Genomic DNA, 56,919 nt, shown 5'->3' on the forward strand with positions numbered 1-56,919 from the left:
AAAGAATTGTAAGGGGAGAGAAAAAAAAGGGGGGAGATCCCCTCCCCCCCCCCCGCTTCTATATAGCTATACCACCAGGCGATTACTCAGCCTTGAGGGTAACCCGGCCAAACGACTTCTTACCCGCCTGGCATACATGGGTCGCGCCGAGGGCAAACATGAAGTCCTTGTCGACCACCGCACCATCGACCTTCACCGCTCCACCACTGAGCAGGTCACGCGCCTGCGCCGAGTTCTTCACCAGGCCCGCACGGTTCAACACGGCAGCGATTGGCAAGTCTTCAGCTGCGGCCACTTCAATCTCCGGCAGATCTTCGGGCAGCTCGCCTTCCTTCATACGGTTACCCGCCGCACGGTGAGCATTGGCCGCAGCCTCTTCACCATGGAAGCGTGCAACGATCTCTTCGGCCAGCTTGATCTTGATGTCACGCGGGTTCGCACCGCCGGCAACGTCGGCGCGAAGCTGATCGATCTCTTCCATCGAGCGGAAGCTCAGCAGCTCGAAGTAACGCCACATCAGGGTGTCCGGGATCGACACCAGCTTGCTGTACATCACACCCGGTGCTTCCTGGATGCCAACATAGTTACCCAGCGACTTGGACATCTTCTTCACGCCATCAAGCCCTTCGAGCAATGGCATGGTCACGATGTTCTGTGCTTCCTGCCCATAGGAACGCTGCAACTCGCGCCCCATCAGCAGGTTGAACTTCTGGTCGGTACCACCCAGCTCCACATCAGCCTTCAGCGCCACGGAATCGTAGCCCTGCACCAACGGGTAGAGGAACTCGTGGATGGCAATCGGCTGATTGGTGGTGTAACGCTTGTCGAAGTCGTCACGCTCGAGCATGCGCGCAACGGTGTACTGCGATGCCAGACGAATGAAGTCGGCCGGCGTCAGCTTGTCCATCCAGGTGGAGTTGAACGCGACCTCTGTCTTGGCCGGATCGAGAATCTTGAAGACTTGCTGCTTATAGGTCTCGGCGTTTTCCAGCACCTGCTCGCGGGTCAGCGGCGGACGGGTGGCGCTCTTGCCGCTCGGGTCACCGATCATGCCGGTGAAGTCACCGATCAGGAAGATGACCTGATGCCCCAGCTCCTGGAACTGGCGCAGCTTGTTGATCAGCACCGTGTGCCCGAGGTGCAGGTCAGGCGCAGTCGGGTCGAAGCCTGCCTTGATACGCAGAGGCTGGCCGCGCTTGAGCTTCTCGACCAGTTCCGACTCGACCAACACCTCTTCCGCACCGCGCTTGATAAGCGCCAGTTGCTCTTCAACCGACTTCATAGACAGACCCGCAAGGCTCAGATTCAAAGGGAGCCAACCATACAAGATCGGCCGTCAATTACAAGTTTCGAAATGAAATGTGACCCGACCGACGCGTCACGGCGTCTACGCGCCCTTGCGCGAAAGTAGATTTGGTTATATTTTATACAGTTATTTCATCTTCATCATGTCATTCATCTTTTCCATATTCATTTTTCTTCAAAGTCACCTTACCTATGACCAACGAAACGCCTAAAGCGCCCCCGCTTTATCCGAAAAGCCATCTGTTGGCCGCCAGCGGCATCGCCGCCCTGCTCAGCCTGGCACTGCTGGTATTTCCCTCTAGCGAAGTAGAAGCCAAGAAGACAACCCTCAGCCTGGAGCTGGAAAGCCCGGCCGAGCAGCTGAAGGATGAGTCCAACGCCGCCCCGCTGGTACAGACTCAAGGCGATCAGGGTTCTCCCTTCGCACAGATCGACGGCGCCGAAACCAACACCGAACAGGCAGCACAAGAAGCGCCCGCCAGCGAGAAAAAGCCCGAAGCCAAGGAACCAGGCCACCGCGAAGTCACCGTTTCCCGTGGCGACACGCTGTCTACCCTGTTCGCCAAGGTCGGCCTGCCGGCCAATGCAGTGCACGACCTGCTGGCCAGCAACAAGCAAGCCAAGCAGTTCAGCCAGCTGAAGCATGGTCAGGTCCTGCAATTCGAACTCGACAAGGATGGCCAACTGGCCAGCCTGCACAGTAAAGTCAGCAACCTCGAAACCATCCGCCTGACCAAGACCGCCAAGGGCTACACCTTCGATCGCGAAATCAGCAAGCCTGTGGTCCGCACCGCTTACGCCCATGGCGTGATCAAGAGTTCGTTGTCGGCCTCAGCGCAGCGCGCCGGCCTGTCCCACAGCATGACCATGGACATGGCCAAGGTACTGGGCTATGACATCGATTTCGCCCAGGATATCCGCCCAGGCGACGAGTTCGACGTGGTCTACGAGCAGAAGGTGATGGACGGCAAGGTGGTCGGCACCGGCAACATCCTGTCCGCACGCTTTACCAACCGCGGCAAGACCTACACCGCCGTGCGCTACACCAACAAGCAGGGCAACACCAGCTACTACACTGCCGACGGCAACAGCCTGCGCAAGGCGTTCATCCGTACCCCGGTAGACTTCGCCCGTATCAGCTCGCGCTTCTCCGCCGGCCGCAAGCACCCCATCCTGAACAAGATCCGCGCGCACAAGGGCGTGGACTACGCCGCCCCGCGTGGCACGCCGATCAAGGCAGCCGGTGATGGGCGCATCGAACTGGCTGGCCGCCGCGGTGGTTACGGCAACACCGTGATCATCGCCCACGGCAACAGCTACAAGACCCTTTACGGTCATATGCAGGGCTTTGCCAAGGGCATCAAGACCGGCAGCAACGTGAAGCAGGGCCAGATCATCGGCTACATCGGCACTACTGGGCTGTCGACCGGCCCGCACCTGCACTACGAGTTCCAGGTCAACGGCGTGCACGTCGACCCGCTCAGCCAGAAGGTGCCGATGGCTGACCCAATCGCCAAGAACGAACGTCAGCGCTTCCTGCAGCAGAGCCAACCACTGATCGCCCGCATGGACCAGGAAAAGGCCACCATGCTCGCAGCGAACAAGCGCTGAGCCATGGCGCTATATCTGGGGGTGATGTCCGGCACCAGCCTCGATGGCCTGGACATCGCATTGATCGATCAAGGCGAGCAGCTTCAGCTGCTCGCCACTCACTACGTCCCCATGCCAGCCGATCTGCGCCAGCAACTGCTTAGCCTCTGCAGCAGCGGCGCTGACGAGATTGCCCGCGCCGCCCTGGCAGAAAACCGCTGGGCCAGCCTGGCAGGTGAAGGTGTGCGGCAATTGCTGACCAAGCACGGGCTACAGGCCGACGCCATCCGCGCCATCGGCAGCCATGGCCAGACCATCCGCCATGAGCCGGCTCGCGGATTCACTGTACAGATCGGCAACCCGGCGCTGCTCGCCGAGCTTACCGGCATCAGCGTGGTCGCCGACTTCCGCCGTCGCGATGTAGCGGCAGGTGGCCAGGGCGCGCCACTGGTGCCGGCATTCCATGAAACTCTGTTCAGTCACCTCGGCCAACACCTGGCGGTGCTCAACGTGGGCGGCTTCAGCAACCTGAGCCTGATCGAGCGCGACAAGCCCGTGCATGGCTTCGACTGCGGGCCAGGCAACGTATTGCTGGACGCCTGGATCGAGCGAACGCGTGGCCAGGCCTATGATGCCGATGGCGCCTGGGCTGCCAGTGGCAAGGTGCAAGGCGATTTGCTCAGCAGCCTGCTGAGTGATCCGTTCTTCGCCGGCAGCGGCCCGAAAAGCACCGGCCGTGAGGTATTCAACCTGCCCTGGCTGGATGGCCACCTGGCGGCACTGCCGGCCTACCGTGAAGAAGATGTGCAGGCCACCCTGCTGGAGCTGACCGCGCGCACCATCATCGAATCGCTGCAGAACGCCCAGCAAGATACCGAGGCGCTGCTGGTTTGTGGCGGCGGCGCTCGCAATGGCGCGCTGATGGCTCGGCTTGCTGAACTGCTGCCAAAGGCCAAGGTCACGAGCACCGGTGCCTATGGTGTGGATCCGGACTGGGTCGAGGCCATGGCCTTTGCCTGGCTCGCCCACTGCTGCCTTGAAGGCATAGCCGCCAATCGCCCAAGCGTGACGGCGGCCAAGGGGCTACGCGTACTCGGCGCGATCTACCCGGCCTGATCCCAAGCCAGAATGCAAAACGCCGCGCAATTGCGCGGCGTTTTCGTACAGCCTGGCCTCAGATCGAGAACGAGGAGCCACAACCGCAGGTAGTCGCGGCATTCGGGTTCTTGATCACGAAGCGCGAACCTTCCAGGCCTTCCTGGTAGTCCACTTCGGCACCGGCCAGATACTGGTAGCTCATCGGGTCGACCACCAGCGAAACACCTTCACGCTCGACAATGGTGTCGTCTTCGGCCACGTCTTCATCGAAGGTGAAACCGTACTGGAAGCCCGAGCAGCCGCCACCGGTGACGAACACGCGCAGCTTCAGGCGGTCATTGCCTTCCTCGGAAACCAGGTTCTTCACCTTTTGCGCGGCGCCGTGGGTGAATTCCAAAGCCGTAGGGGTGAAGGTTTCGACGCTCATGTTGATTCTCCCGGCGCAGTAGCCGCCATAAAACTCGATGACGCGCATTATCCGCTTCTCCGAGAAAATCGGTCAAGAATTGTGCGGCTTTAGTCGCGACAAACAAAGAGGCCCGCACACGGCGGGCCTTTTCGATCAACAAACGCTTACGGCAGCAGACCGGCATGGGACAGGCCCATGCGCTCGTCCAGGCCGAACAGGATGTTGAGGTTCTGGACTGCCTGGCCCGACGCGCCCTTGACCAGATTGTCGATCACCGACAGCACCACCACCAGATCACCACCCTGCGGACGATGAACGGCGATGCGGCAGACGTTGGCACCACGCACGCTCCGGGTTTCCGGGTGGCTGCCGGCCGGCATCACGTCGACGAACGGCTCATCGGCATAACGTTTCTCGAACAGCGCCTGCAGGTCTACCGACTTGTCGGCAACGGTCGCGTAAAGGGTGGCGTGGATACCACGGATCATCGGGGTCAGGTGCGGCACGAAGGTCAGGCCGATGTCCTTGCCAGCGGCCAAGCGCAGGCCCTGGCTGATCTCGGGCAGGTGACGGTGCCCTTTGACCGCGTACGCCTTCATGCTTTCGCCAGCCTCACAGAACAGCGAGCCGACCGCTGCACCACGGCCAGCGCCGCTGACGCCCGACTTGCAGTCGGCAATCAGGCGCGACGGGTCGGCCAGGCCGGCTTCCAGCAGCGGCAGGAAGCCCAGCTGGGTGGCGGTCGGGTAGCAACCCGGCACCGCAATCAGGCGCGCCTGGCGGATCTTTTCACGGTTGACTTCAGGCAGGCCGTACACGGCGTCCTTGAGCAGCTCTGGAGCGCCATGGGGCTGTCCATACCATTTGCCCCACTCGGTCGCGTCCTGCAGGCGGAAGTCTGCAGACAGGTCGATGACCTTGGTCCCGGCAGCCAGCAGTTCGCCAGCCAGGGCATGGGCGACACCGTGCGGGGTAGCGAAGAACACCACGTCGCAGGCGGCCAGGGTCTTGCTGTCCGGCACGCTGAAAGCCAGGCCGTCATAGTGACCGCGCAGGTTCGGATACATGTCGGCAACCGCCACGCCCGCTTCGGAGCGCGAAGTGATGACCGCCACTTCGGCCTGTGGATGCTGTGCCAGCAGACGCAACAGTTCGACCCCGGTGTAACCCGTGCCGCCGACGATACCGACCTTGATCATAACGCTTGCCCCTTATCAACGAGCCGTCTGGAAAGCGCACGATAATAGGGGCGCAAAGCGTCTGTAACAACTCTTGGGGTGCCCCTTCGGGCGCTTGGGCTCTACTATCTGACGACCGTGATTACCTGAAGGAACTCCCTCCATGCTTTACCTATGGATCAAAGCGCTGCATATCGTCAGCGTGGTCTGCTGGTTCGCCGGCCTGTTCTACCTGCCCAGGCTGTTCGTCTACCACGCCCAGAGCCAGGACAGCATCAGCCAGGAACGCTTCGTCACCATGGAGCGAAAGCTGTACCGCGGCATCATGAACCCGGCAATGATCGCCACCTACGTGTTCGGCGCCTGGATGCTCTACCTGACCCCAGGCTGGCTGAGCCAAGGCTGGCTGCATGCCAAGCTCACCCTGGTAATCCTGCTGACCGGCTACCATCACATCTGTGGTGCCCAGCGCAAACGCTTCGCCGCAGGCAGCAATACCCGCAGTCACGTCTACTACCGCTGGTTCAACGAGGTGCCTGTGCTGTTCCTGTTGGGCATCGTGATTCTCGTGGTGGTCAAACCGTTCTGACATAACCCGATGGAGCCTCACCCATGTCCCTGCCCGCTTCGCTCGAACAACGCCTGCGCTTGTCTGTGGTGGCGGCGCCGATGTTCCTGATTTCCAATCCCCAGCTGGTGCTGGCCTGTTGTGGCAGCGGCGTGGTCGGCAGCTTCCCAGCGCTCAACCAACGTGACAGCGCCGGCTTCAAGGCGTGGCTGGAAGAAATCGAGGCAGGCCTGGCACAGTTGAAGGCGCCAGCGCCCTATGCGGTGAACCTGATCGTCCACCCGACCAATCCGCGATTACAGGCCGATCTCGCACTGTGCGTCGAGCACCGCGTACCCATTGTCATCACCAGCCTCGGCGCCGTGAAGGAAGTGGTGGATGCGGTGCACGGCTACGGCGGCCTGGTGTTTCATGACGTCACCACCCGGCGCCACGCGGAGAAAGCCGCCGAAGCCGGCGTCGATGGGCTGATCGCCGTGGCAGCAGGCGCCGGCGGCCATGCCGGTACCTGGAGCCCGTTCGCCCTGGCGGCCGAAATCCGCCAGTTCTTCGACAAAACCCTGCTACTGGCCGGTTGCATCAACCATGGTCACGAGATTCTCGCCGCGCAGATGCTCGGCGCCGACTTGGCCTACATGGGCACACGTTTCATTGCCACCCAAGAAAGCCATGCCCAGGCAGCCTACAAACAGATGCTGCTCGAAGCCCAAGCCGCCGATATCATCCACACCCCCGCCGTGTCCGGTATCCCGGCCAGCTTCCTGCGCCCCAGCCTGGAAAAGGCAGGCTATGACATGGCGGCACTGAAGTCCGGGCACGAGCCGGGCAAGCTCAAGCCGATCGACGATGAAGCCAAGGCCTGGAAAACCGTCTGGTCGGCCGGCCAGGGGGTCGGCGACATCCATGACCTGCCCGCTGCCGCGACACTGATCGAGCGCTTGCACGGCGAGTACCGCACCGCTCTGGAGCGTACCCTAGCCTTGCGCGTCAAGGCCCTGTAGCAAAAGGCAACAACTCGCCCGGCCAGCCTGTACACTAGGCGCCCTCTTCAGTCCCCAGGAGCCTTGCATGACCCGTTACGCCATGATTACCGGAGCTTCCAGCGGCCTGGGCCTGGCCCTGGCGGAAGCCCTGGCACGGCGCGGGCGCAACTTGATCCTGGTGGCACGCCATCGAGAAACGCTGGAGCCGGTAGCGCTCGAGCTGGCCCAACGCTTCGGCGTCGAAGTGCTGCTGCGCGCCTGCGACCTCAGCCAGCCGCTGCGGCTGTCCGGCTTCGTGCTGGAACTGGAAGAAGGCGAACGACGCATCGACCTGTTGGTCAACTGCGCCGGCCAGCGGACATATGGCCCGTTCCTGGCCCACGAATGGGCCGACGAGCAGGACCTGCTGGAGGTCAATATCCTCGCCCTGAGCCGCCTATGCCATGCCATCGGCAACCTGATGGCGGTGCAAGGTGGCGGGCAGATCCTCAACGTCGCCGCCCTGGCCGCCATCGCGCCGGGTCCGGGCATGGCCACCTATGCCGCCAGCAAGGCCTATGTGTTGAATTTCAGCGAAGCGTTGCGTGAAGAGCTCAAGCCCGCCGGCATCAAGGTATCGGTACTTTGCCCCGGCCCGGTACGCTCATCGCGCCGGCGCATCCCCAGGCTTGAAGGCAATAGCCGTTGCCTGAGCCCTGAAGAAGTGGCGCTGTACACAGTGCGCGCCTTGGCCAGGAACCGCGCAGTGATCATGCCGGTACGTCGCAATCGCTGGCTGTCCTTCGCGCCGCGCCTGCTGCCGCGCTGGCTGACGCGCAAGCTGGCCGGCTTCATCCACCGCCGCTACTGCCCGATCGGCATGGAATAGCCTCTGGGCGAGTGGCGCCCGGCTGAGTACACTCGGCCGACACTCACCATGGAGCAAGTGCTGTGGAAGATTTATTCATCAAGATCATCAACCGGGAGATTCCGGCGAAGATCATCTACGAGGACGACCAGGTTCTGGCGTTCCACGACATCATGCCGCAGGCGCCAGTGCATTTTCTGGTCATCCCGAAAAAGCACATTCGCACCCTCAACGACCTGACCGAAGAAGACAAGGGCCTGGCCGGTCACATCCTGTTCACCGCACAGCGCCTGGCCAAGGAACTGGGTTGCGAGGATGGCTTCCGCGTGGTCATGAACTGCAACGAGCAAGGTGGCCAGACCGTCTACCACATCCACATGCACGTGCTTGGCCAGCGCCAGATGCACTGGCCACCGGGCTGACCCAAGGCAAGCTCCTCCCAAGCGATTGAGGTAAACTGTCGGGCATCACTTCAGCGGAGGTGCCCGATGGCCACCGAACGTCACTACTCGCCGCTCGACCGCTTGTTGCTGCAGGCCGATACCGCCATGCGCACCTTGCTGCCCTTCAGCGGCCAACCATCCCGCCCATCGCCGGCGATCATCCAACCGGATACGGAACTGGACGACGACCAAACCCGCCACATTGCCGGACTCATGCGTATCAACCACACTGGCGAAGTCTGCGCCCAGGCGCTTTATCAGGGCCAGGCCCTGACCGCCAAGCTGCCGCAAGTGCGCAAGGCCATGGAGCATGCAGCCGAGGAGGAAGTCGATCACCTGGCCTGGTGCGAACAGCGCATCCGCCAACTGGGCAGCCACCCGAGCGTGCTCAACCCACTGTTCTACGGCATGTCGTTCGGCATCGGCGCCCTCGCCGGCCTGGTCAGCGACAAAGTCAGCCTTGGTTTCGTCGCTGCCACCGAGCATCAGGTGTGCAAGCACCTGGACGAACACCTGGAACAACTGCCCCAGGAAGACGAGAAATCCCGCGCCATCCTCGAACAGATGCGCGTGGATGAAGAGCAGCACGCCGAGTCCGCACTCGAAGCTGGCGGCTATCGCTTCCCGATGCCGGTGCGTTTCGGCATGAGCCTGCTGGCCAAGGTCATGACCAAGAGCACCTACCGCATCTGACAAGGGCGCACACATGACGGACCGTATCGACGCCAAGGACCTGGCGCGCGCCGTGCAAGCCGGCGTACTCCATCCAGGCCAGGATCAGGCCTTGCTGGCGTTTCTGCGCCAGCAACCGCCCGCCCGGGGCAGTTTCCAGCTTGCCCATGTCGCATTCTACTTCGGCGCACTGCTGATCATGGGGGCGATGGGCTGGCTGCTCACCGAAGCCTGGATGAGTATTGGCGATGGCGCCTTGCTGGCAGTCGCCACGCTTTATATCGTCCTCCTCACGGCGTTCGCCCTCAACCTGCAAGGGCGCAAGCAACCGGTTGCCGCCGGTGTACTGGCCGCCGTCGCGGTCAGCATCGTGCCATTGGTCGTGTTCGCCATCGAACGCCTGACAGGCTGGTGGCCACTGGATGATGCGCAAGCGGATTATCACCAGTACTACACCTACGTGCAGGGCGGTTGGCTGCTGATGGAGGCCGCCACAGTGGTTGCCGGGCTGCTGATGCTGCGCCTGATCCCGTACCCCTTCGTGGTAATGCCAATTGCCTTAGCCCTGTGGTTCATGTCCATGGATCTGAGCGAATGGGTGTTTGGCTCGCCCTTCTCCTGGGAACAGCGACGCACGGTGTCGCTGTGGTTCGGGCTCGGTTTGCTGCTGGTGTTCCTGGTTATCGACGGTCGTACCCGCGAGGACTATGCCCATTGGGGCTACCTGGCCGGCCTGGCGGCATTCTGGGGTGGGCTGACGATGATGGACAGCGACAGCGAACTGGGCAAGGCGCTGTATTGCCTGATCAACCTGGGGCTGATGGGCATGGCGGTGCTGTTGCGCCGGCCAGTGTTCATGGTCTTCGGGGCGCTGGGAGTGGCGGCGTATCTGGGGTATCTGTCTTACGAGGTATTTGCCGAATCGCTGCTGTTCCCAGTGGTGCTGACCTTGATCGGACTGGGGGTGATCGGCTTGGGGTTGGGGTACCAGAAGCGGCGGGAGCAGTTGAGCCAGGCGGTCAGAAGCAGTTTGCCGGAATGGTTGTTGACCGCCCTTCCGGCCCTGCGCGACTGACTGGAGATCGCCGAGGCTGCTGTGCAGCCCCAAAAAACTCGAAGTCAGCCCAGCTCTACGATTTCGTAGCCATGGGTGATTTCAACACCGGCACGCTCGAGCATGATCGACGCCGAGCAGTACTTCTCTGCCGACAGCTCCACCGCACGCTTGACCTGAGCCTCTTTCAGCCCACGCCCTTTGACCACAAAGTTCATGTGAATCTTGGTGAACACCTTCGGGTCTTCACTGGCACGCTCAGCTTCCAGGAACGCTTCGCAGCTTTCCACCGCCTGGCGCGACTTCTTCAGGATGCTCACCACGTCGAAGCTGCTGCAGCCACCGAGGCCAAGCAGGAGCATTTCCATCGGGCGCACGCCCAGGTTGCGGCCACCGGCTTCGGGCGGGCCATCCATCACCACCACGTGGCCGCTCCCCGATTCACCGAGGAACATCGCTTCACCGGCCCACTGGATGCGTGCCTTCATCTGTCCGTACTCCTGGATTTCGCAAAAGGGTGTCAGCTTAAGCCTTGTATGCCTGTCGGAAAAGCTCAATGCGAGTCGCTTTAGTGTCAAAACTTCCAGCGCTGTCTGATAAGCTGGCGCCAATTGACTGGCGCGTCGCGTCAGACAAGGTCTAACAAGAGCCTATGCCTCGCATCGAACAGGATTTCGTGATGGTTGCCTCAGCCCTACCCGCCAAGATCAAGAACATCGACAAGCTGCTGGTTCACTGCCAGCGCCGCCGCTACACCGCCAAAAGCAACATCATCTGCGCTGGTGACCGTGCCGAAACGCTGTCGTTCATCATCAAGGGCTCGGTCACCATCCTGATCGAAGACGACGAAGGTCACGAGATGATCATCGCCTACCTCAACAATGGCGACTTCTTCGGCGAGCTGGGGCTGTTCGAACCGACAGGCGGCGAGCAACAGCGCAGCGCCTGGGTGCGCGCCAAGACCGAGTGCGAAGTGGCAGAGATCAGCTACGACAAGTTTCGCGAACTGGCTCGCCAGGACCCGGAGATTCTCTATGCCCTGGGCAGCCAGATGGCCCAGCGCCTGCGCAACACCACGCGCAAGGTCGGCGACCTGGCCTTTTTTGACGTTACCGGCCGCGTAGCCCGTTGCCTGCTCGACCTGTGCAAGCAACCGGATGCCATGACCCACCCGGACGGGATGCAGATCAAGATCACCCGCCAGGAAATCGGCCGAATCGTCGGTTGCTCACGGGAAATGGTCGGCCGCGTCCTCAAGGACCTCGAGGAACGCAGCCTGGTACAGGTCAAGGGCAAGACCATGGTTGTCTACGGCACCCGCTAATCCTTGGGCAGCGCCGCCAGCACGTCGCGGTAGGCTAGGGACAGGCGCTCGAACCAGGGCGCTTCGGGCGCCACTTCGTGCAGGGCGATGTGGCTGTCAGCGCGACAGCGCTGCTCAAGGTCACAGCATTCATTGAAGCGGTTGACAGCCGCGACCATTGATTCGCGCTCGTTGTCCAGCAGCAGCGCGCCATGCACCAGCACCACCGGGCGTTTGCCACCCAGGCCCTGGCGCCAGCGCTGGGCCGTGCCGACCAGTTTGCGGCCATTGAGGTTGACGTTGTAACGGCCATCGCAGAAGGCGCCATCGATTTCACCCACCGAGGCGACGCCGCCCCACTCGCGCAGCACATCGCACAATGGCAGGCACAGGCGCTCGTAGGCGCTTTCGATACGGCCATGATCGCCTTCGCTACGCGGAGCCACGTAGACCAGTGCAACGTTCACCGTCGCATGCGACTGCGGCACCGGCTCGCCACCGGTTTCTCGCAGCAGGACCGGCCAGCCGGCAATCGCCAGTTCCGAACAGGCGGCTTCGAAGTTGTCCAGGCGGCTCATGCGGCGCGGCATGACCAGGGCGTGATCGGTGGGGCGCCAGAACAGCACGCCGCAATCGCGCTCGCCGCGGCAAACGGCAGCCAGCAGCTCCTGCTCGGCGTGCAGACCCTGTTCGACAGTGAGGGCCAAGGGCTGATCGGTCATTGATCCACCTTTCATATTATTTTTGCGGGCATAAAAAAGCCGGCATCAAGCCGGCTTCGTTTCGATCAGTCCAGAGGCTGAACAGTCTTCTTCACCTGATCCGGGAAGAACAACCGCTGCAGTTCCAGCCCCGGATGCGGTGCGCGCATGAACGCCTCACCGACCAGGAACGAGTAGACCTCGTTGATCTCCATCAGCTCGACATCGGCACGGTTGAGAATACCGCTCTCGGTAATCGCCAGGCGGTCTCGTGGAATGCGTGGCAGCAGGTCAAGGGTGGTTTCCAGGCTGACCTCGAAGGTGTGCAGGTTACGGTTGTTCACCCCCACCAGCGGCGTATCGAGGGTCTTCAGAGCACGCTCCAGCTCATCGCCGTCATGCACCTCGACCAGCACGTCGAGGCCGACATCCTTGGCCACCGAAGCCAGCTCCGCCATCTTCACATCATCCAGCGCCGACACGATCAACAGCACGCAGTCAGCACCCAAGGCACGGGCCTCGACGATCTGGTACGGGTCGACCATGAAATCCTTGCGGATCACCGGCAGCGAAACAGCCGCGCGGGCCTGCTGCAGGTACTCGTCTGCGCCCTGGAAGTAATCCACATCGGTCAGCACCGACAGGCAAGTCGCACCGCCTTTCTCGTAGCTGACGGCGATGTCAGCCGGCACGAAGTTCTCGCGGATCACGCCTTTGCTTGGCGAAGCCTTCTTGATTTCGGCGATTACCGCCGGCTGCTTGCGCTTGGCCTGCTCGATCAGCGCATTGGCAAAGCCACGCGGGGCATCGGCTTCCTTGGCCAGGCGCTCCAGTTCGGCAAGGCTGACGCGCGCGCTGCGCTCGGCCACTTCCTGGAACTTGCGGGCGATGATCCTTTCCAGCACCGTCGGCACACTCATGCTTCGTTCTCCACCTTGAATACTGCAGTAAAGGCGCCCAGTTCCTGCAGTTTTTCCCAGGCCAGCCCGGTGTGCAGTACGTCGTGGGCCAGTTCCACGCCAGCCTTCAGGCTCATGGCATGGTCAGCGGCATACAGCGCCGCGCCGGCATTGAGCACGATCATTTCAGCAGCCTTCTGGCCGTTTTCTGTCTTGCGCCGGCCCAGGGCATCGCGGATCAGCTCCAGCGACGCCTGTGGGTTTTCAACCGCCAGGCCATGCAGGCTCTGGCTCTTCATGCCGAGGTCTTCGGGTTCGACCCAATACTCAGTGATCTCGTCGTTCTTCAGCTCGGCAACAAAGGTTGGCGCCGCCAGGCTGAATTCGTCCAGGCCGTCCTTCGAATGCACCACCAGCACATGCTTGCTGCCCAGGCGCTGCAGCACCTCGGCCAGTGGACGGCACAGCGCCTGGGTGAAAACGCCGACTACCTGGTGCTTCACACCGGCCGGATTCGTAAGCGGGCCAAGCATGTTGAACAGGGTACGCAGCCCCAGATCACGACGCGGGCCAGCGGCATATTTCATGGCGCTGTGATGGCTCTGGGCGAACATGAAGCCAATCCCCAGGCTATCGATGCAACGGGCGACCTGGGTCGGGGTCAGGTTCAGGTAGATGCCAGCGGCCTCCAGCAGGTCGGCACTGCCGCTCTTCCCCGATACCGCGCGGTTGCCATGCTTGGCCACGGTGCAGCCTGCGGCAGCGAGGACGAACGACGACGCGGTGGAAACGTTGAAGATATTGGCGCCATCCCCCCCCGTACCGACGATGTCGACCACGCCATCAAGGTTTTTCAGTTCGACCTTGTCGGCCAGCTCGCGCATCACCGAGACCGCACCGACGATCTCGTCGATGCTCTCGCTCTTCATGCGCATGCCCATCAGAAAGGCGCCGATCTGCGCTTCGCTGCACTGGCCGGTCATGATCTGGCGCATGACATCACGCATTTCATCGGTGCTGAGGTCCAGGTGGCCGACAATGCGGCTCAATGCACTCTTGATATCCATGATCGATCCTTAGCGGCGGCCGCCGGTCTGCTTGAGGAAGTTGGCGAACAGCTCGTGGCCCTGCTCGGTGAGAATGGACTCGGGGTGGAACTGTACCCCTTCGATGTTCAAGGTCTTGTGGCGCAGGCCCATGATCTCGTCGACCGAACCGTCTTCATGGGCAGTCCAGGCGGTGACTTCCAGGCAATCCGGCAGGGTTTCGCGCTTGACCACCAGCGAATGGTAGCGGGTCACCGTGAGCGGGTTGTTTAGTTCGGCGAACACCCCGAGATCGCGGTGGTGCACCGGGCTGGTCTTGCCGTGCATGACCTGACGGGCACGCACCACATCACCGCCAAACGCCTGGCCGATGGACTGATGACCCAGGCATACGCCGAGGATCGGCAGCTTGCCGGCAAAATGCAGGATGGCTTCGATGGACACGCCTGCTTCGCTCGGTGTGCATGGGCCTGGAGAGACGACGATGCGCTCGGGGTTGAGAGCTTCGATTTCGGCGATGGTCATTTCGTCATTGCGAATGACCTTGACCTCGGCACCCAGCTCGCCAAGGTACTGAACGACGTTGTAAGTGAATGAGTCGTAATTGTCGATCATCAGTAACATCGGGCTAAACCTCTTGAATCTACTGACTTCAAAAAACGAACCTTCCTACACCGGCTATGGGCACGGCTTTGCCACGAAGGGCGGTCGCTAAGCGGACAGGAAGGCAAACGGGGGCGGGCCGGACGGGCCGGCAGGAGATAAAGTCAGGCGCGCCAACGCCAACGGGCGTGGGCCTTGATAACGCGCATCAAGAGTTTGCTGACGATCAACACAGGATAGGTCTCGCTCATACTTGCACGCACAGTAGCCTACCGGGGCGACGGGCGCAATATGCCCGTAAACACGGGGAAACGAATGGACTTGGGAGGGATGCGCGGCAATTTGCTAAGGTCGATCGGGTTGTCCTGATAAAAACAAAGAAAAGGATGTTCTCTGATGCGAAAAGCACCGTTGTTGCGCTTTACCTTTGCCTCATTGGCCTTGGCTTGCAGCCAGGCCTTCGCAAGCCCTTCGCCCTACTCCACCCTGATCGTGTTCGGCGACAGCCTGAGCGACGCCGGGCAGTTTGGCGGCATGCGCTTCACCAACCGCGATGCCGATGGCAACTATGCCCCGGTGTCACCGATGATCCTTGGTGGGCGGCTGGGAGTCAGCCCGACTCAGCTTGGCCCTTCCACCTCGCCCCTTAACCCGGCGCTGGGGCTGCCGGATGGCAACAATTGGGCGGTCGGCGGCTACACCACCCAGCAGATCCTGGATTCGATCACCAGCACGTCCGAGACGATCATCCCGCCAGGGCGCCCCGGCGCCGGGCTGGTACTGCGAGAAAAGCCAGGCTACCTGGCCAACGGCCTGCGTGCCGACCCAAATGCCCTTTACTACCTGACCGGTGGCGGCAATGACTTTCTTCAGGGCCTGATAAACAGCCCCGCCGACGCCGTGGCCGCCGGGGGCCGCCTGGCCGCAAGCGCCCAAGCCCTACAGCAGGGGGGAGCGCGCTACATCATGGTCTGGCTGCTGCCCGACCTGGGGCAGACACCCAACTTCAGCGGTACGCCACAGCAGAACCCGCTGTCTGAGCTGTCCAGCGCGTTCAACCAGTCGTTGCTCAGCCAACTGCGGCAAGTCGATGCCGAAATCATCCCCTTGAACATACCCGTTTTGCTGAGTGAGGCTTTGGCCAGCCCTGGTCAGTTCGGCCTGGGCACCGGCCAGAATCTGGTTGGCACCTGCTACAGCGGCGAAGGGTGCGTGGAAAACCCGATATATGGCATCAACGGCCTGACGCCAGACCCGACCAAACTACTGTTCAACGACTCGGTACACCCGACCATCGCCGGGCAGCAACTGATTGCCGACTATGCCTACTCGATCATTTCCGCGCCTTGGGAACTGACCCTCTTGCCGGAGATGGCCCATGCCAGCCTGCGCGCCCATCAGGATGAACTGCGCAACCAGTGGCAGACACCCTGGCAGGCGGTCGGCCAATGGCAGGCCTTCGTCAGCACCGGCGCCCAGGACCTGGATTTCGATGACCAGCATAGTGCTGCCAGCGCTGACGGGCGCGGCTACAACCTGACCCTGGGCGGCAGTTACCGGCTCAATGATGCCTGGCGCCTGGGCCTGGCCGGCGGCGTGTACCGGCAGAAGCTGGAGGCCGGTGAGCAGGACTCGGACTACAAGCTCGACAGCTACCTGGCCAGCGCCTTCGCCCAGTTCCGTCAGGATCGCTGGTGGGCCGACGCCGCACTGAGCGCCGGCCATCTGGACTACCACGACCTCAAGCGCACCTTCGCGCTTGGCGTAAACGACCGCAGCGAGAAGGGCGACACCGATGGCGAGGCCTGGGCCGTGACTGCCCGGCTGGGCTACAACCTGGCGGCCGACAACAGCCGTTGGCAACTGGCACCGTTCATCAGTGCTGATTATGCGCGGGTGAAGGTCGATGGCTATGACGAGAAAAGCGGGCGCTCGACAGCACTGGGCTTCGATGACCAAGAGCGGAGTTCACGGCGCCTGGGCGTTGGACTGCTAGGCAGCGTGCAGGTATTGCCGAGTACCCGGCTGTTTGCCGAGGTGGCCCAGGAGCATGAATTCGAGGATGACCAGCAGGACGTGACGATGCACCTGACGACATTGCCGGCGAATGACTTCACGTTGACCGGGTATACACCGCACAGTGACCTGACTCGGGCGAGCCTGGGGGTGAGCCATGAGCTTGTGACGGGGGTGCACCTGCGCGGGAACTACAATTGGCGCAAGAGTGATGAGTTGACTCAGCAAGGCGTGAGCCTTGGAGTCAGCGTGGACTTCTAAATCCTTGGGGCCGCTTTGCGCCCCTTCGCAGGCGAGCCCGCTCCCACAGGATTTGCGCAAGCCTTGAGGCATATGCAATCACTGTGGGCGGGCTTGCCCGCAAAGGGCTGCAAGGCAGCCCCAATCGATTTACTTGGCGGTAGTCTGTTCAGCCAGCGCCACGGCACGGAACATTGCCCGGCGCTTGTTGATGGTCTCTTCCCACTCCAGCGCCGGTACCGAGTCGGCAACGATGCCGCCACCGGCCTGCACGTGCAGTTCGCCGTCCTTGATGACCGCAGTACGGATGGCAATCGCGGTATCCATGTTGCCGTTCCAGGCAAAGTAACCGACCGCACCACCGTAAACGCCACGCTTGACCGGCTCGAGCTCGTCGATGATCTCCATCGCGCGGATCTTCGGCGCGCCCGACAAGGTGCCCGCCGGCAGGATTGCCCGCAGCGCATCCATCGCGGTCAGGCCCTCACGCAGCTGGCCGGTCACGTTGGACACAATGTGCATCACGTTCGAGTAGCGCTCGATCACCATCTTCTCGGTCAGGCGCACGCTACCGGTCGAGGACACCCGGCCCACATCGTTGCGGCCCAGGTCGATCAGCATCAGGTGCTCGGCGATCTCTTTGTCGTCCGACAGCAGGTCGTCTTCCAGCGCACGGTCGGCCTCCTCGGTAGCCCCTCGCGGGCGGGTACCGGCAATCGGGCGCACAGTGACCAGGTTGTCTTCCACCCGCACCAGCACTTCCGGCGAGCTGCCGACCACATGGAAGTCGCCGAAGTTGAAGAAGTACATGTACGGCGTCGGGTTGAAGCAGCGCAGCGCGCGGTACAGGTCGATGGGTGCAGCCTTGAAGTCGATCGACATACGCTGCGACGGCACGACCTGCATGCAGTCGCCCGCCAGGATGTATTCCTTGATACGGCCGACCGCGTTCTCGTAGTCGTCACGGGTGTAGCTGGAACGGAATTCCGGCTCGGCAGCCATCGGCCCGCTCAGGTCCAGGCCACGGCGAGGGGTGATGGGCTGGCGCAGTTTCTCCAGCAAGCCTTGCAGGCGTGCCTGGCCTTGCTCGAAGGCCTGCTCTTCAGCCGGATCGACCAGCACGATGGCGTGCATCTTGCCCGCCAGGTTGTCGAATACCACCACCGCGTCGGAAACCATCAGCAGGATATCCGGTACACCCAGCGGGTCCGGGTTGGGGCTGGCGCCCAGGCGCTTCTCGACATAGCGCACACAGTCATAGCCGAAGTAGCCAACCAGGCCACCGTTGAAGCGCGGGAGGCCAGGGATGTCGGCGACCTTGTAGCGGTCCTTGAAGCTTTCGACGAAGGCCAGTGGGTCCTCGACGTCGTGGCTTTCCACTTCCACGCCATCCTGCAGGATGCTCACGTGGTAGCCATGCACGCGCATCACGGTACGCGACGGGAGGCCGATCATCGAGTAACGGCCCCACTTCTCGCCGCCCTGCACGGACTCGAGCAGGTAGGAGTTGGCTTGGTCGGCGAGCTTCAGGTAGATCGACAGCGGCGTGTCGAAGTCGGCCAGGGTTTCACAGGCCAAAGGGATGCGGTTGTAGCCGGTAGCGGCCAGGCGCAGAAATTCTTCGCGGGTCATGGGTAGCCTCGTGGCAAGCAGCAATGGGGTCGGGCAAGCGGACGGGCCGGCAGGCGCCGGCGGGCATAAGTCAGGCGCGCCAGCGCCAACGGGCCAGGGCCTTGATGACTTTCATCCAGAATTTGCCAGTGACCGCCACGGTGGACTCTCTGTCTTGGGAGGCTTGAAGGTCCGCCAACGTTATCCCAGTGGCCGGGTCTGCGCAACCGGGCAGCAGTGCGCGCAGGTCGTCGACCACCAGGCTGGGGGACTCCTCGGTGATCGGCCGGCCATGGTTATAGCCATAGGTAAGGCCCACGCATTGCACGCCGGCCGCCTTGGCCGCCAGCACATCGCTGCGCGAGTCGCCGACGAACAGCGACTGCTGCGGGCTGACACCGGCCATCTGCATGACGAACAGCAGCGCTGCCGGGTCGGGCTTTTTCTGCGGCAAGGTATCGCCGCCGATGATCCAGCGGAAGTAGCGGCCGATCTTCATCTGGTCGAGCAATGGCGCGACGAAACGCTCCGGCTTGTTGGTGATCAGCGCCATTTCAACGCCCTGTTTCTGCAGCCAGCGCAGGGTGTCCTTCACCCCGGGGTAGAGCACGGTGAGCGCGTGGCTTTCGGCATAGGCGTCCATGAACAGCGCCAGGCCCTTTTCCGCCAGTGCATCGTCCACGGCATCATGCTCGATGCCACTGGCCAGGGCGCGGCGTACCAGCACCTGGGCGCCATTGCCAACCCAGTGGCGCACGGCCTCAAGGCCGGCGGGCGGGCGCCCCAGTTCGAGCAGCATGCGGTCCACGGCGGCAGCCAGGTCGGGTACCGAGTCGATCAGGGTACCGTCCAGATCGAACATCACCAGCCTGGGCAGCGTCCCCGGGAACAGCTGCTCGAAGCCACTCATGGGCGGGCCTGGGCCAGTTCGGCGCGCATCTTGGCGATGACTTCCTGGTAGTCCGGGGCGTTGAAGATTGCCGAGCCGGCCACGAAGGTGTCAGCGCCAGCGGCGGCGATTTCGCGGATGTTATTGACGTTGACGCCGCCGTCGATCTCCAGGCGAATATCGCGGCCGCTGGCGTCGATCAGCGCGCGGGCTTCACGCAGCTTGTCGAGAGTACCGGGGATGAACTTCTGCCCGCCGAAGCCTGGGTTGACGCTCATCAGCAGGACCATGTCGACCTTGTCCATCACGTACTTCAGGGCCTCCAGGCTGGTGGCCGGGTTGAACACCAGGCCGGCCTTGCAGCCGCCGTCCTTGATCAGTTGCAGCGAACGGTCGATGTGCTGCGAGGCTTCCGGGTGGAAGGTGATGTAGGTGGCGCCGGCCTCGATGAAGTCGCCGATGATGCGGTCGACCGGGCTGACCATCAGGTGCACGTCGATCGGCGCGGTCACGCCGTACTTGCGCAGTGCGGTGCAAACCATCGGGCCGATGGTCAGGTTGGGTACGTAGTGGTTGTCCATGACATCGAAGTGGACGATGTCGGCACCCGCGGCCAGCACCTTGTCGACGTCCTCGCCCAGACGGGCGAAATCGGCAGAGAGAATGGAGGGGGCAATAGCGTAGGGCTGCATGGCGCACCTGTTGGCAGAATCACGGTGGCGCGCATTGTAACTCAGGGAAGCGGATCGGGGCTGATTGGTATCAACCCCGAGCACACCCTTGCTTCAGGCAGGTTGCTGGGTACGCAGCTTCTCGCTACGCCCACGCAACCACTCCAGGGTCAGCAACAAGACCACCGAGAAGGCAATCAACAGCGTCGCCGCCGCCGCAATGGTCGGGCTGAGGTTCTCGCGAATGCCGCTGAACATCTGCCGCGGCAGGGTTGCCTGCTCGGGGCCGGCGAGGAACAGCGTCACCACCACTTCGTCGAACGACGTGGCAAAGGCGAACAGCGCCCCCGAAATCACCCCGGGGGCAATCAGCGGCAAGGTCACCCGACGGAAGGTCAGCAACGGTGAGGCGCCGAGGCTGGCCGCCGCACGTACCAGGTTGTAGTTGAAGCCCTGCAAGGTCGCCGACACGGTGATGATCACGAACGGCACACCCAGCACCGCGTGCACCAGGATCAGCGAGATGAAGCTGTTGCCCAGGCCCAGCGGGGCGAAGAACAGGTAGCTGGCCACACCGATGATCACCACCGGCACCACCATCGGCGAAATCACCAGCGCCATCACCAGCGACTTGCCCGGGAAATCACCACGGGTCAGGCCGATCGACGCCAGGGTGCCAAATACCATGGCCAGTACCGTGGCCGCTGGCGCGACGATGATGCTGTTCTTCAGCGCCCGCATCCACTCGGCCGAGGCGAAGAAGTCGTGGTACCACTGCAGCGAAAAGCCCTGCAGCGGGTACACCAGGAAGCTGCCGCTGTTGAACGACAGGGGCACGATCACCAGCACCGGCAGCACCAGGAACAACAGGATCAGGCCGCAAAGGATGCGCAGGGTGTAGAACCACACCCGTTCGACGGGCGACATGTAGGGGCTCAGCATCTCAAGGCTCCTCAGCTCAGGCGCAGGCGGCTGGCGCCGACCAGCCAGCTATAGATCAGGTACAGCAGCACGGTCGCCAGCAGCAACAGCCCGCCCAGCGCGGTGGCCATGCCCCAGTTGATGCTGGTGTTGGTGTAGAAGGCGACGAAGTAGCTGACCATCTGGTCGTTCGGGCTGCCGAGCAGTGCCGGGGTGATGTAGTAGCCGATGGCCAGGATGAACACCAGCAGGCAACCGGCACCCACACCGGCGTAGGTCTGCGGGAAGTACACCCGCCAGAAGCTGGCGAACGGGTGGCAGCCCAGCGAAATCGCCGCACGCATGTAGCTCGGCGAAATACCCTTCATCACGCTGTACAGCGGCAGGATCATGAACGGCAGCAGGATATGCACCATCGAGATGTACACGCCGGTGCGGTTGAACACCAGTTCCAGCGGCTGGTCGATGATGCCCATCGCCATCAGCGCGCTGTTGATCAAACCGCCAGACTGCAGCAGCACGATCCATGCGGCCACCCGCACCAGGATCGAGGTCCAGAACGGCAGCAGCACCAGGATCATCAGCAGGTTGCTCTGCCGGGTCGGCAGGTTGGCCAGCAGGTAGGCCAACGGATAGGCCAGCACCAGGCAGATGGCGGTGATCACCACACCCATCCACAGGGTGCGGGCAAAGATATCCAGGTAGATGGCCTGGTCGGGGGTGGCCTTGGCCAGCTCGCCGAGGTCATCGATACGGTGGTCGAGCGAAGCCAGCAGGTAGAACGAGGTCACCGAACTGGTATTGCGGCGAATCGCCTGCCAGTAGGCCGGGTCGCCCCAACGCTCGTCGAGTGCCTGCAAGGCATCCTTATAAGAGGCAGGCTCGGCCTTGAACGGCAGCGCCCGTGCAGTCTTGGCCAGCAGGCTGCGGTAGCCGGCCAGCTCCATGTTCAGGCGCTTGGAGAGATCGCCCAGGGTCTGGTTCTTGCGCGATTCGGCCAAGTCCTGGCTCAACGCCTTGTAGACGTCTTCACCAGGCAGGCTCTTGCCATCCCACTGGCTGATCACCTCGACCGTGCGCGGCAGGCCGCTGACCACTTCCGGGTTGCCGACGCTCTTGTACAGCAGCGCCGCGATCGGCACCAGGAACACCAGCAGGAGAAACAGCGCCAGCGGCGCGATCAACGCCTGCGCCTTCCAGCGGTTGACCCGCTCGGCATGCTTGAGGCGCTGCTTGAGACTTGGACCTGCGCCTTCGTTGAGGGGCACTGCAATGGCCATGGCGAACTCCGCGATACAGGCTGAAATTGGGGCTGCTCTGCAGCCCATCGCCGGCAAGCCCGGCTCCCACAGGTACTGCACTGGCTCCGGGAATCGTGCGATCCCTGTGGGAGCCGGCTTGCCGGCGATGGGCCGCAGAGCGGCCCCCGCTTCCCGGGTTGTTACTTCTTCGCCGCCCAGGCGTTGAAGCGTTGCTCCAGCTGCTCGCTGTTGTCGGCCCAGAACGCCACGTCGATCTGTACCTGGTTGGCGATGTTCTCAGGCGTGGTCGGCATGTCTTTCTTCACCGCATCGGCCAGCAGCGGTACGGCCTTGGAGTTGGCCGGGCCGTAAGCGATGTTCTCGGAGTAGGTCTTCTGCTGCTCTGGCTGCACGGTGTAGGCGATGAACTTCTTCGCCTCTTCCACATCCTTGGCGCCTTTCGGGATCGCCCAGGCGTCGAAGTCGTAGATGCCGCCGTTCCACACTACCTTGAGGTTGCTCTCTTTCTGCACGGCAGCGATGCGGCCGTTGTAGGCCGAGCTCATGACCACGTCACCCGAGGCCAGGTACTGTGGCGGCTGGGCGCCGGCTTCCCACCACTGGATGCTCGGCTTGAGCTCGTCGAGCTTCTTGAAGGCGCGGTCCACGCCCTCCTTGGTGCCCAGCACCTGATACACGTCCTTCGGCGAAACACCGTCGGCCATCAAGGCGAACTCGAGGGTGTACTTGGCGCCCTTGCGCAGGCCACGCTTGCCCGGGAATTTCTTGGTGTCCCAGAAGTCGGCCCAGCTGGTGGGGGCGGTCTTGAGCTTGTCGGCGTTGTAGGCCAGCACCGTGGACCAGACGAAGAAGCCCACGCCGCAAGGCTGGATGGCCCCCTTCACATAATCGGACTCGTTGCCGAACAGGGCTGGGTCGAGCTCCTCGAACATGCCTTCATCGCAACCACGAGCCAGCTCTGGCGACTCCACCTCCACCAGGTTCCACGACACGCTGTTGGTATCGACCATGGCTTTGACCTTGGCCATTTCACCGTTGTACTCACCTGCGACGATCTTGCCCTTGCCGGCCTTCTCCCATGGCTCGTAGAACGCCTTGACCTGGGCCGCCTTGTTGGCACCGCCGAAGGAGACCACGGTCAGGTCCGCCGCCATGCTCTGGCCGGCGGCGCACAGGCCGAGGGCCAGGGCGGTCAGTTTCAACTGCTTGCGCATTATTATTCTCTCCACAGTACAGGGTTGGTGAAGCAATCCATCAGTGGGCTTCGGCAATCGGATCGAGCGCGCGGGCGTGCTCCACCTCCCAGCCCAGCGGTACCACATCGCCCACGGCCAGCGCCGGGTCGAGCTCGGCGATCGGCTGCTTCACGAAGAAGTCGGCCTTGCCGCAGACTTCCAGGCGCACCCGTACGTGGTCGCCCAGATAGATGAACTCGGCCACGCGGCCGGAGAAGCGGTTGACGCAGCTTTCGCTATGGCCGTTGAGGCGCACGCGCTCGGGGCGCACCGACAGGGTCACTGGCTCGCCAGCCTGGCCGACGTTCACCGCCAGTGCCTCGACCCGCTCGCCGCGGGCCAGCTGCACCTGGCAACGTTTGCCATCGCTGGCCAGCAGGGTGCCGTTGATGCGGTTGTTCTCGCCGATGAAGTTGGCGACGAAGGTGTTGCAGGGTTCTTCATAGAGGGTGCGCGGGTCGGCGATCTGCTGGATCTCGCCCTGGTGAAACACCGCCACGCGGTCGGACATGGTCAGCGCCTCACCCTGGTCGTGGGTCACGTAGACCACGGTCACGCCCAGGCGCTGGTGAATGTGCTTGATCTCCATCTGCATGTGTTCACGCAGCTGCTTGTCAAGGGCGCCCAGCGGTTCGTCCATCAGCACCAGCTGAGGTTCGAACACCAGCGCCCGGGCCAGCGCCACACGCTGCTGCTGGCCACCGGAAAGCTGGCCGGGGTAGCGCTTGGCGAAGGCATCGAGCTGGACCATGTTCAGCACCCGCTTGACCCGCTCGCTGATGTCGGTCTTGCTCAGGCCGCGTACGGTCAGCGGGAAGGCCAGGTTCTCGGCCACGGTCATGTGCGGGAACAGCGCGTAGTTCTGGAACACCATGCCGATGTCGCGCTTGTGCGGCGGCACGTTGTTGATCGAACGCCCGGCCAGCTGGATCTCACCGGCGGTAGGAGTTTCGAAACCGGCCAGCATCATCAGGCTGGTGGTCTTGCCCGAGCCGGAGGGGCCGAGCAGGGTGAGGAATTCACCCTTGCGAATGTCCAGGTTGAGGTCTTTGACGATCAGCGATTCGCCGTCGTAGCTCTTCTGCACACCACGGAAGCTGACCAGCGTCTCGCCGGTGGCAGCGTTCGAATTCGCCTCGCTCATGCCTGCACCTTCTTGTTGGAATGACTGCGTAGGCAAAAGAGTAGAAGAGCCGCAAGCGCCCGGAAATCGGCGGTACTGAGAGAATGCCATCATCCCGATGGAAGATTTGCTGTAGGGCGATCCCTACAAGGATGTCGCAATCAGACCAGCTTGTGCTCCATGGCGTACTTCACCAGTTCCGCCAGCGAATTGACCTTGAGCTTCTGCATCAGCCTGGCCTTGTGGGTGCTGATGGTCTTGCTCGACAGTGCCAGCTGCTGGGCGATGTCGTTGACGTTGGCGCCCTGGGCCAGGCGCTCGAACACCGAGAACTCGCGCTCCGACAACAGCGTGTGCAGTGGCCGGGTCTCGGTCAGGCCCACCTCGAAGACCATGCGGTCGGCCAGTGCCGGGTCGATATAGCGCCCACCGCCTGCCACCCGGCGAATCGCCGTGAGCAGCAGGGCCGGGTCGCTGTCCTTGGTCGCATAGCCCGCAGCGCCGGCTTTCAGGGCGCGGGCCGCCATCTGCGCCTCGTCGTGCATCGACAGCATCAGGATCGCCGGGGCATCGTTCAGCGCGCGGATACGCGGGATCGCCTCCAGTCCATTCACTCCCGGCATGGAGATATCCAGCAACACCACCTCGCAAGGTGTGTGGCGCAGGGTCTCGAGCAATTGCTCGCCATTCCCGGCCTCCCCCGCCACCTGCATGTCCTTGGCCAGGCCGATCAACTGCTTGATGCCTTCGCGGACAATGGTGTGGTCTTCGGCCACCAGCACTCGAATCACGCTCGCTCTCCTACTCCAAGGGAATGGCCACGCTCAGGCTGGTGCCCTCGCCTGGTTCACTGTCCAGCGCCATGCTGCCACCGAGCATCAGCACCCGCTCACGCACGCCGACCAGGCCGAACGACGTGGGCCTGGGCTGGTCCCGGCAGAACCCGGTGCCATCGTCACTGACGGTCATGCGCAGTTGCCCGTCCTCACGCACCAGTTCGATCTCCACGCTGTGTGCCTGCGCATGGCGCATGACGTTGGTCAACGCCTCCTGCAGGATGCGGAACAGGCCGGTGGCCTTGGCATCGCTCAATGCTGGCAGATTATCCGGTACCTGTACCAGACAAGGTATCTGCGTGCGCGCTTCGAAGCGCCGCGCCTGCCATTCGATGGCCGAGGCTATACCTGCGTCGAGGATCGGTGGACGCAGCGCGGTGGCGACGTCGCGCACCAGCTGGAACAGCTGGGCGATCAGGCGCTTCATGCTGCCCAGGCGCTCGTGCAGGCCAGGATCCAGTTCGGCAAAGGCCAGCTCGCACATCGACACTTCCAGCTTGAGCACGGTCAGCATCTGCCCCAGTTCATCGTGTACTTCACGGGCGATGCGGGCCTTTTCTTCTTCGCGCACGCTCTCCAGGTGCGCCGACAGTTCGCGCAGCTGCTCTTGCGACTGGGCCAGCGCCAGTTCGGCGCGCTTGCCTTGGGTGATATCCCAGACGATACCGTCCCAAGCCACCCGGCCATTGGGCAAGCGCCGGGCACTGGCCTTGATGTCGGCCCAGCGCTGCTCGCCCTGGCGGGTGAGGATACGCCCCTGCCATGACCAGTCCTGATCGCTGGCAATGGCCAGATCCTGGACTTGGTGATAGTCGGCCCGATCGTCTGGGTGAACGAGATTGCGTAAACCCATCAGCGGGTGCTGGATCTGCGCCGGCGTGTAGCCGACCAATGCCTCGCTGCCCTCGCTGATGTAGGGAAATTCCGGCTCACCCTCGGCAGGTGCCGGCTCAAGGCGGAACACCAGGCCCGGCACGTTGCCGGCGATGCCCTTGAGCCGCGCCTCGCTTTCGCGCAAGGCCGCCAGGGCGCGATGGCGCTCGGTGACATCGGCGAGGTACACCACCAGGTATTCGGCATCACGAAAGCGCAGGAAACTGAGCGACAGTTCCACCGGGAGCAAGCTGCCATCGGCGCGCCGGCACTGGGTTTCGAATTGCCGGGCACCGCCATCGCCGGCACGGGCACCCTTCCACAGTTCGAGCCAGCGGTCCATGGTCAGGTTCGGCTCGAAGTCGATCAGCGGGCGCTCCAGCAGCTCGGCTTCGGCATAGCCGAGCATGTGCTCCACCGCATGGTTGGCGTAGCGTACATGGCTGTCCCAGTTCACCCAGAGAATGCCCACCGTGCTCTGATCGATGGCGAACTGGCTCAGGCGCAGCGCCTCTTCGCGCCCCTGCCGCTCGGTCAGGCTTTCCCGCGTGGCCAGCAGGCTGCGTTCCAGCTGGCGCTGCTGCCGACGCTGCCACACCAGCGTGGCCAGAGCGCACAGCAGCAACATGCCGAACAGCAAGGCCAGGTTCTGCCAGAAGCCAGGCGACTCGCTCAAGCGCGGGTATTTGGGCTGCAACCAACGCTGGTGAAGTTGCTCCAGCTCCTTGGCCGGCATGGCCTGCAGCCCGCGTTCGAGCACATCGGCAAGCACCGGCCAGTCGCGTCGCGAACCCACCCGTAGCAATTGCGGCAAGCCGATATCACCCACCACTACCAGCTCGGCGAACTCACTTTCCCGCGACAGCCGACTCAGCTGTGCCTCATCGAGCACGGCGTAGCTGGCCTGGCCACCGACCACCAGTTGCAAAGCCTCGCGCTCGCTGGGCACGCCCTGCAGATTGAGGCCGCTGTAATTGCCGCGCAGATAGTCGGCAAGGACGCTGGGCATGCGCACTGCGACGCGGGTTTCGGCATCGAGCTTTTCCAGCTCCACCGCCATCGCCCCGGTACGCGGCCCCACCACCAGCTGCGGGACCCGCATGTAAGGGTCGCTGAACAGCCACAGGCGCAGGCTGGCGGGTGTTTGCGTCAGTCCCGGGGCGAAATCGATCTCCCCCGCCTGCAAGGCATGCTCGAGGCTGGCCTGGTCGGCGAAGTTGCGCCAGGTCAGGTCCAGGCTCAGCGCTTGCCCCAGCCAGTTCACCAACTCGACGTTGGCACCGTAAAGCTGCTGCAGGCGGCGGTCGAACTGTGCGTAGGGCGCTTGCAGCACCAAGCCGACACGCAGGCTGCGATGGCTATCGAGCCATTGCTGCTGGGCAGGCTCCAGCGTCACCATTGGTGGCACCTCCGGCCGTGCCAAGGCGATCAAGGGCAGGCACAAACAGCCGATAACCAACAGGCGACGCAATCGCTTCATCTACACGCTCGTCTTGGCAAGGGCGGCCATGCAGCATGGCCGCCGCGGGCAAATACTATTAGGCTGCCGGTATCATTCTGGCCTTGGGTTGATTCATGTCCACACTTTATCGCACGACGCTGGCAATGTGCTGCCTGGCCTCGCTCCTACCACTCGGCGCCCTGGCCGCTGACGCCGCCAAGCCGGAGGCTGCAGCCGAGGCGCCTGCCGCCCCGGCGCCACGCCCGCCCCTGCTGGAGCGTAGCCAGGAAGACGCGCAAGCCCTGGAGCGCTTGGCACCAAAAGCCGAACAACAGACCCTGCAGGCCGGCGCGGACAGCTTCCTGGCCCTGTGGAAGCCGGCCAACGACAGTGATCCGCAGGGTGCCGTGATCATCGTCCCGGGCGCTGGCGAGAATGCCGACTGGCCCAACACAGTCGGCCCGTTACGGCGCAAGTTCCCGGATATCGGCTGGCACAGCCTGAGCGTGAGCCTGCCCGACCTGCTCGCCGACGCCCCGCAAGCGCGGGTAGAGGACAAGCCGGCGCCAGCGCCTGAGAAGAAAGCGGGCGAAAGCGCACCGGCCAAGGACACACCCGCCGACGCCAACGCCAACATCGCCCAGGCCACCGCCGCCGACACCGATACCGCGGAAAGTACCGACGCCGAGCAAGCCAGCGATCAGAACGACGTGGCCGACGCCGATCGCATCTTCGCTCGCCTGGATGCTGCCGTGGCCTATGCCCAACAGCACAACTCACGCAGCATCGTGCTCATCGGCCACGGCAGCGGCGCCTATTGGGCAGCGCGCTACCTGAGCGAAAAGCAACCGCCGCAGGTACAGAAGCTGGTGATGGTTGCCGCACAGACGCCGGCCCGGGTCGAGCACGACCTGGAAAGCCTGACGCCCACCCTCAAGGTGCCCACGGCCGACCTCTACTACGCCACCCGTACCGGGGACCGCAATGCGGCGGCGCAGCGCTTGCAGGCCAGCAAGCGGCAAAAGGACAGCCAGTACAAGCAGCTGTCATTGATTGCCATGCCGGCCAACAAAGACGGAGAACAGGAGCAGCTGTTCCGCAGGGTTCGGGGCTGGATGAGCCCTCAACAGTAGTTTCAGGTTGTCAGGGGCGCCAAGCGCCCCCTTCTAGAACCCACCCCGCTTGCGAACGATCGCATAGGCCTGGTGCAGTTCGCGGGTCCGCTCGGTCGCTTCGCGCACTTGCGCCTCGCTTGCCCCGCTGCCCGCCAGTTTGTCCGGATGATGCTTGCTGACCAGGCGCCGGTATGCCTGCTTGACTTGGTCCCCCTCGGTGCCAGCCTCAACACCCAGCAAGCGCAGCGCTGCAGCGTAGTTCATCACGCCGCCTGACACCGGCGCCTTGCGCGGCTCGTACTCCAGTGACATCGCCTGCACCTGACGCCGGCTAAGGCCCAGCTTGTGCCCCCATTCCAGCAGCAGTTCACGCTCGCGCCGACCAGCCTTGCCGTCGGCCCAGGCCATGCGCCAGCAGGCACGCAAGGTGCCCTCGGCGGCATGCGGCTGCAGGCGGATACGGCGCAGGTGACCGGAGAGCCGGTCCTTGCCAGCCTTGCCCCGGTTGAACGCGGCTATCGCCCGCAAACGCGCAGCTTCGGCCATGTCCAGGCGGACCATTTCCTGCCGCGCCTGCTGGATGTGCTGCTCGGCCACACGGCCATCGCTCTTGGCCAGCCGCCCGAGCAAGACGAACAGCAATTCATCGTCCTGCAAGACTGGGCGACCGCCCAGGCGCTCGCACATGTCGTCCCAGCCCTGCAAGCGAATGCGTCGGTCCATCGCCTGGCCCAACAAGGCACCGAGCAACGCACCAGGGATGCTGGCGACCGCAAAGCCTGCGCCCAGCCCGATTACCGTGCCTGGCCACCACATGTCAGGCGCGCTCGCCGATCAAGCGCTCGGCCTCGGCCAGGCGCTCGAGGGTGCCGACATCCACCCACTTGCCGCGGAAATGCTCACCGCTCACCTGGCCAGACGCCATCGCCTGGCGCAGCAACGGCGCCAGCTTGAACGCGCCTGCCTGGCAGCCTTCGAACAAGGCCGGGTGGAGCACCGAGAGGCCACTGAAGGTCAGCGTACCGGGGGCGTCGTCACCATCGATTACCCGATCTTCGCTCAAGCGGAAGTCGCCACGCCCGTGATGGCCGGGATTGTCGACCAGCACCAGATGCGCCAGCCCGCGCAACGGAGCGCGCAGGAGGCTGAGGTCATAGTCGGTCCAGACATCACCGTTGATCAGGGCGAACGGTTCATTCCCCAGCAATGGCAGGGCCTTGAAGATGCCACCGCCGGTTTCCAGCGGCTCACCTTCGGCCGAGTAACGGATGCGCAGGCCGAACCGGCTGCCATCGCCCAGATAGTCCTCGATCTGCTGGCCAAGCCAGGCGTGGTTGATCACCACCTCGGTAAACCCGGCCGCCGCCAGCGCGCGCAAGTGATACTCGATCAGTGGCTGACCTGCGACTGGCACCAGCGGTTTGGGGGTATGCAGGGTCAGCGGGCGCATGCGCTCGCCTTTGCCTGCTGCAAGAATCATCGCCTTCATGCACGCGCTCCGGCTTGCAACTCGGCGATCAGCTGGCCCAGTTCGGCAAGCTCCGGGCGACGGCTGACCACTTCATCTATATAGGCGAAGAATCGCGGGACGTCGGCCAGATAACGCGGTTTTCCGTCACGATGGCAGATTCGCGCGAAGATACCGATCACCTTCAGGTGGCGCTGCACGCCCATCAGGTCGCTGGCACGCTGGAAATCGTCGAATACCGGCTGCACCGGGATGCCCGCGGCCTGCGCCTGCTCCCAGTAGTTGCGCAGCCAGCCTTCGACCTGCGCCTGCGGCCAGCTGAGGAACGCATCCTTGAACAGGCAGGTGATGTCGTAGGTGACTGGGCCGTAGACCGCGTCCTGGAAGTCCAGTACACCTGGGTTCGGGGCGCTCTGCATCAGGTTGCGCGGCATGTAGTCACGGTGCACCAGCACCTTGGGCTGGGCCAGGGCGCTGTCGATCAGCAGTTGGCTGATACGCTGCCAGCAGGCTTTCTGCGCTTCAGTGAAGGCCAGGCCGAGTTCACGGCCTACGTACCACTCCGGGAACAGCTCGACTTCACGGCGCAGCAGGGCGTCGTCGTAGCTGGGCAACTGCGCGTCCATCGGCAGGCGCTGGAAGGCCAGCAGAGCCTCGATGGCATCCGCGAACAGTGCATCGGCGTTGTCGGCCTGAATGATGTCCAGGTATGTCTGGTGGCCCAGATCGCCCAGCAGCAGGAAGCCACGTTCCAGGTCTTGTGCATGAATCTGCGGCACATGCACGCCTGCGCTAGCCAGCAGATGGTCAATGGCGACGAATGGTCGGCAGTTTTCCTGTGGCGGTGGCGCGTCCATGATCACGAAGCTGTGGCCTGCGCCCTGCCAGCGGAAGTAGCGGCGGAAGCTGGCATCGCTGCTGGCGGCGGTCAGGTTGCCCTCGGGCACCTCGCCCCAGGCGTTGTCGCGGAAAAGCTGATCGAGCTGCTCATGGAGCCAGACAGTCAGTTGTTGCAGGCGTACATCGTGTTCAGGCATTACAAGGGTCTCCGACGGCCCTAGCCGTCAAGCGGGTCATGCTTTATTATCCAGCATCTTTTTCAGACCATCGAGAGGCGTGCGGCCCCACACGCGGGCAGATGGCACGCAGGAAGCCCGGACTAATAAGATGGCATTGAAATCCCCCGCGTTTCGTAGAAAGTTTCCGTTGCTGGTGACCGGCGGTCTGCTGGCCATGCAACCTTTGGCCACTACCTATGTGGTGGCTGCCGAGCAGTTCGACTGCCAAGTGTCCGCCTCCGGTGGTTGGGACTGCAAGCCCAAGACCCCAGCCAACAACCTGCCTCCGCGCCCGGTGCATGAAGGCGCCGCGCTCACGTCGGGCACCGAAGCCGAGCCGACCGAGTCCGCTGACAAGCCGATGCTGGTCACCGAGGCCAAGGGCCGTGGCCTGAAGTCGCGCAGCGAAGACTACAGCCACCTCGACTGGGTTCCACGCGAGAAGCTCACTGCAGCCCAGCTGGCCGAAACCGGCCCGTACTGCGGTGGCGCGTACATCGAGCCCACTCGCCCAGGCATGGCCGACTCCACGCCCAAGGACGAGTCGCCGACCTACATCAACGCCAAGGTCTCCAAGTACCAGCAGGAGCAGCAGATCGCTACCCTCGCCGGTGACGTGGTCATGCGCCAGGGCAGCATGCAGGCCGAAGCCGACGAGGCCAACCTCTACCAGGCCGAGAACCGTGGCGAGCTCAAGGGCAACGTCAAGATCCGCGACAATGGCTCGCTGGTCGTCGGTGACCAGGCACAGATTCAGCTCGATACCGGGGAAGCCCAGGTCGACAACGCCGAATACGTGATGCACAAGTCGCACATCCGCGGCAACGCCCTGTACGCCAAGCGTGGCGAAAACGCCATCATCCGTCTCAAGGACGGTACGTACACCACTTGCGAACCGGGCAGCAACGCCTGGCAGCTGAAGGGCAACAACATCACCCTGAACCCGGCGACCGGTTTCGGTACCGCGACCAACGTCACCCTGCGGGTCAAAGATTTCCCGGTGCTCTACACACCGTACATCTACTTCCCGATCGACGACCGTCGCCAGTCCGGCTTCCTGCCGCCGTCGTTCAGCAGCACCAGCGACACCGGCTTCATGCTGGTCACGCCTTACTACTTCAACCTGGCGCCCAACTATGACGCCACGTTGTACCCGCGCTACATGACCAAGCGCGGCCTGCTGATGGAAGGCGAGTTCCGCTACCTGACCAAGTCCAGCGAAGGCCAGTTCGGCGGCGGCTACCTCAACGACGAGGACGACGACCGCAAGCTGCAGACGGACTACAAGAAAGAACGCTGGATGATCAACTGGCAGCACAAAGGTGGCCTGGACGAGCGCCTGATGACTGAAGTTGACTACACCGACATCAGCGATCCGTTCTACTTCCAGGACCTTGAAACCGACCAGATCGGCGTCAAGAGCCGGGACGTGGTCAACCAGCAAGGTGCCCTGACCTGGCGTGGCGACAGTTATACCGCCCGCCTGAATGCGCAGGCGTACGAGATGGCGACCCTGTCGCAGATCACCCCGTACGACAAGCTGCCGCAGATCACCTTCGATGGCATGCTGCCTTACCATCCAGGCGGGTTCGACTTCAGCTATCAGACCGAGGCCGTGCGCTTTGATCGTGATCTGAAGGATGACCTTGTATTTGACAAGGACGGCAACCCAGACACCACTGCCGGCGTCGTTACCGACTCCTTTGGGAATATTGTTGGTGGGCGTCGACTGGATCAAAATATCTTCGGTATCCAGCGCGCCAACGGTACCCGCCTGAATGTCGCACCGGCTATCAGCCTGCCGATGACTGCCAGCTACGGCTATATCACGCCGAAGCTGAAGTACATGTACACCCACTACGACCTGGATCTGGATGGCAAAGGGAAAAGTGACATTGCCGCTCTTGCTGCCTCGAACCCGGCAGCACTGGACGTACAAGGTGATTTCTCAAGCACCCAGAACCGCGACGTGCCGATCTTCAGCGTCGACAGCGGCCTGTACTTCGACCGCAACACTTCGCTGTTCGGTACCAATTACCGCCAGACCCTCGAACCGCGCATGTTCTACCTCTACGTCCCGTACAAGGACCAGACGGACATCCCGCTGTTCGACTCGGGTGAAAACCTGTTCAGCTACGACTCGCTGTTCCGCGACAACCGCTTCAGCGGTACCGACCGCATCGGCGACGAGAACAAGCTGTCTCTGGGCGTGACCACTCGCTGGATCGAGGACAACGGCTTCGAGCGCCAGAACTTCAGCATCGGCCAGGCGTACTACTTCAAGGACCGCAAGGTCCAGCTGCCAGGCATCGACTACCGTACCCGCAAGGACTCGCAGTCGGATGTATCGCCGTACGCGTTGGTTTACAACTACTACTTCAACCGCGACTGGCGCTTCAACTCGGACTTCAACTGGGACCCGGACAGCCGCAGCACTCGCTCGGGCAGCGCGATGTTCCACTACCAGCCTGAAGACAACCCGAACAAGATCGTCAACGTCGGCTATCGCTACCGCAACGACACCATCGCCTACGACTCCACTACCGGTACCTGGAAAGTGGGCGGCGGCGACTATGGTACGCCGGGCGATCCGAACTACATCAAGGATTACTACAAGATCCAGCAGCACGACTTCTCGGTCATCTGGCCGGTCGTACCGCAATGGAACGTGATCGCCCGCTGGCAGCATGACTACAACCGCAACCGTACCCTGGAAGCCATGGGCGGCTTCGAGTACGACAACTGCTGCTGGAAGCTGCGCCTGATCAACCGTTACTGGGTCGACTACGACGACTTCAGCCAGGCCACGCCATCCAACGAAAAAGGCGACCACGGTATCTTCCTGCAAATCGTCCTGAAAGGCCTCGGCGGCGTAGTGGGCAACAAGGTGGAATCGTTCCTCGACCAAGGCATTCAAGGTTACCGTACACGTGAAGACCAAGCTTATTGATCGACTGCGCCCGGTGTTGCTGGGCGCTGCATTGCTGAGTGGCGCGGTGCATGCCGCGGTACAACCTCTGGACCGCGTGGTGGCCATCGTCGACAACGACGTGGTCATGCAGAGCCAACTGGACCAGCGTGTCCACGAGGTGCAGCAGACCATCGCCAAGCGCGGCGGCGGCGTGCCGCCGACCGGCGCACTGGAGCAGCAGGTACTGGAACGCCTGATCGTCGAGAACCTGCAACTGCAGATCGGCGAACGTTCGGGCATCCGCATCACCGACGAAGAGCTGAACCAGGCCATCGGCACCATTGCCCAGCGCAATGGCATGTCCCTGGACCAGTTCCGCGCCGCCCTCGCCCATGACGGCCTGTCGTTCGACGACGCCCGTGAGCAAGTCAAGCGCGAGATGATCATCAGCCGCGTGCGTCAGCGCCGCGTTGCCGAGCGCATCCAGGTTTCCGAGCAGGAAGTGAAGAACTTCCTCGCCTCGGACATGGGCAAGATGCAGATGTCGGAAGAGTATCGCCTGGCCAACATCCTCATCCCGACCCCGGAAGCCGCCAACTCGGACGACATCCAGAAAGCTGCGCGCAAGGTCGGCGACCTCTACCAACAACTGCGCCAAGGTGCCGACTTCGGCCAGGTGGCGATTGCCAACTCGGCCAGCGAAAACGCCCTTGAGGGTGGTGAAATGGGCTGGCGTAAAGCAGCCCAGCTGCCACCGGACTTCGCCAAGATGCTCAGCAGCATGGCGGTCGGCGACATCACCCAGCCAATCCGCATCCCTAACGGCTTTATCCTCCTCAAGCTGGAAGAGAAGCGCGGTGGCGGCGAGAACGTGCTGCGTGACGAAGTGCATGTCCGCCACATCCTGATCAAGCCGAGCGAAATCCGCAGCGAAGCCGCCACCAAGCAGTTGGCCGAGCGCCTGTACGACCGCATCCAGAACGGCGAGGACTTCGGCGAGCTGGCGAAGAGCTTCTCGGAAGACCCTGGTTCCGCACTCAACGGCGGCGACCTCAACTGGGTCGACCCGAACAGCCTGGTACCGGAGTTCCGCGAGCAGATGGCCAACGCCCAGCAAGGCGTGGTGACCAAACCGTTCAAGACCCAGTACGGCTGGCACGTCCTTGAAGTGCTGGGCCGCCGTGCCACCGACAGCACCGAGCAGGCGCGCGAGCAGCAGGCCATGAACGTGTTGCGCAACCGCAAGTACGACGAAGAGCTGCAGACCTGGCTGCGCCAGATCCGCGACGAAGCCTACGTTGAAATCAAGCTGCCTGGCGCTGACCAGGCCGCACAGTGAAGCCCCTGCGCTTCGCCGTCACTCCCGGCGAACCAGCCGGCATAGGCCCCGACCTGTGCCTGCTGCTCGCCGCCGACGCCCAGCCCCATCCCCTGATTGCCATCACCAGCCGTGACCTGCTCGCCGAGCGGGCCGCGCAGCTGGGGCTGGCTGTCAGCCTGCTGCCGGTAATGCCAGGCCAATGGCCCGACCAGCCTGCGCCTGCCGGCAGCCTGTATGTGTGGGATACACCCTTGGCCGCGCCAGTGGTACCTGGCCAGCTGGACAAGGCCAACGCGGCATTCGTGCTGGAAACGCTGACCCGTGCCGGCCAAGGCTGCCTTGACGGGCAATTCGCCGGGATGATCACAGCGCCGGTGCACAAGGGCGTGATCAACGAAAGCGGTATCGCCTTCTCCGGCCATACCGAATTCCTTGCCGACCTCACCAGCACCGCCCAGGTAGTGATGATGCTGGCCACCCGTGGCTTGCGTGTCGCCCTGGTGACCACGCACCTGCCGCTGCGGGACATTGCCGACGCCATCACTGCCGAGCGCGTGGAGCGGGTCACCCGCATCCTGCACGCCGACATGCGCGACAAGTTCGGCATTGCCAACCCGCGCATCCTGGTCTGCGGCCTCAACCCGCATGCCGGGGAAGGCGGCCACCTTGGCCGCGAAGAAATCGACATCATCGAGCCGACGCTGGCCCGCCTGCGTACCGAAGGCATGGACCTGCGCGGCCCGCTGCCGGCCGATACCCTGTTTACCCCAAAATATCTGGAGCACTGCGACGCGGTGCTGGCGATGTACCATGACCAGGGCCTGCCCGTACTCAAGTACAAAGGTTTTGGCGCTGCCGTCAACGTGACCCTGGGCCTGCCGATCATCCGCACATCGGTCGACCACGGCACCGCCCTGGACCTGGCCGGCAGCGGCAAGGTCGACACCGGCAGCCTGCGCGTCGCCCTGGAAACCGCCTACCAGATGGCCGAGAACCGACCATGAACGAGCAATACCAACACCGGGCGCGCAAGCGCTTCGGCCAGAACTTCCTGCACGACGCAGGCATCATCGACCGCATCCTGCGCGCTATCAACGCCAAGGCTGGCGAACACCTGCTGGAAATCGGCCCGGGCCAAGGCGCCCTGACTGAAGGCCTGCTGGGCAGTGGCGCCCAGCTGGACGTGGTGGAGCTGGACAAGGACCTGGTGCCGATCCTGCAACACAAGTTTGCCGGCCGTGGCAATTTCCGCTTGCACCAGGGCGACGCCCTGAAGTTCGACTTCAACCAGCTTGGTGTGCCGCCACGTAGCCTCAAGGTGGTCGGCAACCTGCCGTACAACATCTCCACCCCACTGATCTTCCACCTGCTCAGCCACGCCGGGCTGATCCGTGACATGCACTTCATGCTGCAAAAGGAAGTGGTCGAGCGCATGGCGGCCGGCCCAGGCGGTGGTGACTGGGGCCGCCTGTCGATCATGGTGCAGTACCACTGCCGTGTGGAGCATCTGTTCAACGTGGGCCCGGGCGCGTTCAACCCGCCGCCGAAAGTCGACTCAGCGATCGTGCGCCTGGTGCCGCACGAAGTGCTGCCCCACCCTGCCAAGGATGCACGGCTGCTGGAGCAAGTGGTGCGTGAGGCGTTCAACCAGCGCCGCAAGACCCTGCGCAACACTATGAAAGGACTGCTCGACAGCGCCGCCATCGAAGCCGCTGGCGTGGATGGCAGCCTGCGCCCTGAACAACTCGACCTGGCAGCTTTCGTGCGCCTGGCCGATCAGCTGGCCGACCAGCAAGCCTGATTCAGCCTGCATCGACCTCTTCGCGGGACAAGCCCGTTCCTACAGAAGATCGCGTTCCCCTGTAGGAGCGGGATGGCCCCGCGAAGAGGCCCGTAAAAACAACGCAACCTCCCAATCCCGCACCGCTGGCCCTCCCCCCTCCCAATGGCCTAGACTGCATTATTGCGTCAGCTCGCCCAAGGCCCTTGCATGTCCGACCCTCGCTATCAGATCGACGTCAGCGTCGTGACCCGTTACCTGAAAGACCAATCCGACCCCGAAAGCAGTCGCTTCGCCTTCGCCTATACCATCACCGTGCAAAACAATGGCTCGGTCAAAGCCAAGCTGTTGTCGCGTCACTGGCTGATCACCAACGGTGATGGCGAAGTCGAGGAAGTGCGCGGTGCCGGCGTAGTCGGCCAGCAGCCGACCATCGAGCCCGGCCAGAGCCATACCTACAGCAGCGGCGCGGTGATCAGCACACGCGTCGGCACCATGCAGGGCAGCTACGAAATGTTCGCCGAAGACGGCAAACGCTTCGAAGCCGACATCGCACCCTTCCGTCTTGCGGTCCCTGGAGCGCTGCACTGATGGCCACCTATGCCGTCGGAGACCTGCAAGGCTGCCTGGGGCCGCTCAAGTGCCTGCTCGAACGAGTCAACTTCAACCCGGCGGTCGACCGCCTGTGGCTGGTCGGTGACCTGGTCAACCGCGGCCCCGAGTCGCTGGAAACCCTGCGTTACCTCTATTCGATCCGCCAATCGCTGGTATGCGTGCTGGGCAACCATGACTTGCACCTGCTGGCCGTCTGGCACAACGTCGAGCGCCTGAAGAAAAGCGACACCCTGCGCGAGATCATCGAAGCGCCAGACGCCGATCAATTGTTCGACTGGCTTCGCCAGCAGAAGCTGCTGCATTACGACGAGCCGCGCGGCATCGCCCTGGTCCATGCCGGTATTCCGCCGCAATGGACCCTGGGCCAGGCACTGCAACTGGCCGGAGAAGTCGAACAAGTGCTGCGCGACGACAACCGCCTGCAACCCTACCTGGACGGCATGTATGGCAACGAGCCGAACAAGTGGAGCAAGAGCCTCAGCGGCGTAGAGCGCCTGCGAGTTATCACCAACTACCTCACGCGCATGCGCTTCTGCACTGCGGCAGGCAAGCTCGACCTCAAGAGCAAGGAAGGCCTGGACAGCGCGCCCAAAGGCTACAAGCCTTGGTATGCGCACAAGGACCGCCGCTCGCGCCACGTGAAGATCATCTTCGGTCACTGGGCTGCTCTCCAGGGCCGGGTCAACGAACCCGGCATCATCGCCCTCGACACCGGCTGCGTGTGGGGCGGCGCCATGACCCTGTACAACGTCGATAGCGGCGAGTACCACCGCTGCGACTGCACCGACGACGGCCATGTCCGCCCACCGCCACAAGCCACTACACTGAACGATCAACCCTGAAGAGAACCGTACCCATGAGCGAATTCAAGCGCATCCCTCCCGAGCAGGCCCTGGCCCTGCGCGAGCAAGGTGCGGTAGTCGTCGACATTCGCGACTCGCAAGCCTTTGCCGCCGGCCACATCACCGGCGCCATGCATCTGGATAACCACTCGGTCGCCGAGTTCATCCGCAATGCCGACCTGGATGCCCCGACTCTGGTGGTCTGCTACCACGGCAACTCCAGCCAGAGCGCAGCCGCCTACCTGGTCGGCCAGGGCTTCTCCGACGTGTACAGCGTCGATGGCGGCTTCGAACTGTGGCGTAACACCTACCCCGCCGAGACCGCCCAGGGCACCGCCGAATAAATTTTTTCATTTTTACTGCAGCCCGCGCCCCACGCGGGCTCGCAGCCCACCTGACGAACGGTCGTTCGCAACTTCTCCGCCGCCCGCCCTTGATCTTGCGGATAACCAACTATTCTTAAGCGCAGGCCATCCAGAAAAAGGGGAGAGCCGGTACACCGGCGTGCGGGTCATCGGTAGCGTTACAGGGTGTTCTGGGGGGTATACAGCAATCGGCGAACCCGGTTGCATGCCAGCATCAGCTGACTGATCCGGCGTCGTCTCCACGTATCGAGCGAGGTGACGTCATGAGTATTTTTAGCCACTTCCAACAACGCTTCGAGTCTACGCGCCAGGAAGAACTCTCGCTGCAGGAGTACCTCGAGCTGTGTAAAGAGGATCGCAGTGCCTACGCATCGGCGGCTGAACGGCTGTTGCTGGCCATCGGTGAGCCAGAACTGATCGACACCTCTACCAACTCCAGGCTGTCGCGAATCTTCTCCAACAAGGTCATTCGCCGGTATCCGGCCTTTGCCGACTTCCATGGCATGGAAGAGTGCATCGACCAGATCGTTTCGTACTTCCGCCATGCCGCCCAAGGCCTGGAAGAGAAGAAACAGATCCTCTATCTGCTGGGCCCGGTAGGCGGCGGTAAATCCTCGCTGGCCGAGAAACTCAAGCAGCTGATGGAAAAGGTACCTTTCTACGCCATCAAGGGCTCGCCGGTATTCGAGTCACCCTTGGGCTTGTTCAATGCCACCGAAGACGGGGCCATTCTCGAGGAAGAGTACGGCATCTCGCGGCGCTACCTGAACACCATCATGTCACCCTGGGCCACCAAGCGCCTGCAGGAATTCGGCGGTGATATCAGCAAGTTCAGGGTGGTGAAGCTGTACCCCTCGATCCTTAACCAGATCGCCATCGCCAAGACCGAGCCGGGTGACGAGAACAACCAGGACATCTCCGCCTTGGTCGGTAAAGTGGATATCCGCAAACTCGAAGAATTCCCGCAGAACGACGCCGATGCGTACAGCTACTCGGGCGCACTGTGCCGGGCCAACCAGGGCTTGATGGAGTTCGTCGAAATGTTCAAGGCGCCGATCAAGGTCCTGCACCCCTTGCTCACCGCCACCCAGGAAGGCAACTACAACAGTACCGAAGGCCTTGGGGCCATTCCCTATACCGGGATCCTGCTGGCCCACTCCAACGAATCGGAGTGGCACACCTTCCGCAACAACAAGAACAACGAGGCGTTCATCGACCGGATCTACATCGTCAAGGTGCCGTACTGCCTGCGCGTCAGCGATGAGATCAAGATCTACGACAAGCTGCTGGTCAACAGCTCGCTGGCCAAGGCCCATTGCGCGCCAGACACACTGAAGATGCTCGCCCAGTTCACCGTGCTCTCGCGCCTCAAGGAGCCGGAAAACTCCAACATCTACTCGAAGATGCGCGTCTACGACGGCGAAAATCTCAAGGACACCGACCCGAAAGCCAAGTCGATCCAGGAGTACCGCGATGCCGCGGGCGTGGACGAAGGCATGAACGGCCTGTCCACCCGCTTCGCCTTCAAGATTCTCTCCAAGGTGTTCAACTTCGACCCGCATGAAGTGGCAGCCAACCCGGTGCACCTGCTCTATGTGTTGGAACAGCAGATCGAGCAGGAACAATTCCCGGCCGAAGTGCGCGAGCGCTACCTGCGCTACCTGAAGGAGTACCTGGCGCCGCGCTATATCGAGTTCATCGGCAAGGAAATCCAGACCGCCTACCTCGAGTCCTACAGCGAATACGGCCAGAACATCTTCGACCGCTATGTGCTGTACGCCGACTTCTGGATCCAGGACCAGGAGTACCGCGACCCGGAGACCGGCGAGATCCTCAACCGCATCGCCCTCAACGAAGAGCTGGAAAAGATCGAAAAACCGGCGGGCATCAGCAATCCGAAGGACTTCCGCAACGAAATCGTCAACTTCGTGCTGCGTGCCCGTGCAAACAACAATGGCAAGAACCCGAGCTGGCTCAGCTACGAGAAGCTGCGGGTGGTGATCGAGAAGAAAATGTTCTCCAACACCGAGGACCTGCTGCCGGTCATCAGCTTCAACGCCAAGGCCAGCAAGGAGGACCAACAGAAGCACAACGACTTCGTCACGCGGATGGTGGAACGTGGCTACACCGACAAGCAGGTGCGCCTGCTGTCGGAATGGTACCTGCGGGTCAGGAAATCGCAATAAGGCGGCAAGCTACAAGCCGCACGCTCCAAGCTGCCCAGCGCCGGGCGCAAGCCCGGCGCCGTAGCTTGCAGCAGCGGTGGCTGCTCTTTCCAGCAGCCTGAAGCTTGTGGCTTGCAGCTGCTCCCAGCTACCGGAGGGACCATGAGCTACGTTATCGACCGACGCCTGAACGGCAAGAACAAGAGCACGGTCAACCGCCAGCGTTTCCTGCGGCGTTACCGTGAACACATCAAGAAGGCGGTCGAAGAGGCCGTGAGCCGCCGCTCCATCATGGACATGGAACATGGCGAACAGATCAGCATTCCGGGACGGGACATCGATGAACCCGTGCTCCACCATGGTCGTGGCGGCAAGCAGACCATCGTGCACCCAGGCAACAAGGAATTCACCGCTGGCGAGCACATCCCTCGACCGCAAGGCGGCGGAGGTGGCAGTGGTCGCGGCAAGGCCGGTAACTCCGGCGAGGGCATGGACGATTTCGTCTTCCAGATCACCCAGGAAGAGTTCCTCGAATTCATGTTCGAAGACCTCGAACTGCCCAACCTGGTCAAACGCCACCTGACCGGCGCCGACACCTTCAAGACCGTGCGAGCCGGTATCGCCAACGAAGGCAACCCGTCACGCATCAATATCGTCCGCACCCTGCGCTCGGCCCATGCCCGGCGCATTGCCCTGACCGGCAGCAGCCGTGCGCTGCTGCGCGAAGCACAGAAGGAGCTGGACCGACTGAAAGTCGAGGAACCGGACAACTTCACCGACATCCAGGAAGTCGAGCAGGAAATCGAGCGGCTGAAGGCACGTATCAACCGCCTGCCCTTCCTCGACACCTTTGACCTCAAGTACAACCTGCTGGTCAAGCAGCCCAATCCCAGTTCCAAGGCGGTGATGTTCTGCCTGATGGACGTGTCCGGCTCGATGACCCAGGCCACCAAGGACATCGCCAAACGCTTCTTCATCCTGCTGTACCTGTTCCTCAAGCGTAACTACGACCGCATTGAGGTGGTGTTCATCCGCCACCACACCAGCGCCCGCGAAGTCGACGAGGAAGAATTCTTCTACTCCCGGGAAACCGGCGGCACCATCGTTTCCAGTGCGCTGAAGATGATGCAGGAGATCATGGCCGAACGTTACCCGGCCGCCGACTGGAACATCTACGCCGCCCAGGCCTCCGACGGCGACAACTGGAACGACGACTCGCCGATCTGCCGCGAGATCCTGTCCAAGCAGATCATGCCGCATGTGCAGTACTACACTTACGTTGAGATCACCCCGCGTGAGCACCAGGCGTTGTGGTACGAGTATGAGCGAATCGGCGAAGCCTTCCCCGACACATTCGCCCAACAGCAGTTGGTATCGGCCGGCGATATCTACCCGGTCTTCCGTGAACTCTTCCAGCGCAGGTTAGCCACATGACCGCCAGAGCACAGAGACGCCAACCCATTTCCACCGGGTCCGAGTGGACGTTCGAGCTGATCCAGACCTACGACCGGGAAATCAGCCGGCTGGCCGAGCGTTACGCACTGGATACCTACCCCAACCAGATCGAGGTGATCACCGCTGAGCAGATGATGGATGCCTATGCTTCCGTCGGCATGCCGCTGGGTTATCACCACTGGTCTTACGGCAAGCAGTTCCTCAGTACCGAGAAGTCCTACAGCCGGGGCCAGATGGGCCTGGCCTACGAGATCGTGATCAACTCCGATCCGTGCATCGCCTACCTGATGGAAGAGAACACCATGTGCATGCAGGCACTGGTGATCGCCCATGCCTGCTATGGCCACAACAGTTTCTTCAAGGGCAACTACCTGTTCCGCACCTGGACCGACGCCACCTCGATCATCGACTACCTGGTGTTCGCCAAGCAGTACATTGCCCAGTGCGAGGAACGGCACGGCATCGATGCCGTGGAAGACCTGATCGACTCCTGCCACGCGCTGATGAACTACGGCGTGGATCGCTACAAGCGCCCCTATCCGATCTCCGCCGAAGAAGAACGTCGGCGTCAGAAAGACCGTGAAGAGCACCTGCAGCGGCAGATCAACGACCTCTGGCGCACGATTCCGAAGAGTGCCGAAAAAGGCGGCGAGCGCGACGATGCCCGGTTCCCATCCGAACCGCAGGAAAACATCCTCTACTTCATCGAGAAGAACGCCCCGCTGCTGGAACCCTGGCAGCGCGAAGTGGTGCGCATCGTGCGCAAGATCGCCCAGTATTTCTACCCACAACGCCAGACCCAGGTGATGAACGAAGGTTGGGCAACGTTCTGGCACTACACCCTGATGAACGATTTGTACGACGAAGGCCTGATCACTGAAGGCTTCATGATGGAGTTCTTGCAGTCACACACCAGCGTGGTGTTCCAGCCCGGTTTCGACAGCCCGTACTACAGCGGCATAAACCCCTACGCGCTGGGCTTTGCCATGTACACCGACATTCGCCGCATGTGCGAAAACCCGACCGAGGAAGATCGCCACTGGTTCCCCGACATTGCTGGCAGTGACTGGCTTTCTACCGTCAAGTTCGCCATGAGCAGCTTCAAGGACGAGAGCTTCATCCTGCAGTACCTGTCACCTAAGGTGATGCGTGACCTGAAGCTGTTCAGCATTCTCGATGACGACCAGCGCGACGACCTGCTGGTGCCGGCCATCCATGACGAGGCTGGCTACCGGATCATTCGCGAGCAACTGGCAGCCCAGTACAACCTCGGCAATCGCGAGCCCAACGTGCAAATCTGGAGCATCGACCGCCGTGGCGATCGTTCGCTGACCTTGCGTCACCAGCAGCACAACCGCAAACCGCTGGGCGATTCCACCGAGGAAGTGCTCAAGCACCTGCACCGCTTGTGGGGCTTCGATATCCATCTGGAGACCGTGCAAGGCGACCAGCTCATCAAGACCCACCACATGCCGCCGCGTGGGGAGCATGCCGAGAGCGGCGACTACGGGCGCATGGACCTCGCCGTCATCCACCACCTCTGATGCACCGCCATTGCTGCCGACAGGGTATCCTGTGGGCAGTAATGGAGGCTGCACATGCACATCTATAAAGTCGGCGGCGCAGTACGCGACCGTCTGCTCGGGCGCCCGGTCAGCGATATCGACTGGCTGGTAGTCGGCGCCACGGTCGAGGAAATGCACGCCAAGGGCTATCGCCCGGTCGGCGCTGATTTCCCGGTCTTCCTGCATCCGAAGACGGGCGAGGAATATGCCCTGGCGCGCACCGAGCGCAAGAGCGGGCGCGGCTATGGCGGGTTCACTTTTCACGCAAGCCCCGACGTAACCCTGGAAGAAGACCTGATCCGCCGAGACCTGACCATCAATGCAATGGCCGAGGATGAACAGGGTGCGGTCTACGATCCCTACCACGGCCAGGCCGACCTTGAGCAACGTGTTCTGCGCCACGTTTCACCCGCGTTCGCCGAAGATCCTCTGCGCGTATTGCGCGTAGCCCGCTTTGCCGCGCGCTATGCCCCACTGGGTTTTCAGGTCGCCGATGAAACACTGGCACTGATGCGCCAGATCGCCGAATCCGGCGAGCTGCAGGCGCTGACAGCCGAACGTAGCTGGAAGGAGATCGAGCGGGCGCTGATGGAAAGCCAGCCGCAGGTGTTCATCCAGGTGCTGGGCGCATGTGGTGCTCTTAAGGAGATGATGCCGGAACTGGAAAACAGCGGGGATACGCTGGCAGCTCTGCACCGGGCGGCAGAGCACCAACAGCCGCTGGCTGTGCGCTGGGCGTGTTTGCTGCGAGGGCTGGAGCCAGTGGCGATCAAGGCGCTCAACCAGCGTTTCAAGGCCCCGCGTGAATGCCAGGAACTGGCCCTGCTGGTGGGCGAATTTGCCATGCGCGCCGACGAAGCGTTGCAGCTAACGCCTGCAGATTTGCTGGAAATGTTGCAGAAATTCGACGTTTATCGGCGGCCGCAGCGTTTCGAGGATTTCATTGCCGCGTGCGAAATGGCCACCTGTGAAGGTTATCCACAGGGCGATTATCTGCGTGGAGCGGCGGCAGCGGCCCGGTCGGTGGACGTGAAGCCACTGGTGGCGGCAGGGTTGACCGGGCAAAACCTGGGCGAGGCCCTCAAAGGTGAGCGACTGAAAGCGCTCGAGGCTTACAAGCCGGGCTGACCACACCGGCCCCTTTCGCGGCTTTAGCCGCGAAAGGGCCTTTACAGGATCACGCCTGAGTCAGCTGCAAACCGCGCCACTCGAAGGCAACAGGCGCCAATACCTGGTCGATCTGCGCCTCCTGCCACAACTGCGCCATGCTTTTCCCGACCCCGGGATGCACCAGCTCCGGTGCCAGCAGCGACAACGGCCACAGCACGAAGGCATTCTTCAGGATCTCTGCCCGAGGCAGTACCAGGCCATCGAATGTGCCATGCAATTCGTCATACATGAGCACATCGATATCCAGTGGCAGTCCCTTGCGATCCGGCGCATAGCGACCGTTGTCCGCCTCGATGAACTTGAGCCGGCGATCCAGCTCGATCAGTGGCAAATCGGTCTTGCCGGTGACCACGAAGTTGATGAACGGCCCGCTCTTGATCCCCACCGCCTGGCTCTCGAACGCCGGGGAACATTGCATGTCGCTGAGAATGGCCGCCAACGCGTCGAGCCCCGCACACAGGTGCTGGTGGCGATCGATGTTGCTGCCGAGGCCCAGATAAACCGTGCTCAGAGACATCCGCGCTCGATCTCCACGCCAACACCGCCACGGGCAGCGGGAACGGCACCCGGCTTGGTCAGCTTCAAGCGAACCCAGGGAATGTGAAATTCTTCCATCAGTGCCGCCACCAAGCGCTCGGCAAATGTTTCAACCAGTTCAAAGCGTGCCTGCTCGGCAAAGGCCTGGACCCGAGCCGAAACACTGGCGTAGTCGAGCGCCAGGTTCAGGTCGTCACCGGCCGCTGCCGGACGGTTGTCCCAGGCAAAACTCAGGTCCAGGCGCAGGCACTGGCGAATATCCCGTTCCCAGTCATAGGCACCGATGACGGTATCGACTTCCAGGCCTTCGATGAACACTCTGTCCAAGCACTTCTCTCCACAGCACGACAAGGGCGACTGGCGCCGTTAGAATCAGGGCGTCCTCGCCCGGAATAGTTAGCATGTTTTGGTTATTGGCGCTGCTCGCCTACCTGCTCGGCTCGCTGTCCTTCGCCATCGTCCTCAGCCGCCTTTCGGGCAGCCCGGACCCGCGTTCCAGCGGTTCGGGCAATGCCGGCGCCACCAACATGCTACGCCTGGCGGGCCGTAAACTGGCGATCCTGACCCTGCTTGGCGACCTGTGCAAGGGCCTGCTGCCGGTTTTGCTCGCCCGCGCTGCCGGCCTTGGCCTGCAGGAGCAGGCCTGGGTCGGTGTCTGCGCAGTGCTCGGTCACCTGTTCCCGCTGTACTTCCGCTTTCGCGGCGGCAAAGGCGTCGCCACCGCCGCCGGCATGCTCATGGGCCTGTATTTCCCGGCCGCATTGCTGGCAATCGGCGCCTGGCTGCTGACCTTCTACCTCACCCGCACCAGCTCGCTGGCAGCGCTTGTCGCGACCCCGCTGACCCTGCCACTGCTGGCTTGGCGCGAGCCGGAGGCGCTGCTGCCGATCGCCGTGCTCACGGTGATGATCGTCTGGCGCCACCGCAACAATCTGCGCGATTTGTTTGCCGGGCGCGAAAGGCATTTCTGATCCGCCCGCAAGCCTTCACACCGGCGGCAACTGCTCCATCGGCCAGCGAGCCTGCACGCTGATCGCCAGGTCCTGCTGCTGCCCGGCCAACAGGCGCTGGCAACCGGCATAGGCGATCATCGCGCCGTTGTCGGTGCAGAACTGCGGACGCGCGTAATACACATTGCCCTTGAGACCGGCCAGCATGTCTTCCAGCGAGGCGCGCAACGCCTTGTTGGCACTCACGCCACCGGCGATGACCAAGCGTTTGAGGCCGGTCTGCTTGAGGGCGCGCTTGCACTTGATGGTCAGAGTCTCCACCACCGCCTGCTGGAATGCCAGGGACACGTCGCAACGGGTTTGCTCGTTGTCGTCGCCAGCATTCTTGCATTGCTGCCAGGTGTTCAGGGCGAAGGTCTTGAGGCCGCTGAAGCTGAACTCGAGGCCCGGCCGATCGGTCATCGGCCGCGGGAAGACGAAGCGCCCAGGCACCCCCTTTTCGGCCAGGCGCGCGATTTCCGGGCCACCTGGGTAGTTGAGGCCGATCAGCTTGGCGGTCTTGTCGAACGCTTCGCCAGCAGCATCGTCGAGGCTCTCGCCCAGCAGCTCGTAGTGACCGATGCCATCCACCCGCACCAGCTGGGTATGGCCGCCGGAAACCAACAATGCGACGAACGGAAACTCGGGCGGGTTTTCCTCCAGCATCGGTGCCAGCAGGTGGCCTTCCATGTGGTGCACGCCGATCGCCGGGATATCCCAAGCAAAAGCCAGCGCTTGGGCGCACGAGGCGCCGACCAGCAGCGCACCGACCAGGCCAGGACCCGCGGTGTAGGCGATGGCGTCGATCTCGGTGGCAACGCAGCCGGCCTCCTCCAGCACCTGGCGGATGAGCGGCAGCATGCGCTTGACGTGGTCACGCGAGGCGAGCTCGGGCACCACACCACCGAACACGCGGTGCAGGTCGATCTGGCTGAACAGCGCGTCGGCTAACAAACCGCGCTCACTGTCGTATAATGCGACGCCGGTTTCGTCGCAGGATGTTTCCAATCCCAGTACTAGCATGGGCTCGTCCCTTGTGGGGGCTGAATTCGAAGCCGCGCATGATAGTCCCCGTGCCGGGTGCCGACCAGCGGTTTTCGATCAGAGGCTTTGCATTCCGGCGTTCTAAGGGTTAACATCCGCAACCCTTGAAAACCGACGTTCTCCAGCACACCTTTTGTTTTGCCAGGAGCACGTCTACCCCGGTAATGAATTAAGGTAGCTCTGGATGCCAGCCGTCAAAGTTAAAGAGAACGAACCCTTCGACGTAGCTCTGCGTCGTTTCAAGCGCTCCTGCGAAAAAGCCGGTGTACTGGCTGAAGTTCGTAGCCGCGAGTTTTACGAGAAGCCGACCGCCGAGCGTAAGCGCAAAGCAGCTGCTGCTGTTAAGCGTCACGCCAAGAAAGTTCAGCGCGAACAGCGCCGCGCCGTTCGTCTGTACTAATACAGACGTTCTGCGATAGAGCTTCTGCCCTGCCCGGCTCACCGCCGGGCCGATGGCAGCGGCTTGTTTCAAACCTTGAGCAGCTAGCCCAAGGCGCCCGTCGCAACCTGCAGTGGGCAAATGCATCAAAGCGTCAGATCTGGCTTCGGCCAGGCGTGCACGTCCTGACTGACGGGCCCTTGCGGCTACCGACGAGCACACACTCCCTCGCACTTCCCCTACTCAGCATTCGCCCCTCTGCGGCGCGTTAGCGATTAGACTTGCCAGTTGCCAGATGACGAGACTGCCATGGCCGGGCTGATTCCCCAAAGCTTCATCGACGACCTGATCAACCGCCTCGATATTGTCGATGTGGTGAGTTCGCGCGTTCAGCTGAAAAAGACCGGTAAGAACTACTCCGCCTGCTGCCCGTTCCACAAGGAAAAGACCCCTTCCTTCACGGTCAGCCCCGACAAGCAGTTCTACTACTGTTTCGGCTGCGGCGCCGGCGGTAACGCCCTCGGCTTCGTCATGGACCACGACAACCTGGACTTCCCCCAGGCCGTCGAGGAACTGGCCCGCGCGGCCGGCATGGAAGTGCCCAGGGAACAAGGCCGTCGCGACAACAAGCCGCGCCAGCCGACCGATTCGCCGTTGTACCCATTGCTGGATGCTGCCTCGGAGTTCTACCGCCAGGCCCTGCGCAGCCATCCGACCCGCAAGGCGGCGGTGGACTACCTCAAGGGCCGCGGCCTGTCGGGCGAAATCGCCCGCGACTTCGGCCTGGGCTTCGCACCGCCCGGCTGGGACAACCTGCTTAAGCACCTGGGCGCCGACACCCTGCAACAAAAGGTGATGATCGACGCCGGCCTGCTGATCGAGAACGCCGAAAGCGGCAAGCGCTACGACCGCTTCCGCGACCGGGTGATGTTCCCGATCCGCGACAGCCGCGGGCGCATCATCGCGTTTGGCGGCCGGGTACTGGGCGACGACAAGCCCAAGTACCTCAACTCCCCGGAAACCCCTGTATTCCACAAGGGCCAGGAACTCTACGGGCTGTACGAGGCACGCAAGCACAACCGCAACCTCGACGAGATCATCGTCGTCGAGGGCTACATGGACGTGATAGCCCTGGCCCAGCAGGGCCTGCGCAATGCCGTGGCCACCCTCGGTACCGCCACCAGCGAAGAGCACCTCAAGCGCCTGTTCCGCGTGGTGCCCAGCGTGCTGTTCTGCTTCGATGGCGACCAGGCCGGGCGCAAGGCCGCCTGGCGCGCACTGGAATCGACCCTCTCGGCACTGCAGGACGGCCGCCGTGCGCGGTTCCTGTTCCTGCCCGAAGGCGAAGACCCGGACAGCCTGGTGCGCGCCGAAGGCACCGATGCCTTCAAGGCGCGGATCAACCAGCACGCGCAGCCACTGGCCGACTATTTCTTCGAGCAACTGAGCAACGAAGCCGACCCGCGCTCGCTGGAAGGCAAGGCACACATGGCGACCCTGGCCGCACCGTTGATCGAAAAGATCCCCGGCGCCAACCTGCGTCAGCTGATGCGCAACCGCCTGAAGGAAATCACCGGCCTGGACCCACAGCAGGTCGAGCAACTGTCGCAACAGGCTCCGGCGGCCAGCAGTGTGCCGGACTACGACCCTGGCTATGACTACGATGCCATGGCCAGCTTCACCCCCGACTACGGCGACATGCCACAGCACGACTACGCTCCCGTTCATCAGGAACAGGAGTGGAAGCCGAACAAGAGCGGAGGCAAAAAGCAGTGGAGCGACAAGCCCTGGGACAAGAACCGCAAGGGCGGCAAGCCATGGCAGCAGCGCGATGAAGCGCCGCCGCGGGTGCCGGCACCGGTCGAACCACCGACCCTGGCTGCCCTGCGCACCTTGCTGCACCACCCGCTGCTGGCCGGCAAGGTCGAGGATGCCAGCCACTTCGCCGACGAAGAACACTTGTACAGCCAGCTGCTGGTGGCCTTGATCGAAGCTGCGCAGAAGAATCCTGGGCTAAGCTCAATGCAGCTGATCGCACGTTGGCACGGCACTGAACAAGGCCGCTTGCTGCGGGCCCTGGCCGAAAAGGAATGGTTGATCGTGGCTGACAACCTTGAACAACAGTTTTTCGACACTATAACTAGCTTGTCCGCCCGCCAACGCGAGCGCAGCCTGGAACAACTGCTCAGGAAATCACGTCAAAGCGAATTGACCAGCGAGGAAAAATCACAGCTCCTCGCCCTGCTGAGCCGGAATGTTCCCGCACAAACGCCGACCTCATCTGGCGCGTGAGGCCCATGCTCGGGTATAATCCTCGGCTTGTTTTTTGCCCGCCAAGACCTTCAGTGGATAGGGTGTTATGTCCGGAAAAGCGCAACAGCAGTCTCGTATCAAAGAGTTGATCACCCGCGGTCGTGAGCAGGGCTACCTGACTTACGCGGAGGTCAACGACCACCTGCCTGAGGATATTTCAGATCCGGAACAGGTGGAAGACATCATCCGCATGATCAACGACATGGGGATCAACGTATTCGAGAGTGCTCCGGATGCGGATGCCCTTCTGTTGGCGGAAGCCGACACCGACGAAGCCGCGGCCGAAGAAGCCGCTGCTGCGTTGGCGGCAGTTGAGACCGATATCGGCCGCACGACCGACCCGGTGCGCATGTACATGCGCGAAATGGGTACCGTCGAGCTGCTGACCCGCGAAGGCGAGATCGAAATCGCCAAGCGGATCGAGGAAGGCATCCGTGAAGTCATGGGCGCCATCGCCCACTTCCCGGGTACTGTCGACTACATCCTCGGCGAATACGACCGCGTCACCGCCGAAGGCGGCCGCCTGTCCGACGTTCTCAGCGGTTACATCGACCCTGATGACAACATTGCCGCGCCGACCGACGAAGTGCCAGTACCTGGCGCCAAGGCCCCTGCGGCCAAGGAAGAGTCGGACGACGAAGACGAAGAAAGTGAAGGCGGTGACGACGAGGAAGAGACCGAAAGCGGTCCTGATCCGGTCGTCGCAGCCCAGCGCTTCGGCGCCGTTGCCGATCAGCTTCAGGCCACCAACAAGGTCCTGAAGAAGGGTGGCCGCAACGTCAAGGAAAGCATCGAGGCCCTCCAGGCCCTGGCTGACCTGTTCATGCCGATCAAGCTGGTGCCGAAGCAGTTCGACGTCCTCGTCGAGCGTGTGCGCGATGCCCTGAACCGCCTGCGTCAGCAAGAGCGTGCGATCATGCAGCTGTGCGTGCGTGACGCCCGCATGCCGCGTGCCGACTTCCTGCGCCTGTTCCCGAGCAACGAAACCGACCAGACCTGGTCCGGTGACCTGGCCAAGCGCAGCACCAAGTGGGCTGCTGCCCTGGGTGAAAAGGACGCCGCCATCGTTGCCTGCCAGCAGAAGCTGATCGACCTTGAGACCGAGACCGGCCTGACCGTCGCCGAAATCAAGGAAATCAACCGTCGCATGTCCATCGGTGAGGCGAAAGCCCGCCGCGCCAAGAAAGAAATGGTCGAGGCGAACCTGCGTCTGGTGATCTCCATCGCCAAGAAGTACACCAACCGTGGCCTGCAGTTCCTCGACCTGATCCAGGAAGGCAACATCGGCTTGATGAAGGCGGTGGACAAGTTCGAATACCGTCGCGGCTACAAATTCTCGACGTACGCTACCTGGTGGATCCGCCAGGCGATCACCCGCTCGATCGCCGACCAGGCGCGCACCATCCGTATTCCGGTGCACATGATCGAGACGATCAACAAGCTCAACCGTATTTCCCGCCAGATGCTGCAGGAAATGGGTCGTGAACCGACCCCGGAAGAGCTCGGTGAGCGCATGGAAATGCCTGAGGACAAGATCCGCAAGGTATTGAAGATCGCCAAAGAACCGATCTCCATGGAAACCCCGATCGGTGACGACGAAGATTCGCACCTGGGCGACTTCATCGAGGACTCGACCATGCAGTCCCCGATCGACGTGGCCACGGTCGAAAGCCTCAAGGAAGCGACCCGTGACGTGCTCTCGGGCCTGACAGCACGCGAAGCCAAGGTGCTGCGCATGCGCTTCGGTATCGACATGAACACCGACCACACCCTCGAAGAGGTGGGCAAGCAGTTCGACGTGACGCGTGAGCGGATCCGTCAGATCGAAGCGAAGGCGTTGCGCAAATTGCGCCACCCGACTCGCAGCGAGCACCTGCGCTCCTTCCTCGACGAGTGATGACAAACCCCGGCCCAGGCCGGGGTTTTTCTTATCCGACAAATAGTTGTGATCGGCCTCTCGGCTGGCTGAATGCCCGTCTACACTCGACTTCAGACCAACTGAATGCGAGGCCGCTATGCTGCCGATGCCGGCCATTCTGTTGTTGCTCCTGATGCTGTGGAACACAACGGCCGGCGCCCTGACCCTGACTGACGAGGAAAAAACCTGGCTCGCTGCCCACCCGCAGCTGAGACTGGGCGTCGACGCCTCCTGGCCACCATTCGAATTTCGTGACCAAGAGGGCCGGTACCAGGGATTGGCCGCCGATTACATCGCCTTGCTCCAGGATCGCCTGGGGGTAACACTGAAACCGGTCGAGCCGAGCAGCTGGACCGAAGTGCTGCAACAGGCACGCGAAGGCCGTATCGACCTGCTGCCCGGCATCATGTCGACCCCGGAACGCCAAGGCTACCTGGCATTCACCCGCCCCTACCTCGATTTCCCCATCGTCATCCTGGCCCATGAAGGTGGCCCGCAACCGCGCACGCTCAAGGACTTGTACGGGCTGAAGGTCGCCGTGGTGGAAAACTACGCGCCCCATGAACTGCTACGCACCCATCACCCGGACCTCAACCTGGTGGCAATGCCCAATGTCAGCTCGACCCTGCAGGCACTGGCCACCGACGCGGTGGACGCCGTGGTCGGCGACCTCGCCTCGAGCATCTGGAGCTTGCGCCAGCTCAAGCTCGAAGGGCTGTACGTGAGCGGCGAAACGCCCTACCGCTATCAACTGGCAATGGCCGCGCCCCGTGACCATCAGGTACTGATCGGCATCCTCGACAAAGTGATGGCCGACATGTCCAGCGATGAAGTCAGCCACATCCAGCAGCGCTGGGTTGGCAACGTGGTCGACCAGCGCAGCTTCTGGCGTGACACGCTGCTCTATGGCCTGCCCGCCGTCCTGCTGCTGATCGCCATTCTCGCCGTGGTCATCCGCATCAATCGCCGGCTCAGTTCGGAAATCTCCCGGCGCATTGCCCTGGAGCAGGAGCTGCGCAGCAGCGAATACCACTACCGCGGCCTGATCGAGAGCCTGTCGGCAATCGCCTGGGAAGCCGACGCCAACGACTTCACCTACAGCTATGTTTCGCCCCATGCCGAAGACTTGCTGGGCTACCCCTTGCACGACTGGCTCAAGCCCGGGTTCTGGCGCAGCATCCTGCACCCCGACGACGCGCTCTGGGCCCAGGCCTTCTGCGAGAGTGAAACCGCTGCCGGGCGTGATCACAGCCTCGATTACCGCGTAATGCGCGCTGACGGCCAACCGCTTTGGGTACGCAACATCGTCAGCATGATCGAACACGGCCACCGGCCCGTGATGCGCGGCCTGATGATCGACATCAGCGAGACCAAACGCACCGAAGACGCCCTGCGCCTGTCGGAGCAGAAGTTCGCCTCGGTGTTCGAGCAGTGCCCGGACATTCTGCTGATCGCACGCCACAGCGATGGCGTGCTGCTCGAGGTCAATGAAGCCTTCGAAGAGCAGATTGGCCTGACGCCGGGCGAAGTGATTGGCCGCACCGCCACCGAGCTCAACCTGTGGGGCATCGAAGGCATGGGGCCGAGGCTGCTCGAACGCCTGCACCAAGGCGGCATCCGCAACATCGAAATGACCTTCCGCCGCAGCAACGGCCAGTTGTTCACTGGCCTGACCTCAGCCGAAACGTTCGAGCTTGACGGCACCCTGGCGCTGGTCGTGGCGGTTCGCGACATCAGCCAGCTCAAGGAAACCCAGCAACAGTTGCAGACTTCCGAGGAAAAGTTCGCCAAGGCCTTCCACGCCTCACCTGACGGCCTACTGCTGTCGCGCCAGAGCGATGGCCTGCTGCTGGAGGTCAACGAGGGTTTCTGCCGCCTGACCGGTTACGAATTCAACCCGCCTATCGATCAAACTTCATTCGACCTGGGGATCTGGGTCGACCTCAACGAACGCAAGCGCTTGATCGACCAGCTTGGCCGCGATGGTTTCGTACGTGACTTCAGTTGCCATCTGCGCCGCAGCGACGGGCAGATTCGCCTCTGTGAGCTGTCGGCTCGGCCACTGCCGATCAGTGGTGTCGACTGCATGCTGACCATCGCCCGCGACATCACCGAACGCCACCTGATGCAGGAGAAACTGCAACTGGCTGCCACCGTGTTTGAAAATACCGCTGAAGGCGTGCTGATTACCGACATCGACCAGCGCATCAGCGCAGTCAACCGTGCCTTCAGCGAGATCACCGGCTACAGCGAGATCGAAGCACTCGGCCAGACCCCGCGCCTGCTCGCCTCCGGTCAGCATGACAGCGCTTTCTACGCTGCCATGTGGCACCAGCTCACGGCTGAAGGTCACTGGCAGGGCGAGATCTACAACAAGCGCAAGAATGGCGAACTGTATCCCGGCTGGCTGACCATCAGCGCCGTACGCAACAGCGAGCGGGAGGTCACCCATTTCGTCGCCGTGTTCGCCGACATTTCCAGCCTCAAGCATGCCCAAGCCAAACTCGATTACCAGGCCCACCACGACCCGCTGACCGGCCTGCCCAACCGCGCTCTTTTCGAAAACCGGCTGCAGGCCGTGCTGACCTGCTCGCAGGTCTCCAACCGCCAGGGCGCGGTGCTGTTCCTCGACCTGGACCGTTTCAAACACATCAACGACAGCCTCGGCCACCCGGTCGGCGACCTGCTGCTCAAGGGCATCGCCCAACGCCTCAAGGAGCAGGTGCGCGACGTCGACACCGTGGCCCGCCTGGGTGGCGACGAGTTCATCATCCTGCTGCCCGGCCTGCACAAGCCCAGCGATGCTCATGCCATCGCCAACAAGCTGCTGGCCTGCTTCGTCGCCCCTTTCCAGGCCGGCGAGCACGAGTTCTTCACCAGCGCCAGCATTGGCATCAGCCTCTACCCGCAGGATGGCACCGATGTTGCCACACTGATCCGCAACGCCGACGCCGCCATGTACCGCTCCAAGGCCAAAGGCCGCAACCGCGTGGAAGCCTATACCCGTGACCTGACCGTGCAGGCCAGCGAACGCATCGCCATGGAGCACGAGCTGCGCCGCGCCATCGAGCGTAACGAGATGAGCCTGAGCTTCCAGCCCAAGCTGAGCCTCAAGACCCAGACCCTGGTCGGGGCCGAAGCGCTGATTCGCTGGAGCCACCCGACATTCGGCGAGGTGCCGCCCGAGCACTTCATTCACCTGGCCGAAGAGAACGGCACCATCCTCCAGCTGGGCGACTGGGTGCTGGAACAGGCTTGCCAGCAGATGCACCGCTGGAAGAAGGCTTACCAGGCCTTTGGGCCACTTTCGATCAACCTGGCGGGCGCGCAGCTACGCCACCCCAACCTCGCCAAGCGCATCGAGCATCTGTTGAAGGTCTACCAGCTGAAAGCGGGCGACCTGCAGCTGGAAATCACCGAGAACTTCATCATGAGCCAGGCCGAGGAGGCCTTGGCCGTATTGCACCAGCTCAAGAAGCTGGGCGTGCAGCTGGCGATCGATGACTTCGGCACCGGCTACTCGTCGCTGAGCTACCTCAAGCGCCTGCCACTGGACATCCTCAAGATCGACAAGTCGTTCATCCGCGGCCTGCCGGATGACCCGCACGACGCCGCCATCGCCCGCGCCATCATTGCACTGGGGCGCAGCATGCAATTGACGATCATCGCCGAGGGCGTGGAGAACCAGGCGCAGCAACGCTTCCTTGCTGCCGAGGGCTGCGAGCAGATCCAGGGCTACATCGTCAGCCTGCCATTGCCGCCGGATGAATTCGCAGCGACGTTTCTTCGTATAGCACTGTCTGATCTTTCGGATGGCACGCTTTCAAAACCCTCGTTATAATCCGGGCACTTACTGAGGGCCTATAGCTCAGTTGGTTAGAGCAGAGGACTCATAATCCTTTGGTCCACGGTTCGAGTCCGTGTGGGCCCACCAGAAAAATCAAAGGCTTGCAGCGATCTGCAGGCCTTTTTTCTTTTTAGCTATTCAAATTTTCCCCGTTCGTTCCCCGTTTTTGTGGTTTCTGATTGAAGTCACAGCACCTCTGCAGAGGAGGCGTGGTTTAGAAAACCCGCCGAACGCGCTGATAAATC

The 56,919-nt window shown here is 62.5% G+C and carries 50 protein-coding genes and 1 tRNA gene; 28 read left to right on the plus strand and 23 right to left on the minus strand.

Translation table 11 applies throughout. From position 1 onward, the window contains the following. Positions 1–82: 82 nt before the first annotated feature. Positions 83–1,282 (minus strand): tyrosine--tRNA ligase, encoded by a 1,200-nt coding sequence (gene tyrS / locus ACLEJU_RS12185; RefSeq protein ID WP_435422698.1) that lies wholly within the window; start codon positions 1,280–1,282, stop codon positions 83–85. A gap of 215 nt (positions 1,283–1,497) precedes the next feature. Here tyrS and ACLEJU_RS12190 point away from each other — a divergent pair, with 215 nt between their 5' ends. Together ACLEJU_RS12190 and ACLEJU_RS12195 are read left to right on the plus strand one after the other, a co-directional pair. After that, positions 1,498–2,916, plus strand: coding sequence for a peptidoglycan DD-metalloendopeptidase family protein (locus ACLEJU_RS12190; RefSeq protein WP_103448752.1), 1,419 nt, complete (start codon positions 1,498–1,500; stop codon positions 2,914–2,916). A gap of 3 nt (positions 2,917–2,919) precedes the next feature. Further along, the gene (locus ACLEJU_RS12195; RefSeq protein WP_435422697.1) at positions 2,920–4,011 is read left to right on the plus strand and encodes an anhydro-N-acetylmuramic acid kinase; all 1,092 of its coding nucleotides are present in this window, start codon (positions 2,920–2,922) and stop codon (positions 4,009–4,011) included. Between the two features lie 58 nt (positions 4,012–4,069). Here ACLEJU_RS12195 and erpA read toward each other — a convergent pair whose 3' ends face one another. Beyond that, positions 4,070–4,420, minus strand: coding sequence for an iron-sulfur cluster insertion protein ErpA (gene erpA / locus ACLEJU_RS12200; protein ID WP_027917433.1), 351 nt, complete (start codon positions 4,418–4,420; stop codon positions 4,070–4,072). A gap of 146 nt (positions 4,421–4,566) precedes the next feature. Continuing rightward, positions 4,567–5,601, minus strand: a complete 1,035-nt coding sequence (gene argC, locus ACLEJU_RS12205; protein ID WP_060484764.1) for an N-acetyl-gamma-glutamyl-phosphate reductase — start codon at positions 5,599–5,601, stop codon at positions 4,567–4,569. A 142-nt stretch (positions 5,602–5,743) separates the two neighbouring features. Here argC and hemJ point away from each other — a divergent pair, with 142 nt between their 5' ends. From hemJ to ACLEJU_RS12235, 6 genes are all read left to right on the plus strand, one after another. After that, the gene (gene hemJ, locus ACLEJU_RS12210) at positions 5,744–6,169 is read left to right on the plus strand and encodes a protoporphyrinogen oxidase HemJ (RefSeq protein WP_159408671.1); all 426 of its coding nucleotides are present in this window, start codon (positions 5,744–5,746) and stop codon (positions 6,167–6,169) included. A gap of 23 nt (positions 6,170–6,192) precedes the next feature. Next, positions 6,193–7,149: an NAD(P)H-dependent flavin oxidoreductase gene (locus ACLEJU_RS12215; protein WP_435422696.1), complete on the plus strand. Its 957-nt coding sequence runs from the start codon at positions 6,193–6,195 to the stop codon at positions 7,147–7,149. A gap of 67 nt (positions 7,150–7,216) precedes the next feature. Then, a complete protein-coding gene (locus ACLEJU_RS12220) occupies positions 7,217–7,999 on the plus strand; it encodes an SDR family NAD(P)-dependent oxidoreductase (protein WP_435422695.1) in 783 nt (260 codons plus the stop codon). A 62-nt stretch (positions 8,000–8,061) separates the two neighbouring features. After that, a complete protein-coding gene (locus ACLEJU_RS12225) occupies positions 8,062–8,400 on the plus strand; it encodes a histidine triad nucleotide-binding protein (RefSeq protein WP_294336836.1) in 339 nt (112 codons plus the stop codon). Between the two features lie 66 nt (positions 8,401–8,466). Next, positions 8,467–9,114 (plus strand): 2-polyprenyl-3-methyl-6-methoxy-1,4-benzoquinone monooxygenase, encoded by a 648-nt coding sequence (coq7, locus tag ACLEJU_RS12230; RefSeq protein WP_110639270.1) that lies wholly within the window; start codon positions 8,467–8,469, stop codon positions 9,112–9,114. A 13-nt stretch (positions 9,115–9,127) separates the two neighbouring features. Further along, positions 9,128–10,168, plus strand: a complete 1,041-nt coding sequence (locus tag ACLEJU_RS12235; RefSeq protein WP_435422694.1) for a DUF2157 domain-containing protein — start codon at positions 9,128–9,130, stop codon at positions 10,166–10,168. 44 nt (positions 10,169–10,212) lie between these two features. On the opposite strand, the gene ACLEJU_RS12240 is transcribed toward ACLEJU_RS12235, so the two are convergent. Continuing rightward, positions 10,213–10,635 (minus strand): OsmC family protein, encoded by a 423-nt coding sequence (locus tag ACLEJU_RS12240; protein WP_004376171.1) that lies wholly within the window; start codon positions 10,633–10,635, stop codon positions 10,213–10,215. A gap of 191 nt (positions 10,636–10,826) precedes the next feature. Between ACLEJU_RS12240 and crp the strand changes: the two genes are divergently transcribed. Further along, the gene (crp, locus tag ACLEJU_RS12245) at positions 10,827–11,471 is read left to right on the plus strand and encodes a cAMP-activated global transcriptional regulator CRP (protein ID WP_435422693.1); all 645 of its coding nucleotides are present in this window, start codon (positions 10,827–10,829) and stop codon (positions 11,469–11,471) included. On the opposite strand, the gene ACLEJU_RS12250 is transcribed toward crp, so the two are convergent. From ACLEJU_RS12250 to ACLEJU_RS12265, 4 genes are all read right to left on the minus strand, one after another. Then, positions 11,468–12,172, minus strand: a complete 705-nt coding sequence (locus ACLEJU_RS12250) for a lipoate--protein ligase family protein (protein ID WP_054885198.1) — start codon at positions 12,170–12,172, stop codon at positions 11,468–11,470. The genes crp and ACLEJU_RS12250 overlap by 4 nt on opposite strands. Positions 12,173–12,237: 65 nt before the next feature. Continuing rightward, positions 12,238–13,071 carry an indole-3-glycerol phosphate synthase TrpC gene (gene trpC / locus ACLEJU_RS12255; protein WP_435422692.1) on the minus strand — a complete coding sequence of 278 codons (834 nt, stop codon included), beginning with the start codon at positions 13,069–13,071 and terminating at the stop codon, positions 12,238–12,240. After that, positions 13,068–14,117: an anthranilate phosphoribosyltransferase gene (gene trpD / locus ACLEJU_RS12260; protein WP_159408663.1), complete on the minus strand. Its 1,050-nt coding sequence runs from the start codon at positions 14,115–14,117 to the stop codon at positions 13,068–13,070. The genes trpC and trpD overlap by 4 nt, the downstream gene beginning before the upstream one ends. Before the next feature lie 9 nt (positions 14,118–14,126). Then, entirely contained in the window at positions 14,127–14,720 is a 594-nt protein-coding gene (locus ACLEJU_RS12265) for an aminodeoxychorismate/anthranilate synthase component II (RefSeq protein WP_054885201.1), read from the minus strand. A 375-nt stretch (positions 14,721–15,095) separates the two neighbouring features. Here ACLEJU_RS12265 and estP point away from each other — a divergent pair, with 375 nt between their 5' ends. Continuing rightward, entirely contained in the window at positions 15,096–16,976 is a 1,881-nt protein-coding gene (gene estP / locus ACLEJU_RS12270) for an esterase EstP (RefSeq protein ID WP_435422691.1), read from the plus strand. Between the two features lie 129 nt (positions 16,977–17,105). Here estP and trpE read toward each other — a convergent pair whose 3' ends face one another. From trpE to ACLEJU_RS12315, 9 genes are all read right to left on the minus strand, one after another. Continuing rightward, positions 17,106–18,587, minus strand: a complete 1,482-nt coding sequence (gene trpE / locus ACLEJU_RS12275; RefSeq protein WP_110639264.1) for an anthranilate synthase component I — start codon at positions 18,585–18,587, stop codon at positions 17,106–17,108. A gap of 70 nt (positions 18,588–18,657) precedes the next feature. Next, positions 18,658–19,476 (minus strand): phosphoglycolate phosphatase, encoded by an 819-nt coding sequence (locus ACLEJU_RS12280; protein WP_435422690.1) that lies wholly within the window; start codon positions 19,474–19,476, stop codon positions 18,658–18,660. Beyond that, entirely contained in the window at positions 19,473–20,147 is a 675-nt protein-coding gene (gene rpe, locus ACLEJU_RS12285; RefSeq protein ID WP_435422689.1) for a ribulose-phosphate 3-epimerase, read from the minus strand. Before rpe ends, ACLEJU_RS12280 begins: the two co-directional genes overlap by 4 nt. Before the next feature lie 93 nt (positions 20,148–20,240). Further along, the gene (locus ACLEJU_RS12290; RefSeq protein WP_079226329.1) at positions 20,241–21,068 is read right to left on the minus strand and encodes an ABC transporter permease; all 828 of its coding nucleotides are present in this window, start codon (positions 21,066–21,068) and stop codon (positions 20,241–20,243) included. A gap of 11 nt (positions 21,069–21,079) precedes the next feature. Continuing rightward, positions 21,080–22,327 carry an ABC transporter permease gene (locus tag ACLEJU_RS12295; RefSeq protein ID WP_435422688.1) on the minus strand — a complete coding sequence of 416 codons (1,248 nt, stop codon included), beginning with the start codon at positions 22,325–22,327 and terminating at the stop codon, positions 21,080–21,082. Between the two features lie 161 nt (positions 22,328–22,488). Beyond that, positions 22,489–23,523 (minus strand): ABC transporter substrate-binding protein, encoded by a 1,035-nt coding sequence (locus ACLEJU_RS12300; protein ID WP_435422687.1) that lies wholly within the window; start codon positions 23,521–23,523, stop codon positions 22,489–22,491. A 40-nt stretch (positions 23,524–23,563) separates the two neighbouring features. Further along, complete coding sequence (locus ACLEJU_RS12305) at positions 23,564–24,688, minus strand: ABC transporter ATP-binding protein (protein ID WP_159408658.1); 1,125 nt, start codon at positions 24,686–24,688, stop codon at positions 23,564–23,566. Between the two features lie 140 nt (positions 24,689–24,828). After that, positions 24,829–25,458, minus strand: a complete 630-nt coding sequence (locus ACLEJU_RS12310) for a response regulator (RefSeq protein WP_159408657.1) — start codon at positions 25,456–25,458, stop codon at positions 24,829–24,831. A gap of 10 nt (positions 25,459–25,468) precedes the next feature. Continuing rightward, on the minus strand, positions 25,469–27,856 hold the full coding sequence (locus ACLEJU_RS12315; RefSeq protein ID WP_435422686.1) for a PAS domain-containing sensor histidine kinase: 2,388 nt from the start codon (positions 27,854–27,856) through the stop codon (positions 25,469–25,471). A gap of 95 nt (positions 27,857–27,951) precedes the next feature. Here ACLEJU_RS12315 and ACLEJU_RS12320 point away from each other — a divergent pair, with 95 nt between their 5' ends. Further along, positions 27,952–28,950, plus strand: coding sequence for an alpha/beta hydrolase family protein (locus ACLEJU_RS12320; protein WP_435422685.1), 999 nt, complete (start codon positions 27,952–27,954; stop codon positions 28,948–28,950). Between the two features lie 33 nt (positions 28,951–28,983). Here ACLEJU_RS12320 and ACLEJU_RS12325 read toward each other — a convergent pair whose 3' ends face one another. The 3 genes from ACLEJU_RS12325 to ACLEJU_RS12335 are packed head-to-tail and all read right to left on the minus strand — an operon-like array spanning position 28,984 to position 31,437. Then, positions 28,984–29,748 (minus strand): TerB family tellurite resistance protein, encoded by a 765-nt coding sequence (locus tag ACLEJU_RS12325; protein ID WP_435422684.1) that lies wholly within the window; start codon positions 29,746–29,748, stop codon positions 28,984–28,986. A gap of 1 nt (position 29,749) precedes the next feature. After that, the gene (gene murU / locus ACLEJU_RS12330) at positions 29,750–30,421 is read right to left on the minus strand and encodes an N-acetylmuramate alpha-1-phosphate uridylyltransferase MurU (RefSeq protein WP_435422683.1); all 672 of its coding nucleotides are present in this window, start codon (positions 30,419–30,421) and stop codon (positions 29,750–29,752) included. Continuing rightward, on the minus strand, positions 30,418–31,437 hold the full coding sequence (locus tag ACLEJU_RS12335) for an aminoglycoside phosphotransferase family protein (protein ID WP_435422682.1): 1,020 nt from the start codon (positions 31,435–31,437) through the stop codon (positions 30,418–30,420). Before ACLEJU_RS12335 ends, murU begins: the two co-directional genes overlap by 4 nt. Before the next feature lie 130 nt (positions 31,438–31,567). Here ACLEJU_RS12335 and ACLEJU_RS12340 point away from each other — a divergent pair, with 130 nt between their 5' ends. From ACLEJU_RS12340 to ACLEJU_RS12390, 11 genes are all read left to right on the plus strand, one after another. Further along, positions 31,568–34,408 (plus strand): LPS-assembly protein LptD, encoded by a 2,841-nt coding sequence (locus ACLEJU_RS12340; RefSeq protein WP_435422681.1) that lies wholly within the window; start codon positions 31,568–31,570, stop codon positions 34,406–34,408. After that, positions 34,389–35,708: a peptidylprolyl isomerase gene (locus ACLEJU_RS12345; RefSeq protein ID WP_435422680.1), complete on the plus strand. Its 1,320-nt coding sequence runs from the start codon at positions 34,389–34,391 to the stop codon at positions 35,706–35,708. Before ACLEJU_RS12340 ends, ACLEJU_RS12345 begins: the two co-directional genes overlap by 20 nt. After that, the gene (gene pdxA, locus ACLEJU_RS12350; RefSeq protein WP_435422679.1) at positions 35,705–36,694 is read left to right on the plus strand and encodes a 4-hydroxythreonine-4-phosphate dehydrogenase PdxA; all 990 of its coding nucleotides are present in this window, start codon (positions 35,705–35,707) and stop codon (positions 36,692–36,694) included. Before ACLEJU_RS12345 ends, pdxA begins: the two co-directional genes overlap by 4 nt. Next, the gene (gene rsmA, locus ACLEJU_RS12355) at positions 36,691–37,491 is read left to right on the plus strand and encodes a 16S rRNA (adenine(1518)-N(6)/adenine(1519)-N(6))-dimethyltransferase RsmA (protein WP_422764553.1); all 801 of its coding nucleotides are present in this window, start codon (positions 36,691–36,693) and stop codon (positions 37,489–37,491) included. Before pdxA ends, rsmA begins: the two co-directional genes overlap by 4 nt. A gap of 189 nt (positions 37,492–37,680) precedes the next feature. Beyond that, complete coding sequence (gene apaG, locus ACLEJU_RS12360; protein ID WP_027917463.1) at positions 37,681–38,061, plus strand: Co2+/Mg2+ efflux protein ApaG; 381 nt, start codon at positions 37,681–37,683, stop codon at positions 38,059–38,061. Next, entirely contained in the window at positions 38,061–38,927 is an 867-nt protein-coding gene (locus ACLEJU_RS12365) for a symmetrical bis(5'-nucleosyl)-tetraphosphatase (protein WP_435422678.1), read from the plus strand. Before apaG ends, ACLEJU_RS12365 begins: the two co-directional genes overlap by 1 nt. A gap of 14 nt (positions 38,928–38,941) precedes the next feature. Continuing rightward, positions 38,942–39,271: a thiosulfate sulfurtransferase GlpE gene (glpE, locus tag ACLEJU_RS12370; protein WP_435422677.1), complete on the plus strand. Its 330-nt coding sequence runs from the start codon at positions 38,942–38,944 to the stop codon at positions 39,269–39,271. A 284-nt stretch (positions 39,272–39,555) separates the two neighbouring features. After that, positions 39,556–41,478: a PrkA family serine protein kinase gene (locus ACLEJU_RS12375; protein WP_085676236.1), complete on the plus strand. Its 1,923-nt coding sequence runs from the start codon at positions 39,556–39,558 to the stop codon at positions 41,476–41,478. A gap of 141 nt (positions 41,479–41,619) precedes the next feature. Next, on the plus strand, positions 41,620–42,891 hold the full coding sequence (locus ACLEJU_RS12380) for a YeaH/YhbH family protein (RefSeq protein ID WP_103448722.1): 1,272 nt from the start codon (positions 41,620–41,622) through the stop codon (positions 42,889–42,891). Continuing rightward, positions 42,888–44,456 carry a SpoVR family protein gene (locus ACLEJU_RS12385; protein WP_435422676.1) on the plus strand — a complete coding sequence of 523 codons (1,569 nt, stop codon included), beginning with the start codon at positions 42,888–42,890 and terminating at the stop codon, positions 44,454–44,456. Before ACLEJU_RS12380 ends, ACLEJU_RS12385 begins: the two co-directional genes overlap by 4 nt. A gap of 54 nt (positions 44,457–44,510) precedes the next feature. After that, the gene (locus ACLEJU_RS12390) at positions 44,511–45,605 is read left to right on the plus strand and encodes a multifunctional CCA addition/repair protein (RefSeq protein WP_435422675.1); all 1,095 of its coding nucleotides are present in this window, start codon (positions 44,511–44,513) and stop codon (positions 45,603–45,605) included. A 49-nt stretch (positions 45,606–45,654) separates the two neighbouring features. On the opposite strand, the gene folK is transcribed toward ACLEJU_RS12390, so the two are convergent. Together folK and folB are read right to left on the minus strand one after the other, a co-directional pair. Next, the gene (gene folK, locus ACLEJU_RS12395) at positions 45,655–46,164 is read right to left on the minus strand and encodes a 2-amino-4-hydroxy-6-hydroxymethyldihydropteridine diphosphokinase (protein WP_435422674.1); all 510 of its coding nucleotides are present in this window, start codon (positions 46,162–46,164) and stop codon (positions 45,655–45,657) included. Further along, the gene (gene folB, locus ACLEJU_RS12400) at positions 46,155–46,511 is read right to left on the minus strand and encodes a dihydroneopterin aldolase (protein WP_103448718.1); all 357 of its coding nucleotides are present in this window, start codon (positions 46,509–46,511) and stop codon (positions 46,155–46,157) included. Before folB ends, folK begins: the two co-directional genes overlap by 10 nt. Before the next feature lie 74 nt (positions 46,512–46,585). Between folB and plsY the strand changes: the two genes are divergently transcribed. Next, the gene (plsY, locus tag ACLEJU_RS12405; RefSeq protein WP_054885227.1) at positions 46,586–47,155 is read left to right on the plus strand and encodes a glycerol-3-phosphate 1-O-acyltransferase PlsY; all 570 of its coding nucleotides are present in this window, start codon (positions 46,586–46,588) and stop codon (positions 47,153–47,155) included. Between the two features lie 15 nt (positions 47,156–47,170). Here plsY and tsaD read toward each other — a convergent pair whose 3' ends face one another. Continuing rightward, on the minus strand, positions 47,171–48,196 hold the full coding sequence (gene tsaD / locus ACLEJU_RS12410) for a tRNA (adenosine(37)-N6)-threonylcarbamoyltransferase complex transferase subunit TsaD (RefSeq protein ID WP_435422673.1): 1,026 nt from the start codon (positions 48,194–48,196) through the stop codon (positions 47,171–47,173). A gap of 205 nt (positions 48,197–48,401) precedes the next feature. Between tsaD and rpsU the strand changes: the two genes are divergently transcribed. The 5 genes from rpsU to ACLEJU_RS12435 all read left to right on the plus strand — a co-directional run bounded on the left by rpsU (position 48,402) and on the right by ACLEJU_RS12435 (position 56,761). Beyond that, complete coding sequence (gene rpsU / locus ACLEJU_RS12415) at positions 48,402–48,617, plus strand: 30S ribosomal protein S21 (protein ID WP_003255575.1); 216 nt, start codon at positions 48,402–48,404, stop codon at positions 48,615–48,617. A gap of 288 nt (positions 48,618–48,905) precedes the next feature. Beyond that, positions 48,906–50,888, plus strand: a complete 1,983-nt coding sequence (gene dnaG / locus ACLEJU_RS12420) for a DNA primase (protein WP_435422672.1) — start codon at positions 48,906–48,908, stop codon at positions 50,886–50,888. Between the two features lie 67 nt (positions 50,889–50,955). Next, positions 50,956–52,806, plus strand: coding sequence for an RNA polymerase sigma factor RpoD (gene rpoD, locus ACLEJU_RS12425; protein ID WP_110639242.1), 1,851 nt, complete (start codon positions 50,956–50,958; stop codon positions 52,804–52,806). A 118-nt stretch (positions 52,807–52,924) separates the two neighbouring features. Further along, on the plus strand, positions 52,925–56,668 hold the full coding sequence (locus ACLEJU_RS12430) for an EAL domain-containing protein (RefSeq protein WP_435422671.1): 3,744 nt from the start codon (positions 52,925–52,927) through the stop codon (positions 56,666–56,668). Between the two features lie 16 nt (positions 56,669–56,684). Next, positions 56,685–56,761 (plus strand) — tRNA-Ile (locus ACLEJU_RS12435). The last annotated feature ends 158 nt before the right edge of the window (positions 56,762–56,919 follow it).

The organism is Pseudomonas sp. SMN11, assembly GCF_052041945.1.
Taxonomy (GTDB): domain Bacteria; phylum Pseudomonadota; class Gammaproteobacteria; order Pseudomonadales; family Pseudomonadaceae; genus Aquipseudomonas.

What these genes read in the sequence shown, in the direction of transcription:
- tyrS (WP_435422698.1), bottom strand. Translation starts at nt 1,282, where the DNA reads ATGAAGTCGGTTGAAGAGCAACTGGCGCTTATCAAGCGCGGTGCGGAA.
- ACLEJU_RS12190 (WP_103448752.1), top strand. Translation starts at nt 1,498, where the DNA reads ATGACCAACGAAACGCCTAAAGCGCCCCCGCTTTATCCGAAAAGCCAT.
- ACLEJU_RS12195 (WP_435422697.1), top strand. Translation starts at nt 2,920, where the DNA reads ATGGCGCTATATCTGGGGGTGATGTCCGGCACCAGCCTCGATGGCCTG.
- erpA (WP_027917433.1), bottom strand. Translation starts at nt 4,420, where the DNA reads ATGAGCGTCGAAACCTTCACCCCTACGGCTTTGGAATTCACCCACGGC.
- argC (WP_060484764.1), bottom strand. Translation starts at nt 5,601, where the DNA reads ATGATCAAGGTCGGTATCGTCGGCGGCACGGGTTACACCGGGGTCGAA.
- hemJ (WP_159408671.1), top strand. Translation starts at nt 5,744, where the DNA reads ATGCTTTACCTATGGATCAAAGCGCTGCATATCGTCAGCGTGGTCTGC.
- ACLEJU_RS12215 (WP_435422696.1), top strand. Translation starts at nt 6,193, where the DNA reads ATGTCCCTGCCCGCTTCGCTCGAACAACGCCTGCGCTTGTCTGTGGTG.
- ACLEJU_RS12220 (WP_435422695.1), top strand. Translation starts at nt 7,217, where the DNA reads ATGACCCGTTACGCCATGATTACCGGAGCTTCCAGCGGCCTGGGCCTG.
- coq7 (WP_110639270.1), top strand. Translation starts at nt 8,467, where the DNA reads ATGGCCACCGAACGTCACTACTCGCCGCTCGACCGCTTGTTGCTGCAG.
- ACLEJU_RS12235 (WP_435422694.1), top strand. Translation starts at nt 9,128, where the DNA reads ATGACGGACCGTATCGACGCCAAGGACCTGGCGCGCGCCGTGCAAGCC.
- ACLEJU_RS12240 (WP_004376171.1), bottom strand. Translation starts at nt 10,635, where the DNA reads ATGAAGGCACGCATCCAGTGGGCCGGTGAAGCGATGTTCCTCGGTGAA.
- crp (WP_435422693.1), top strand. Translation starts at nt 10,827, where the DNA reads ATGGTTGCCTCAGCCCTACCCGCCAAGATCAAGAACATCGACAAGCTG.
- ACLEJU_RS12250 (WP_054885198.1), bottom strand. Translation starts at nt 12,172, where the DNA reads ATGACCGATCAGCCCTTGGCCCTCACTGTCGAACAGGGTCTGCACGCC.
- trpC (WP_435422692.1), bottom strand. Translation starts at nt 13,071, where the DNA reads ATGAGTGTGCCGACGGTGCTGGAAAGGATCATCGCCCGCAAGTTCCAG.
- trpD (WP_159408663.1), bottom strand. Translation starts at nt 14,117, where the DNA reads ATGGATATCAAGAGTGCATTGAGCCGCATTGTCGGCCACCTGGACCTC.
- ACLEJU_RS12265 (WP_054885201.1), bottom strand. Translation starts at nt 14,720, where the DNA reads ATGTTACTGATGATCGACAATTACGACTCATTCACTTACAACGTCGTT.
- estP (WP_435422691.1), top strand. Translation starts at nt 15,096, where the DNA reads ATGCGAAAAGCACCGTTGTTGCGCTTTACCTTTGCCTCATTGGCCTTG.
- trpE (WP_110639264.1), bottom strand. Translation starts at nt 18,587, where the DNA reads ATGACCCGCGAAGAATTTCTGCGCCTGGCCGCTACCGGCTACAACCGC.
- ACLEJU_RS12280 (WP_435422690.1), bottom strand. Translation starts at nt 19,476, where the DNA reads ATGAGTGGCTTCGAGCAGCTGTTCCCGGGGACGCTGCCCAGGCTGGTG.
- rpe (WP_435422689.1), bottom strand. Translation starts at nt 20,147, where the DNA reads ATGCAGCCCTACGCTATTGCCCCCTCCATTCTCTCTGCCGATTTCGCC.
- ACLEJU_RS12290 (WP_079226329.1), bottom strand. Translation starts at nt 21,068, where the DNA reads ATGCTGAGCCCCTACATGTCGCCCGTCGAACGGGTGTGGTTCTACACC.
- ACLEJU_RS12295 (WP_435422688.1), bottom strand. Translation starts at nt 22,327, where the DNA reads ATGGCCATTGCAGTGCCCCTCAACGAAGGCGCAGGTCCAAGTCTCAAG.
- ACLEJU_RS12300 (WP_435422687.1), bottom strand. Translation starts at nt 23,523, where the DNA reads ATGCGCAAGCAGTTGAAACTGACCGCCCTGGCCCTCGGCCTGTGCGCC.
- ACLEJU_RS12305 (WP_159408658.1), bottom strand. Translation starts at nt 24,688, where the DNA reads ATGAGCGAGGCGAATTCGAACGCTGCCACCGGCGAGACGCTGGTCAGC.
- ACLEJU_RS12315 (WP_435422686.1), bottom strand. Translation starts at nt 27,856, where the DNA reads ATGAAGCGATTGCGTCGCCTGTTGGTTATCGGCTGTTTGTGCCTGCCC.
- ACLEJU_RS12320 (WP_435422685.1), top strand. Translation starts at nt 27,952, where the DNA reads ATGTCCACACTTTATCGCACGACGCTGGCAATGTGCTGCCTGGCCTCG.
- ACLEJU_RS12325 (WP_435422684.1), bottom strand. Translation starts at nt 29,748, where the DNA reads ATGTGGTGGCCAGGCACGGTAATCGGGCTGGGCGCAGGCTTTGCGGTC.
- murU (WP_435422683.1), bottom strand. Translation starts at nt 30,421, where the DNA reads ATGAAGGCGATGATTCTTGCAGCAGGCAAAGGCGAGCGCATGCGCCCG.
- ACLEJU_RS12335 (WP_435422682.1), bottom strand. Translation starts at nt 31,437, where the DNA reads ATGCCTGAACACGATGTACGCCTGCAACAACTGACTGTCTGGCTCCAT.
- ACLEJU_RS12340 (WP_435422681.1), top strand. Translation starts at nt 31,568, where the DNA reads ATGGCATTGAAATCCCCCGCGTTTCGTAGAAAGTTTCCGTTGCTGGTG.
- rsmA (WP_422764553.1), top strand. Translation starts at nt 36,691, where the DNA reads ATGAACGAGCAATACCAACACCGGGCGCGCAAGCGCTTCGGCCAGAAC.
- apaG (WP_027917463.1), top strand. Translation starts at nt 37,681, where the DNA reads ATGTCCGACCCTCGCTATCAGATCGACGTCAGCGTCGTGACCCGTTAC.
- ACLEJU_RS12365 (WP_435422678.1), top strand. Translation starts at nt 38,061, where the DNA reads ATGGCCACCTATGCCGTCGGAGACCTGCAAGGCTGCCTGGGGCCGCTC.
- glpE (WP_435422677.1), top strand. Translation starts at nt 38,942, where the DNA reads ATGAGCGAATTCAAGCGCATCCCTCCCGAGCAGGCCCTGGCCCTGCGC.
- ACLEJU_RS12375 (WP_085676236.1), top strand. Translation starts at nt 39,556, where the DNA reads ATGAGTATTTTTAGCCACTTCCAACAACGCTTCGAGTCTACGCGCCAG.
- ACLEJU_RS12380 (WP_103448722.1), top strand. Translation starts at nt 41,620, where the DNA reads ATGAGCTACGTTATCGACCGACGCCTGAACGGCAAGAACAAGAGCACG.
- ACLEJU_RS12385 (WP_435422676.1), top strand. Translation starts at nt 42,888, where the DNA reads ATGACCGCCAGAGCACAGAGACGCCAACCCATTTCCACCGGGTCCGAG.
- ACLEJU_RS12390 (WP_435422675.1), top strand. Translation starts at nt 44,511, where the DNA reads ATGCACATCTATAAAGTCGGCGGCGCAGTACGCGACCGTCTGCTCGGG.
- folK (WP_435422674.1), bottom strand. Translation starts at nt 46,164, where the DNA reads ATGTCTCTGAGCACGGTTTATCTGGGCCTCGGCAGCAACATCGATCGC.
- plsY (WP_054885227.1), top strand. Translation starts at nt 46,586, where the DNA reads ATGTTTTGGTTATTGGCGCTGCTCGCCTACCTGCTCGGCTCGCTGTCC.
- tsaD (WP_435422673.1), bottom strand. Translation starts at nt 48,196, where the DNA reads ATGCTAGTACTGGGATTGGAAACATCCTGCGACGAAACCGGCGTCGCA.
- rpsU (WP_003255575.1), top strand. Translation starts at nt 48,402, where the DNA reads ATGCCAGCCGTCAAAGTTAAAGAGAACGAACCCTTCGACGTAGCTCTG.
- dnaG (WP_435422672.1), top strand. Translation starts at nt 48,906, where the DNA reads ATGGCCGGGCTGATTCCCCAAAGCTTCATCGACGACCTGATCAACCGC.
- rpoD (WP_110639242.1), top strand. Translation starts at nt 50,956, where the DNA reads ATGTCCGGAAAAGCGCAACAGCAGTCTCGTATCAAAGAGTTGATCACC.
- ACLEJU_RS12430 (WP_435422671.1), top strand. Translation starts at nt 52,925, where the DNA reads ATGCTGCCGATGCCGGCCATTCTGTTGTTGCTCCTGATGCTGTGGAAC.